This window comes from Roseobacter sp., from assembly GCF_045106495.1.
Lineage (GTDB): Bacteria > Pseudomonadota > Alphaproteobacteria > Rhodobacterales > Rhodobacteraceae > Roseobacter.
On sequence record NZ_JBGCEQ010000026.1, the window covers coordinates 1 to 57,337 of the forward strand.

55 protein-coding genes and 1 tRNA gene (1 of these 56 cut by a window edge) are annotated in these 57,337 nt (G+C 55.4%); 38 read left to right on the forward strand and 18 right to left on the reverse strand.

The genetic code is table 11. The features are described 5' to 3' along the window. The 4 genes from AB8B75_RS16385 to ccmI all read right to left on the reverse strand — a co-directional run. Nucleotides 1–810: SPASM domain-containing protein (locus AB8B75_RS16385; RefSeq protein WP_405363845.1), on the reverse strand; the 810-nt coding region annotated here is incomplete at its 3' end. Nucleotides 811–957: 147 nt separating this feature from the next. After that, nucleotides 958–1,188: a DUF1289 domain-containing protein gene (locus tag AB8B75_RS16390; protein WP_405363847.1), complete on the reverse strand. Its 231-nt coding sequence runs from the start codon at nt 1,186–1,188 to the stop codon at nt 958–960. Nucleotides 1,189–1,191: 3 nt separating this feature from the next. After that, a complete protein-coding gene (ruvX, locus tag AB8B75_RS16395; protein ID WP_405363848.1) occupies nt 1,192–1,680 on the reverse strand; it encodes a Holliday junction resolvase RuvX in 489 nt (162 codons plus the stop codon). After that, entirely contained in the window at nt 1,677–2,909 is a 1,233-nt protein-coding gene (gene ccmI / locus AB8B75_RS16400; protein ID WP_405363849.1) for a c-type cytochrome biogenesis protein CcmI, read from the reverse strand. Before ccmI ends, ruvX begins: the two co-directional genes overlap by 4 nt. A 221-nt stretch (nt 2,910–3,130) precedes the next feature. Between ccmI and AB8B75_RS16405 the strand changes: the two genes are divergently transcribed. Beyond that, complete coding sequence (locus AB8B75_RS16405) at nt 3,131–4,375, forward strand: sarcosine oxidase subunit beta family protein (protein ID WP_405363851.1); 1,245 nt, start codon at nt 3,131–3,133, stop codon at nt 4,373–4,375. A gap of 176 nt (nt 4,376–4,551) precedes the next feature. Here AB8B75_RS16405 and AB8B75_RS16410 read toward each other — a convergent pair whose 3' ends face one another. Next, nucleotides 4,552–4,743, reverse strand: a complete 192-nt coding sequence (locus tag AB8B75_RS16410) for a hypothetical protein (protein WP_405363853.1) — start codon at nt 4,741–4,743, stop codon at nt 4,552–4,554. 275 nt (nt 4,744–5,018) lie between these two features. Between AB8B75_RS16410 and AB8B75_RS16415 the strand changes: the two genes are divergently transcribed. From AB8B75_RS16415 to rarD, 7 genes are all read left to right on the forward strand, one after another. Beyond that, nucleotides 5,019–5,216: a hypothetical protein gene (locus AB8B75_RS16415; RefSeq protein WP_405363854.1), complete on the forward strand. Its 198-nt coding sequence runs from the start codon at nt 5,019–5,021 to the stop codon at nt 5,214–5,216. Between the two features lie 90 nt (nt 5,217–5,306). Further along, the gene (locus tag AB8B75_RS16420; protein WP_405363856.1) at nt 5,307–5,636 is read left to right on the forward strand and encodes a sarcosine oxidase subunit delta; all 330 of its coding nucleotides are present in this window, start codon (nt 5,307–5,309) and stop codon (nt 5,634–5,636) included. A 79-nt stretch (nt 5,637–5,715) separates the two neighbouring features. Beyond that, complete coding sequence (locus AB8B75_RS16425) at nt 5,716–8,730, forward strand: sarcosine oxidase subunit alpha family protein (RefSeq protein WP_405363858.1); 3,015 nt, start codon at nt 5,716–5,718, stop codon at nt 8,728–8,730. Then, nucleotides 8,723–9,292 carry a sarcosine oxidase subunit gamma gene (locus AB8B75_RS16430; protein ID WP_405363859.1) on the forward strand — a complete coding sequence of 190 codons (570 nt, stop codon included), beginning with the start codon at nt 8,723–8,725 and terminating at the stop codon, nt 9,290–9,292. Before AB8B75_RS16425 ends, AB8B75_RS16430 begins: the two co-directional genes overlap by 8 nt. A gap of 106 nt (nt 9,293–9,398) precedes the next feature. Beyond that, on the forward strand, nt 9,399–9,929 hold the full coding sequence (locus AB8B75_RS16435; protein ID WP_405363861.1) for a hypothetical protein: 531 nt from the start codon (nt 9,399–9,401) through the stop codon (nt 9,927–9,929). A 97-nt stretch (nt 9,930–10,026) separates the two neighbouring features. Then, the gene (locus AB8B75_RS16440) at nt 10,027–10,626 is read left to right on the forward strand and encodes a superoxide dismutase (protein ID WP_405363862.1); all 600 of its coding nucleotides are present in this window, start codon (nt 10,027–10,029) and stop codon (nt 10,624–10,626) included. Between the two features lie 105 nt (nt 10,627–10,731). Continuing rightward, nucleotides 10,732–11,652 carry an EamA family transporter RarD gene (rarD, locus tag AB8B75_RS16445; RefSeq protein ID WP_405363863.1) on the forward strand — a complete coding sequence of 307 codons (921 nt, stop codon included), beginning with the start codon at nt 10,732–10,734 and terminating at the stop codon, nt 11,650–11,652. On the opposite strand, the gene AB8B75_RS16450 is transcribed toward rarD, so the two are convergent. After that, complete coding sequence (locus AB8B75_RS16450; protein WP_405363865.1) at nt 11,592–12,143, reverse strand: TIGR00730 family Rossman fold protein; 552 nt, start codon at nt 12,141–12,143, stop codon at nt 11,592–11,594. The two genes, rarD and AB8B75_RS16450, sit on opposite strands and share 61 nt — an antisense overlap. A gap of 136 nt (nt 12,144–12,279) precedes the next feature. Between AB8B75_RS16450 and AB8B75_RS16455 the strand changes: the two genes are divergently transcribed. Then, entirely contained in the window at nt 12,280–13,758 is a 1,479-nt protein-coding gene (locus tag AB8B75_RS16455; protein ID WP_405363978.1) for a LysM peptidoglycan-binding domain-containing protein, read from the forward strand. Between the two features lie 239 nt (nt 13,759–13,997). Further along, nucleotides 13,998–15,851 (forward strand): ABCB family ABC transporter ATP-binding protein/permease, encoded by a 1,854-nt coding sequence (locus AB8B75_RS16460; RefSeq protein ID WP_405363867.1) that lies wholly within the window; start codon nt 13,998–14,000, stop codon nt 15,849–15,851. A 49-nt stretch (nt 15,852–15,900) separates the two neighbouring features. On the opposite strand, the gene AB8B75_RS16465 is transcribed toward AB8B75_RS16460, so the two are convergent. From AB8B75_RS16465 to AB8B75_RS16475, 3 genes are all read right to left on the reverse strand, one after another. Continuing rightward, the gene (locus AB8B75_RS16465; RefSeq protein ID WP_405363869.1) at nt 15,901–16,359 is read right to left on the reverse strand and encodes a DUF302 domain-containing protein; all 459 of its coding nucleotides are present in this window, start codon (nt 16,357–16,359) and stop codon (nt 15,901–15,903) included. Between the two features lie 83 nt (nt 16,360–16,442). After that, on the reverse strand, nt 16,443–20,255 hold the full coding sequence (locus AB8B75_RS16470) for an efflux RND transporter permease subunit (protein ID WP_405363870.1): 3,813 nt from the start codon (nt 20,253–20,255) through the stop codon (nt 16,443–16,445). Beyond that, complete coding sequence (locus AB8B75_RS16475; RefSeq protein ID WP_405363872.1) at nt 20,252–21,523, reverse strand: efflux RND transporter periplasmic adaptor subunit; 1,272 nt, start codon at nt 21,521–21,523, stop codon at nt 20,252–20,254. Before AB8B75_RS16475 ends, AB8B75_RS16470 begins: the two co-directional genes overlap by 4 nt. A gap of 217 nt (nt 21,524–21,740) precedes the next feature. Here AB8B75_RS16475 and AB8B75_RS16480 point away from each other — a divergent pair, with 217 nt between their 5' ends. Genes AB8B75_RS16480 through der form a run of 3 tightly spaced genes read left to right on the forward strand, consistent with a single transcriptional unit; the run spans nt 21,741 to nt 25,358 of the window. Then, nucleotides 21,741–22,418, forward strand: a complete 678-nt coding sequence (locus AB8B75_RS16480; protein ID WP_405363874.1) for a tetratricopeptide repeat protein — start codon at nt 21,741–21,743, stop codon at nt 22,416–22,418. A gap of 60 nt (nt 22,419–22,478) precedes the next feature. Then, entirely contained in the window at nt 22,479–23,828 is a 1,350-nt protein-coding gene (locus AB8B75_RS16485) for a PQQ-binding-like beta-propeller repeat protein (RefSeq protein ID WP_405363875.1), read from the forward strand. Nucleotides 23,829–23,879: 51 nt separating this feature from the next. Continuing rightward, nucleotides 23,880–25,358 (forward strand): ribosome biogenesis GTPase Der, encoded by a 1,479-nt coding sequence (gene der / locus AB8B75_RS16490; RefSeq protein WP_405363877.1) that lies wholly within the window; start codon nt 23,880–23,882, stop codon nt 25,356–25,358. On the opposite strand, the gene AB8B75_RS16495 is transcribed toward der, so the two are convergent. Beyond that, the gene (locus AB8B75_RS16495; protein ID WP_405363879.1) at nt 25,355–26,062 is read right to left on the reverse strand and encodes a hypothetical protein; all 708 of its coding nucleotides are present in this window, start codon (nt 26,060–26,062) and stop codon (nt 25,355–25,357) included. The two genes, der and AB8B75_RS16495, sit on opposite strands and share 4 nt — an antisense overlap. Before the next feature lie 104 nt (nt 26,063–26,166). Here AB8B75_RS16495 and AB8B75_RS16500 point away from each other — a divergent pair, with 104 nt between their 5' ends. Together AB8B75_RS16500 and AB8B75_RS16505 are read left to right on the forward strand one after the other, a co-directional pair. Beyond that, complete coding sequence (locus tag AB8B75_RS16500; RefSeq protein WP_405363881.1) at nt 26,167–27,297, forward strand: DUF2235 domain-containing protein; 1,131 nt, start codon at nt 26,167–26,169, stop codon at nt 27,295–27,297. An 83-nt stretch (nt 27,298–27,380) separates the two neighbouring features. Continuing rightward, nucleotides 27,381–27,872, forward strand: a complete 492-nt coding sequence (locus AB8B75_RS16505; RefSeq protein WP_405363882.1) for a hypothetical protein — start codon at nt 27,381–27,383, stop codon at nt 27,870–27,872. A gap of 6 nt (nt 27,873–27,878) precedes the next feature. Here the strand turns inward: AB8B75_RS16505 and AB8B75_RS16510 are convergent, their stop codons facing one another. Genes AB8B75_RS16510 through AB8B75_RS16520 form a run of 3 tightly spaced genes read right to left on the reverse strand, consistent with a single transcriptional unit; the run spans nt 27,879 to nt 30,705 of the window. Beyond that, nucleotides 27,879–28,442, reverse strand: coding sequence for a TadE/TadG family type IV pilus assembly protein (locus AB8B75_RS16510; RefSeq protein WP_405363883.1), 564 nt, complete (start codon nt 28,440–28,442; stop codon nt 27,879–27,881). Continuing rightward, nucleotides 28,439–28,975 (reverse strand): TadE/TadG family type IV pilus assembly protein, encoded by a 537-nt coding sequence (locus tag AB8B75_RS16515; RefSeq protein WP_405363885.1) that lies wholly within the window; start codon nt 28,973–28,975, stop codon nt 28,439–28,441. Before AB8B75_RS16515 ends, AB8B75_RS16510 begins: the two co-directional genes overlap by 4 nt. Continuing rightward, nucleotides 28,972–30,705 carry a pilus assembly protein TadG-related protein gene (locus AB8B75_RS16520; protein ID WP_405363886.1) on the reverse strand — a complete coding sequence of 578 codons (1,734 nt, stop codon included), beginning with the start codon at nt 30,703–30,705 and terminating at the stop codon, nt 28,972–28,974. The genes AB8B75_RS16515 and AB8B75_RS16520 overlap by 4 nt, the downstream gene beginning before the upstream one ends. Before the next feature lie 379 nt (nt 30,706–31,084). On the opposite strand from AB8B75_RS16520, the gene AB8B75_RS16525 reads away from it, so the two are divergent. From AB8B75_RS16525 to ribD, 13 genes are all read left to right on the forward strand, one after another. Then, nucleotides 31,085–32,470, forward strand: a complete 1,386-nt coding sequence (locus AB8B75_RS16525) for a Glu/Leu/Phe/Val dehydrogenase (protein ID WP_405363979.1) — start codon at nt 31,085–31,087, stop codon at nt 32,468–32,470. Nucleotides 32,471–32,563: 93 nt separating this feature from the next. Beyond that, a complete protein-coding gene (locus AB8B75_RS16530) occupies nt 32,564–33,154 on the forward strand; it encodes a DUF6151 family protein (RefSeq protein ID WP_405363888.1) in 591 nt (196 codons plus the stop codon). Between the two features lie 111 nt (nt 33,155–33,265). Next, nucleotides 33,266–34,519 (forward strand): sarcosine oxidase subunit beta family protein, encoded by a 1,254-nt coding sequence (locus AB8B75_RS16535; protein ID WP_405363890.1) that lies wholly within the window; start codon nt 33,266–33,268, stop codon nt 34,517–34,519. A 65-nt stretch (nt 34,520–34,584) separates the two neighbouring features. Then, nucleotides 34,585–34,857, forward strand: coding sequence for a sarcosine oxidase subunit delta (locus tag AB8B75_RS16540; RefSeq protein WP_405363892.1), 273 nt, complete (start codon nt 34,585–34,587; stop codon nt 34,855–34,857). Further along, nucleotides 34,854–37,790, forward strand: coding sequence for a sarcosine oxidase subunit alpha family protein (locus AB8B75_RS16545; protein WP_405363893.1), 2,937 nt, complete (start codon nt 34,854–34,856; stop codon nt 37,788–37,790). Before AB8B75_RS16540 ends, AB8B75_RS16545 begins: the two co-directional genes overlap by 4 nt. After that, nucleotides 37,783–38,328 (forward strand): sarcosine oxidase subunit gamma, encoded by a 546-nt coding sequence (locus AB8B75_RS16550; RefSeq protein WP_405363895.1) that lies wholly within the window; start codon nt 37,783–37,785, stop codon nt 38,326–38,328. Before AB8B75_RS16545 ends, AB8B75_RS16550 begins: the two co-directional genes overlap by 8 nt. A 34-nt stretch (nt 38,329–38,362) precedes the next feature. Beyond that, nucleotides 38,363–38,668 (forward strand): hypothetical protein, encoded by a 306-nt coding sequence (locus tag AB8B75_RS16555; RefSeq protein WP_405363897.1) that lies wholly within the window; start codon nt 38,363–38,365, stop codon nt 38,666–38,668. A gap of 79 nt (nt 38,669–38,747) precedes the next feature. Beyond that, entirely contained in the window at nt 38,748–40,706 is a 1,959-nt protein-coding gene (gene dnaG, locus AB8B75_RS16560) for a DNA primase (RefSeq protein ID WP_405363899.1), read from the forward strand. A gap of 122 nt (nt 40,707–40,828) precedes the next feature. Next, entirely contained in the window at nt 40,829–42,811 is a 1,983-nt protein-coding gene (gene rpoD, locus AB8B75_RS16565; RefSeq protein ID WP_405363900.1) for an RNA polymerase sigma factor RpoD, read from the forward strand. A 697-nt stretch (nt 42,812–43,508) separates the two neighbouring features. Further along, nucleotides 43,509–43,784: an HlyU family transcriptional regulator gene (locus tag AB8B75_RS16570; protein WP_405363901.1), complete on the forward strand. Its 276-nt coding sequence runs from the start codon at nt 43,509–43,511 to the stop codon at nt 43,782–43,784. An 11-nt stretch (nt 43,785–43,795) separates the two neighbouring features. After that, the gene (locus tag AB8B75_RS16575) at nt 43,796–44,209 is read left to right on the forward strand and encodes a secondary thiamine-phosphate synthase enzyme YjbQ (protein WP_405363903.1); all 414 of its coding nucleotides are present in this window, start codon (nt 43,796–43,798) and stop codon (nt 44,207–44,209) included. Between the two features lie 127 nt (nt 44,210–44,336). Further along, entirely contained in the window at nt 44,337–44,804 is a 468-nt protein-coding gene (gene nrdR / locus AB8B75_RS16580; protein ID WP_405363904.1) for a transcriptional regulator NrdR, read from the forward strand. Continuing rightward, entirely contained in the window at nt 44,801–45,898 is a 1,098-nt protein-coding gene (gene ribD, locus AB8B75_RS16585) for a bifunctional diaminohydroxyphosphoribosylaminopyrimidine deaminase/5-amino-6-(5-phosphoribosylamino)uracil reductase RibD (protein WP_405363905.1), read from the forward strand. The genes nrdR and ribD overlap by 4 nt, the downstream gene beginning before the upstream one ends. A gap of 1 nt (nt 45,899) precedes the next feature. Here the strand turns inward: ribD and AB8B75_RS16590 are convergent, their stop codons facing one another. From AB8B75_RS16590 to AB8B75_RS16600, 3 genes are all read right to left on the reverse strand, one after another. After that, a complete protein-coding gene (locus AB8B75_RS16590; protein ID WP_405363907.1) occupies nt 45,900–47,918 on the reverse strand; it encodes a capsular polysaccharide biosynthesis protein in 2,019 nt (672 codons plus the stop codon). An 8-nt stretch (nt 47,919–47,926) separates the two neighbouring features. Next, the gene (locus AB8B75_RS16595; protein WP_405363909.1) at nt 47,927–49,060 is read right to left on the reverse strand and encodes a polysaccharide biosynthesis/export family protein; all 1,134 of its coding nucleotides are present in this window, start codon (nt 49,058–49,060) and stop codon (nt 47,927–47,929) included. A 71-nt stretch (nt 49,061–49,131) separates the two neighbouring features. Beyond that, nucleotides 49,132–50,472 (reverse strand): capsule biosynthesis protein, encoded by a 1,341-nt coding sequence (locus tag AB8B75_RS16600; RefSeq protein WP_405363980.1) that lies wholly within the window; start codon nt 50,470–50,472, stop codon nt 49,132–49,134. A gap of 150 nt (nt 50,473–50,622) precedes the next feature. Here AB8B75_RS16600 and AB8B75_RS16605 point away from each other — a divergent pair, with 150 nt between their 5' ends. The 6 genes from AB8B75_RS16605 (at nt 50,623) to AB8B75_RS16630 (ending at nt 54,776) form a co-directional block, all read left to right on the forward strand. Beyond that, nucleotides 50,623–51,222 (forward strand): riboflavin synthase, encoded by a 600-nt coding sequence (locus tag AB8B75_RS16605; RefSeq protein WP_405363911.1) that lies wholly within the window; start codon nt 50,623–50,625, stop codon nt 51,220–51,222. Nucleotides 51,223–51,297: 75 nt separating this feature from the next. Further along, nucleotides 51,298–52,422: a 3,4-dihydroxy-2-butanone-4-phosphate synthase gene (gene ribB / locus AB8B75_RS16610; RefSeq protein WP_405363913.1), complete on the forward strand. Its 1,125-nt coding sequence runs from the start codon at nt 51,298–51,300 to the stop codon at nt 52,420–52,422. A gap of 3 nt (nt 52,423–52,425) precedes the next feature. After that, the gene (locus tag AB8B75_RS16615; RefSeq protein ID WP_405363914.1) at nt 52,426–52,977 is read left to right on the forward strand and encodes a 6,7-dimethyl-8-ribityllumazine synthase; all 552 of its coding nucleotides are present in this window, start codon (nt 52,426–52,428) and stop codon (nt 52,975–52,977) included. Continuing rightward, a complete protein-coding gene (gene nusB / locus AB8B75_RS16620) occupies nt 52,974–53,456 on the forward strand; it encodes a transcription antitermination factor NusB (protein WP_405363916.1) in 483 nt (160 codons plus the stop codon). Before AB8B75_RS16615 ends, nusB begins: the two co-directional genes overlap by 4 nt. Before the next feature lie 62 nt (nt 53,457–53,518). Then, the gene (locus AB8B75_RS16625; RefSeq protein WP_405363918.1) at nt 53,519–53,755 is read left to right on the forward strand and encodes a hypothetical protein; all 237 of its coding nucleotides are present in this window, start codon (nt 53,519–53,521) and stop codon (nt 53,753–53,755) included. A 562-nt stretch (nt 53,756–54,317) separates the two neighbouring features. Further along, nucleotides 54,318–54,776 carry an MmcB family DNA repair protein gene (locus AB8B75_RS16630; protein WP_405363920.1) on the forward strand — a complete coding sequence of 153 codons (459 nt, stop codon included), beginning with the start codon at nt 54,318–54,320 and terminating at the stop codon, nt 54,774–54,776. Here AB8B75_RS16630 and AB8B75_RS16635 read toward each other — a convergent pair. Next, the gene (locus AB8B75_RS16635) at nt 54,773–54,970 is read right to left on the reverse strand and encodes a DUF6324 family protein (protein WP_405363922.1); all 198 of its coding nucleotides are present in this window, start codon (nt 54,968–54,970) and stop codon (nt 54,773–54,775) included. The two genes, AB8B75_RS16630 and AB8B75_RS16635, sit on opposite strands and share 4 nt — an antisense overlap. Nucleotides 54,971–55,033: 63 nt before the next feature. On the opposite strand from AB8B75_RS16635, the gene AB8B75_RS16640 reads away from it, so the two are divergent. The 4 genes from AB8B75_RS16640 to AB8B75_RS16655 all read left to right on the forward strand — a co-directional run bounded on the left by AB8B75_RS16640 (nt 55,034) and on the right by AB8B75_RS16655 (nt 56,740). Next, nucleotides 55,034–55,534: a GNAT family N-acetyltransferase gene (locus AB8B75_RS16640; RefSeq protein WP_405363924.1), complete on the forward strand. Its 501-nt coding sequence runs from the start codon at nt 55,034–55,036 to the stop codon at nt 55,532–55,534. A 42-nt stretch (nt 55,535–55,576) separates the two neighbouring features. Continuing rightward, nucleotides 55,577–55,653 (forward strand) — tRNA-His (locus AB8B75_RS16645). 262 nt (nt 55,654–55,915) lie between these two features. Then, nucleotides 55,916–56,266 (forward strand): YopX family protein, encoded by a 351-nt coding sequence (locus AB8B75_RS16650; protein WP_405363925.1) that lies wholly within the window; start codon nt 55,916–55,918, stop codon nt 56,264–56,266. 6 nt (nt 56,267–56,272) lie between these two features. After that, nucleotides 56,273–56,740, forward strand: a complete 468-nt coding sequence (locus AB8B75_RS16655) for a hypothetical protein (RefSeq protein WP_405363926.1) — start codon at nt 56,273–56,275, stop codon at nt 56,738–56,740. Between the two features lie 372 nt (nt 56,741–57,112). On the opposite strand, the gene AB8B75_RS16660 is transcribed toward AB8B75_RS16655, so the two are convergent. Further along, nucleotides 57,113–57,337: the 3' portion of a hypothetical protein gene (locus AB8B75_RS16660; protein WP_405363928.1), read on the reverse strand. 189 nt of this gene lie beyond the right edge of the window; only the last 225 of its 414 coding nucleotides appear in the window; its start codon lies off the right edge, out of view; its stop codon occupies nt 57,113–57,115.

The following is a 57,337-nucleotide window of genomic DNA, read 5'->3' on the forward strand; positions in this document are numbered from 1 at the left end:
GTTGAGCTTGTCGCTCTCTTTATGTGGTAGGTTGATCAGTTTGGTCCGGCAACTGGGGCAGGAAATGTTGCACGAACGATCGTGCGACAGTATCACCCGTTCAGGCCCTTGCTCCATGCGCTCGTCGCGGCGTGGCGCATCCGCTTTGCGCTGTTGCAATCTGCGACCCGCGATGGATGGGCAATGCCACCGGCTGCAATGCGTGTAGTCTCCATCTTGTACGGAACGACGGATCTCACGCGCGCGCTCGGAATTCCAAAAGCCATCTTTGTCTGAAGTTTCCAGTCGCCCAATTGGTACGGGTTGCCAGGCAGAACAACAGAAGTGCACCTGCCCGTTGGTTCGCGTTTCAATCTCGCGAAACGGTGCATTGCACATCCGCGTTTTCAACCAGCGGTCGGTTTCTGTCTCAAGCCCAGACGAGTGCTCCAGGGCCGCGTCAATCAGGCGCTGCGCCAGGAGATCATGGTGATCGCGACCAACAACTTCGCGCCCAAGTATCTCAGTGGCATCCCAATCGTTCAGTTCCAATCCTAGCCAGGCTGCCGTAAGAAGCACAACCATCTTCTGGTCCGTCCTGCATTCAAGAGTCCAAGAAATGAAATCCGATTGCACGTCTGACGAGTGCGTTTGCATCACCCCGTTTTTGAGTTCTTCAACAAAATCCAGCGCGTTTGCATCTGGTCCATCTGCAAGCCTGCGTCGCCTTAAATACTGGGCTTCATGTTGCGACAAATAGGCGCTCAAAGACAGCGAAATCGCGTTCTCATCCTGGGGGAAATCGTTGTCGTATGAAAACGAAAGAGGCATGTTAGCGCTATACTTCCAGTTGCAAGGCGTCATGGGTTTGACGCGTAAAAAAGCTTTAAAACGAGGGTTTTACGCTCGCGCCGAATAGTATTTAGCTTTTTAGGAACATTATCAAGCACGGTTGGGAAAAGTGCTTAATGCAGCGATTTAGCGCCCAAGACGTGCTGCGCGTCCACCGCGTCTTTTGGTGATTTTGCCTGTACGCGACGGTAGCTCACCCATTACGATGCGGCGCGCCTCAGGCGTCATCTTGGACCATTGGGTGATCTCATCGATAGACCGCAGACATCCGGTGCACAGCCGAGCCTCAGGATGGATGACGCATATCTTGATGCAGGGGCTTTCCACTTCGTCGCGACGCCAGATGTCATCGGTCATTGTCTATCCTTCGGCTTTCGCGCGGATCACATGTATCCGGTCCAGCGCTCCTTGCAAGATATATCCCGCGGCCACATGATCAATAACCTCCGCGCGACGTTTTCGCGACGTATCCGCCTCCAACAAGGCGCGTTCAGCGGCAACAGTGGACAAGCGTTCGTCCCAAAACGTGAGAGGAATGTCCAAGCCCGCAACCTGTGCCAGATTGCGCGCAAACGCGCGGGTTGACTGGCATCGCGGACCTTCCGAGCCATCCATGTTGCGCGGCAACCCCAGAACCAGACCTCCGATGCGCCGCGCCGTGACAATCTCAGCCAAACGTGCGGCATCGAGTGTGAACTTGCGGCGTCTTATGGTTTCAAGCGGGGTTGCCACGGATTGAAACGTATCCGAAACGGCAACGCCAATGGTGGTAGTGCCCAGATCAAGCCCCGCGATACTCTGCATTGGGGGCAAGGCTTTGACAAATTCACCAGTATCTTCGAAGATCATTCGGCGACCTGAGCCCGCTGCCCGGCGCGCAGCAACAAATCGAGAGCGCGGGTGTCCTCGGCAAAAACCTCAATGGCGTTTTCATAGACCGCACGGGCTTGGCCGGTGCGCCCCAAAACCCCCAGTGCTCCGATTAACTGCGCCCATTCGTCCACAGGGCCGCCTTCTGTCGCGAGACGCTCAGACAGGCCACCGACCATGCCTTCGATCATCTCCATGCGCTGGGCCGGGGTCATATCGCCAGCGGCGTCAATGTCAGCTGCGCTTGGACCTCGACCGGCGCCAATGTCGGGGATCTGGTATGTGACACCAGCACGAAAGGCCATGTCTTCGATTTGCGCCAGTATTGGGCTGATCCACGGCGCGTCTTCCGGGCCTTCGCGCAACAAGCTGTCCCACATGCGAAAGGCCGTATCGGGGCGACCGGTCTGGGCCAACATCAAGCCCATATAGTAGCGCGCCGTGCCGTTGGTCTGGTCAAAACTTAGAGCCGTGCGCAGCGCTGCTTCTGCCTCTGGCGAAACATATCCACCCGCTGCCAATACCAGCATATCCGCATAATTTATGTAGTCTTCCAGTCCCGCGGCCTCGCCTCTGATCCGAAGCACCTGGCTTTGAGCACGCGCGGCGGCGCGGAAATTCCCAAGATTGGCTTCGTTCTGCGCCAACAGGATGTTGCCTTGCAGATCATTGGGTCGGGCCGCGACTGTCTCGCGCAATTGCGCAACCAATGCCACGTAGTCCGGGCTGGCGTTCTCAGGTGGACTAGGTTCTGGCAAGCTGGCCTCGGCGGCTTCCTGGCTGGGGCGGTCTGCGCGCGCGGTTTCCGCCATCTCGATCCGTTCCGCCAGGGCCAGATCACCGTAGCCAGGAGCGCCCAACTGAAGATAAATCGCAAAACTACCGCCGAGCATCACGAGAGCAATAATGCCAGCGACCAATTTGGGCGCGCCCTTGTCGGCATCAAGCGCCACTTGGTCATCCTGAAGCGCTGCATCCGCTGCCAGGATCCGGCGTGAAACCTCAGCCCGCACACGATCTGCATCCGCTTCACTTACCACACCACGCGCCAGATCTTTTTCGACTTCGCGCAATTGGTCCCGGTAGACTCGCAAATCGTAAGCAGCGGCTGGCTCTGCCGTTCGGTTGCGGGGCGCACGCAGACCCAACGCCAGCAACAGCGTAACCGTCAGTGCAAGGACACCGGCAGTGATCCAGAAAAACGTCATTTGTAATCGCTCCTTGGCAAATGCATGTAATGATGAATGCGCCCATACAAAAGGGTCAAATGATCACGGTCTCGCGTCCCCTTGACGGAATTGCCGTCGGTGTCGCAAACTTGCCAGAAAGCGACGCGCTCGGTATCCACTTTTCCCAGTAGTCAAGCAGAACAGTGAGAGCCGGATCTCATGTGCGAATCCGGTGTGTGTCATCTTGGGGTGGTCGGGCCATGAAACGTTATTCTGTCTTTGCCGTTGCGCGCGAAGCCGCGCGTTACCACACCGGTTGGGAACGCGCCTGGCGCAACGCCGCGCCAAAGGCAAACTACGACGTGATCATCATCGGGGCAGGCGGGCACGGTTTGGCAACGGCCTATCACTTGGGCAAGCGGTTCGGCATCAAGAATGTCGCGATTTTGGAAAAAGGCTGGCTGGGCGGCGGTAATACCGGCCGCAATACCACGATCATCCGGTCAAACTATCTGCAGGACCCTTCTGCGGCCCTCTATGAAAAATCCCGGTCGCTCTATGAGACCATGTCGCAGGATCTAAACTACAATGTCATGTTCAGCCCGCGTGGCGTGATCATGCTGGCGCAGACCCATCATGAGGTGCGCGGCTACCTGCGTACAGCCCATGCTAACGCGCTGCAGGGCGTGAAGACGGAATTCATCACGCCGACGCGGGTGAAAGAACTGGTTCCGATCATCAATATTGACGGGCCGCGCTATCCGGTTATGGGCGGGTTGTGGCAGGCGCGCGGCGGCACGGCGCGCCACGACGCCGTGGCTTGGGGCTATGCGCGGGCATGCTCTGACATGGGTATGGATGTAATTCAGCAATGTGCAGTTACGGCGATCCGTCGCGAAGGCGGCAAGGTCATTGGCGTTGATACAACCAAAGGCGCCATTGATTGTAACAAACTCGGCATCGTGGTCGCAGGCAATTCTGGCCATGTGGCGGGCCTTGCAGGGTTTCGCTTGCCCATCGAATCCGTCGCCTTGCAGGCTCTTGTGTCAGAGCCGATCAAACCCTGTATGGACGTTGTCGTGATGGCGAACACGGTGCATGGCTACATGAGCCAGTCTGACAAGGGCGAGATGGTCATCGGGGGGGGGACCGATGGATACAACAACTACACCCAACGTGGCTCATTCCATCACATCGAGGAAACCGTTCGTGCATTGGTGGAAACATTCCCAATGGTCAGCCGGCTCAAGATGCTGCGACAATGGGGCGGGATCGTTGACATCACCGGAGACCGGTCGCCGATCCTGTCAAAAACACCGGTCGAAAACGTGTTTATCAATTGTGGTTGGGGCACGGGCGGCTTCAAGGCCACACCTGGTTCTGGCTGGGCCATGGCGGAACTGATGGCCAAGGGGCATGGGCCTTTGACAGATGCTTTCGGTCTGGAACGATTCCGCGAAGGCCGCTTTATCGACGAAAGCGTGGCCGCGGGGGTGGCACACTGATGGCTTTTGCAACTCTTTCAACTGCCGCAACCATTCCGCGGTTGGACACAGCAGAAGCTAAGGCCGAGACAAAGGTGGCCGCTTCGGGTCGCTGGAGAAGCGCTTGTGATGCCAAGCGCAATCGTAAAGGGGTGGATCAGAGGCACAGAGGAAACGAAACGGGCCTTGGCGATCACTTATTCACTGGATTTAGTTTTGTTTCCTTCGCCTGCCGCAGAGCCAAACGCTATCAGGTTGCTTACATCAACTTCGCGTCCACCGCGTGCCGCCTTACGCGCGGCAATGCCGCGTCTTTCGACGACCAGCATGACCAGTGCTGCAACTGCAATCAATCCAAAGACCAAAACGGCCATCATTTCCTTGCTCATTCCAGATCCTCCATCACCTTTGTAACTGACAGTTTAACTGAGAATTATTTGGATGGCGACGCTGAAGTAAACACAAACAAACCTCGTGCGCCGTTGCACAATTGTTCAAACCACGTCCCAATCAAGACCGTTGAAAGTCCCCTTTCGGCGCATTTTGGCCGCCCTGCTTCGGCGCGTCCGGCTTGCAGGCGCCGATATTTGCCGGGGATTTCCGCCGATATTGCGATGCAGGATCAACAGGCGAAGATGGTCTCCCGTAACAAGGAGACTCAACCATGGCTGACTATACGACCCACAGTGACGGCGTCAGTGGTAAAGGCATCTTTATCGCGCTTTTGGTTATCGGCGCGTTTGTCTTCCTGCTGGCGGTGCTTGGCACTGGCACCGTCCCAACTGACCCTGATGCAGCTGCTGAACCTGCGGCCGTTGCGCCTGCAGCCCCTGCGGATACAGCACCGGCCGTCGTCGAATAACACCCACTTGAATAAGCGGACCGCATCAGGCGGGCGTCTTGAGACGCCCGCCTTTTTGCCATGCCGTCTGCGGATTGCCGGAGCAATGCCATGTTGACCCTGACCTGCCCTGTTTGCGGCGTAACTGCAGAAGAAACCGAATTTCACGGCGGCGGCCAAGCTCATTTGACGCGTTTTGGCCCGGGCGCTTCGGAGGATGATTTCGAAGCCTATCTGTTCATGCGTGAAAACCCGCGCGGTGTTCATTTTGAGCGCTGGCGACATGTCTACGGCTGTGGAAAGTGGTTTCACGCGGCCCGTTGCACGACCACATTGCAGGTTTTTGGCACATATCCCGCCCAGACCGTCGAACCGCCAAAGGAACTCTGTGATCAGATCAGCGCCGAGCGCCCCGGTTGGTCGTGGGGGGATTTCAAATGAAGCACTCCCTAATTAGACTCGGTTCTGTGGTGTCCAACCAGAGTGTTGCGCAATCTCTCCCGACTTTGAGGTTAGATCTATGAGCACCCGTCTGGCTGCAGGTGGTCGCCTGCTGAACAAGAAAAAGGCCCTGGCGTTCCGCTTCAACGACAAGCAAATGAGCGGTTTTGAAGGCGACACTTTAGCTTCTGCACTCTTGGCCAATGATCAGATGCTGGTGGGACGTTCGTTCAAGTACCATCGTCCGCGCGGTGTGGTTGCGTCTGGTGCCGAAGAACCCAACGGACTTGTCAATCTGGGTGAAGAGGGAAGATTTGAACCAAACCAACGGGTCACCACGACGGAACTTTTTGACGGTTTGATTGCAACTAGTCAAAATCATTGGCCCAACCTTGAATTTGACGTGGGCGCGATCAATGCGCGCCTCAGCCGGTTTTTGCCCGCGGGTTTTTACTACAAGATGTTCATACATCCACGCCCTCTGTGGAAACACGTTTATGAGCCGATCATTCGCCAGTCGGCGGGATTGGGCCGCGCGCCGAAAGCGCGTGATGTCGATACCTACGAGCATTTTTACTTTTTCTGCGACGTGATGGTCATCGGCGGCGGCGTTGCAGGCTTGCAAGCCGCAAAAACCGCAGCGCTGTCTGGCGCCAAAGTCTTGCTGATCGAGCAAACCGCGCATTGGGGCGGTCGCGCGCCGGTTGATGGCGGTTCGGTTGATGGCGCTCCTGTGGAGAACTTTGTGGAGCAAATCGTGGCAGAGCTTGATGCGATGCCGAATGTGACGATGCGCAACCGGATGATGGGCGCCGGTGTGTACGACCATGGCTATGTTCTGGGATATGAACAACTGCGCGATCACGCGCCCGAAGAACCCGGACCCCGGCAGCGGCTGTGGCGCATTCGTGCAGGCCATATTGTGACCGCTACAGGTGCGATTGAGCGGCCTTTGTCCTTTGCTGGCAACGATATTCCCGGTGTGATGCTAGCCTCCGCCCTGCGCGACTATTTGGTCAATTACGGGGTCTCGGCAGGTGATCGAACGGTGGTCGTCACCAACAATGATGATGCTTACCTTACGGCATTTGCCCTAAAAAACGCAGGCCTCACGGTGCCCGCGATTCTTGATGCCCGCGTTTTGAGTGAAGAAAGCCCGGCGATGTCAGAAGCCAAGGCACTCGGCATACGGGTTTTGATGGGGCATGCCGTCGCGAAAGTAAGCGGTGGCAAACGTGTCACGGGCCTCTCGATCTGCAGTCAGGCGGGTGAAGGGGCGGTTCTAGAGGACATTGCATGTGATGCCGTAGCCATGTCTGGAGGGTGGTCTCCTGTTGCGCACTTATGGTCGCACTGCGGAGGGAAGCTGCTTTGGGACGAAGCACAAGCGCACTTTCGCCCGGATGTGGACAAAGCGCCGGCGGGAGCTGACGGAAAGCCGTTTGTGACAGCCGCCGGTGCTGCAAATGGTGCGATGCGTCTGGGAAATGTGTTGGGTGATGGCGAGCAGGCGGGAATACTTGCCGCTTCAGCGGCAGGTTTCAAGGTCGAGCAGAGGTCATCCCTTGTTGTCGAAAGCGTCGAGGAAGCAGAGATGCAACCTGTATGGCTGATGCCGCAAGGTGCCAATATTGCACTGCGCAGCAAGGCCTGGCTCGACTTCCAGAATGATGTCAAGGTATCAGACGTGCAATTGGCCGCACAAGAGGGTTTTGAAAGCGTCGAACATGCAAAGCGTTACACGACGCTGGGCATGGCCACGGACCAAGGCAAGCTTAGTAACATCAACGGTCTGGCGACGCTGGCCGGCTCGCTCAATACGACAATCCCTGACGTTGGCACGACGACCTTTCGCCCGCCCTATACACCGATTTCCATGGGATCCATCGGGGGTGAAGCCCGGGGTGACATTTTCCAACCTGTTCGACGCACGCCCATGCATGACTGGCATGACGCACATGGGGCAGAATGGGAACCCGTTGGCCACTGGCGCCGCCCCTATACCTATCGCCAAGCGGGTGAAACAGTGAACGATTCGGTGATGCGCGAAACCAAAAACACCCGTGAAAACCTGGGGCTTTTGGATGCGTCGACCCTCGGCAAACTGGTGGTCAAGGGGCCGGATGCGGGCAAATTTCTCGACATGCTCTACACCAATATGATGTCGACACTGCGACCGGGGAAATGTCGCTATGGGTTGATGTGTTCCGAAAACGGCTTTTTGATTGATGACGGCGTTGTTGCGCGGATCGATGAGGATACCTTTTTGTGCCACACCACAACGGGGGGCGCTGAACGTATCCACGGTCATATGGAAGAATGGCTGCAAACCGAATGGTGGGACTGGAAGGTCTATGTTGCAAATGTCACGGAGCAATATGCCCAGATTGGAGTCGTTGGCCCGAGTGCGCGCAAAGCCCTGGAAAAACTGGGCGGAATGGATGTGTCCAAGGAGAGCTTGGGCTTTATGGAATGGGCCGATGGGTCGTTGGGTGGCTACAAGTGCCGGGTATATCGCATCTCATTTTCCGGTGAACTGAGTTATGAGATCGCAGTGGACGCCGGACACGGGCAGGCCTTTTGGGAGGCACTGATGGACGTGGGGGCCGATCTGGGCGTCATGCCTTACGGCACCGAGGCGCTTCATATCCTGCGCGCTGAGAAGGGCTTTATCATGATCGGTGATGAGACCGATGGCACTGTGATCCCGCAGGATTTGGGGTTGCATTGGGCGCTTTCGAAAAAGAAAGAGGATTATCTGGGAAAACGGGCCCAGGAACGTTCTCATATGACCGATCCGAAGCGGTGGAAACTGGTCGGACTGGAAACACTGTCGGGCGCGGTGCTGCCTGATGGTGCCTATGCGGTGGGTACAGGCGAAAACGCAAATGGTCAGAAAAACATGATCGGGCGTGTGACTTCGAGCTACTACTCGCCAAATCTTGGCAAGGGCATCGCCATGGGGCTTGTGCTAAATGGGCCTGACCGCATGGGCGAAGTTCTCGAGTTCCCTGGCACCGAAGGGGCGACATTCAAGGCACGCATTGTCGATCCTGTTTTTTATGACAAGGAAGGGGAAAAGGGCAATGTCTGACCCTGTAACCGCACTTGGCGGAGCGGCCGACCATGCTGGTATCGCTTCAATTTCAGAGGTCCCGTTGCAAGGTATGATCACCCTGCGCGGCGATGTGTCATCCGAGGCGGTCAAGGACGCGGCGAAAGCAGTGGCACAGGTTGAAATGCCCGGACGAGGTGAGGCGCATTGCGAGAACAACCGGGGTATTCTCTGGATGAGTCCGGATGAACTTTTGGTGCTATGCCCTTACGAAACGGCACTTTCTAGCCTTGAAGTGATGACAAAGAAGCTCGGGAAAGCCTATGCGCTAGCGGTTAACGTCTCAGATGCGCGCGCCTCGTTTCAGGTGAGCGGCCCTTTCGGGCGCGAAGTCCTGGCAAAGCTTTGTCCGGTTGATCTATCGCCTCAAGCTTTCAAACCGGGCATGTGTCGCCGCACGCGCTTGGCGCAGGTTGCTGCCGCTTTTTGGATGCCCGCGCCGGACAAGTTTCAAATCATTTGTTTCCGAAGTCAGGCACAATATGTTTTTGACGTGCTCATTGTCGCGGCCCAACCACATTCTGAAGTGAAATGTTACTAAGCTTATGTAATTTAATATTGAATTGATCGACATCTTTCTGGCATCCATCTGGGGTGTTCTCGTGTTGTTCGTGGCGCTTGTTTGGTAATCATGTTCAGAGGTTAAAATGTCAGTCCATCAAAAGAAGAACTTCATCACTGCTTTGTCGGCCCATGCCGGTCATTTTTTTAAATCCGTCTCTTTCGTTCGGTTGTCCGAAGATGGGCCTGTCATGACAGGGCGGTTGAAACGCTTGGCACTTGCAGCCGTTTACACCGTTTTTGCCTCTGCGGCTTCTGCTCAGGGTGTTTTGTACGACTGCGACGTCACTGAGAAAAAGAAAAACCTAGGTTGGATCTCGAACAAGGTTGCGATTGTGGTTGCCGAAGACGGTCAGGCGTCAGTGAGCGATAGCGTCATTCTGTACTTCGCGAAGCGCCCGATGGCCGCGCAAGTCGATCGCAACAACGCGAAAAAACTTAACGTCAGTTGGACGCTCAAAAATGTCGTCAACGCTGCAAATCAAGTGACACCATACTTTGACTACACTGCGCAAATCAACAAACGGAACATGCGTTTTTCAATCTATGCCCAGCCAGAAAACTACCCAAATCGTTTTTCGGGCAAGGGTTCATGTACCCTGCGCACCGGAAAATAGGCCATTCCGGCTTTTTTAGAGGGGTTAACACTTGAACTCAGTCGCAGGTGCGCTTCATGTGCGGTATACCCAACTGAAATAAAAAAGGGGGCCCAACATGGCTTTTTCACTTCCTGATCTTCCTTACGCACACGATGCGCTTGCTGCCAAGGGCATGTCCGCAGAGACGATGGAATACCACCATGATCTGCATCACAACGCTTATGTGACAAATGGCAACAAGGCGATCGAAGGTACCGAGTGGGAGGGTAAATCTCTCGAAGAGATCATCAAGGGCACCTATGACAGTGCTGCCGTTGCGCAAAATGGGATCTTCAACAACATCAGTCAGCTTTGGAACCACAACCAGTTCTGGGAGATGATGGGGCCAGGCGAAAGCGCGATGCCGGGTGAGTTGGAGAAAGCTATTGTGGAGGGCTTTGGCTCGGTCGACACTTTCAAGGCAGATTTCTCTGCGGCAGGCGCGGGTCAGTTTGGCTCAGGCTGGGCGTGGCTGGTCAAGGATACAGACGGAAGCCTGAAAGTGACAAAGACGGAAAACGGGGTGAACCCGGTCTGCTTTGGTCAAACCGCCTTGCTGGGCTGTGATGTGTGGGAGCATTCCTACTACATCGACTTCCGCAACAAACGGCCAGCATATCTGGAGAACTTCCTTAACAATCTGGTAAATTGGGAAAACGTCGCGTCGCGTATGTAACTCCACTGGATATTTTTGACACAAGGCCCTGCCACGCGGCGGGGCCTTTTTGCTTGGCAATTTTGGGCTTTGGGATCACAACCGATCTTGAAACGGAGCACGGGAATGGCGAACGGACTGACCCAGGGCGTGGCAGCGATGGTGGCCGCTTGTAGCATCTGGGGGCTTTCCCCGATGTATTACAAGTTGCTTTCGCATATCCCCGCAATAGACTTGCTGTCGCACCGTATGATCTGGTCCTTGGTGTTCTTTGGTCTTGTTCTGGGTCTGCAGGGCAGGTTGCGTGAGGTCGCTCATTCCTTCAGCGGACCAAGCGCTTTCGGGCGTGTCGCTTTAGCCTCGCTGATGATCGCATCAAATTGGACTTTGTTCATCTGGTCCGTTCAAACCGGTCACACAACCCAATCTTCACTGGGTTACTATATCTACCCTCTGGTCGCGGTTGTCATTGGTCGTCTGGTCTTTGGCGAAAGATTGCACAAGATCCAATGGGCGTGCGTCGGTCTGGCGGCCATCGCGGTCTGCGTACTGACTTTCGGGTTGGGCACGGCACCATGGATCGCCGTGGTTTTGGCACTGACTTTCGGGTTCTATGGGTTGTTCAAAAAGCAATTGAACGTCGGGCCCGTTGTATCTGTGACTGCCGAAGTTCTGCTTTTGGCCCCTTTTGCTGTGGTCATATTGTTACAATCCTATCACAAAGGAGTTCCCGTTTTTGGCGAAGATGTGCAAACTCTGACCTTGCTTGTTTTGGCGGGTCCCATAACAGCCGTACCGTTGATCCTGTTCAGCTTTGCTGCGCGCAGGCTCGCGATGACAACGCTCGGTCTTTTGCAATACATCAATCCGACATTGCAATTTGCCTGCGCTGTTTTCGTTTTTTCGGAACCGTTTGGGGCGTGGCACCTGATTGCTTTCGTGTTGATCTGGTGTGCCTTGGGTCTGTATTCTCTTACCGCTTTGCGTCAGGACAAGCTGCGGCGCAAAGCAGACCGCGCAGCCTCGCTGTCGGGCACAACATTATAGTAATCATGCAATGTTTCATCCGCAAATCCCTGTTCGGTGACATGCTTCAATAAGGCGATCAGAGGATTCCAGTACCCTTTTGTATTCACAAGGAAAACAGGCTTTTGATGCAAGCCCAATTGACGCCAGGTCAGAACCTCGAACAGTTCGTCAAGCGAACCCGCACCACCCGGCAGGACCACAACCGCATCGCAGTTCATGAACATGACTTTCTTGCGTTCATGCATGGTTTCCGTGACAACGTAGGATGTGAGATCTGTCTTGCCGACTTCCCAGGCAACAAGATGCTGCGGGATCACTCCAAAGGTTTCGGCGCCGGCTTCTTGTGCACGACGCGCTGCAGCTCCCATCAGGCCCACGTCGCCGGCACCGTAAACCAATCGCCACCCTTCTTGAGCCAGCGCGGTTCCCATGGCTTCGGCTTCTTCCATATACGCGGGGTCTGCTCCGGGGCGCGAACCACAATAAACGCAGACGGATTTAGGTCTCATATGGTCTTCTCTTGCTGTTGTTATTAAAGGAAATGTGACAAGGCTGCTTTTGACCGGTGATAGAGCAGTTGATATGAAGGCTCAACGCCCATCGCACCTTGCGGGATTGGCGTTTTGACGGAAAGAAGAAGTGAGTATGCGCGAAGACGGGGCTGCCACCAAACCCGGTGGCACTGGACTGCTGACCGCTGGCCTTGTTCTGGCCGGCGTTATCGCGGCCGGGCTCTATATGAGCTTCGGGTCTGAAAACGCGCCAAGCGAAGAAGAATTGGCCGTTGTTGTAGCTCCAGAAACAGCAACTCCTTCAACTGTAGACTCCACATCGGAGCCCGTTGAAGAGGCTATTGAAGAAGCCACACCGCGCCCGGAAGAACAGCCTGAAGTTGTGGAAGATACAGAAGCAGTCGATATTGCACCCAGCATTGATGAAGTGCGGTTAGAGGATGATGGCCTGACGGTGATTGCTGGGCGTGCTGCACCCGGTGCCGCCGTGACTGTGCTGGTTGACGGCGCAGAGGTCGCCAGGGCGACGGCGGATGGGCGCGGTGCATTCGCGACGGTTGTGTTGGTGGCACCCAGTTCTGCGGCGCGGGTCTTGACTTTACAGTCGGATCACGAGGGCGGTACGGTCGGATCCGCAGAAGACGTAATCCTTGCCCCATTGCAAGCACCCGAGTCCAAGACAGAAGAGGTTGCATCAAGCGAGACCAGCTCTGCAACGGAAACCCAAAGGCAAATAAACCAAGGGGAGCCTGCATCGACGGACCCCGACGAAGGGGAGCCTGAGTCAAAAGATCCCGAGGTCGCCGCAGACGTTGAAAATCCTCGCAGCCCTGTGAAAACACCAGACCCATCCGAGACCGACACCGTAGCGGCGCTTACACCTGAAGCCGTTGCGCCCGCGCCTCAGCCAGAAGCTCAGGCAACACAAGAACCGGTTGAAGCGACCACAAATGAAACGCAAAGTCAGGGGACGCCGACAGCAACGACTGCGGAAAAAGACCCCGAGATAACCACTACGCCTGGCGCCGCCACACAACAAACCCCGGAAACGGATACGACAGCGGAAGGCGTTGGAACTCAATCGGTTGCCGTACTTAAATCTACCGCCGAAGGTGTGGAGTTATTGCAGTCAGATGCGGCGCCAGCGGTAGACGTGGACATTGACACCATTGGATACAGCGATTTGGGGGATGTTCAATTGTCCGGTCGTGCCGTGCCGGGAAGTTTTGAAATTCGTGTCTACCTCGACAATCGTTTTGTCGCTTCCTTACCGGTCGAAACCGAAGGGGGGTGGCGCGGAACTGTACCGGATGTGGACGAGGGAATTTATACACTGCGCGTCGACCAGGTGAATACAGCCGGCGACGTGACCAGCCGCCTCGAAACACCATTCAAGCGCGAAGCACCTGCTGTTCTTGCCGAGGCGAGCGAGGATCAGGACGGTCCCGTCAGGGCGATCACAGTTCAGACAGGGGATACTCTTTGGGCAATCGCGCGCGAGCGCTACGGGGAAGGATTTCTCTACGTTCGGGTTTTTGAGGCAAATGTTGAATCCATACGTGACCCGGACCTGATTTACCCAGGGCAGGTTTTTGATCTACCGGTAGAGTAAGTTCGTGACCTTGACATTGACGGGCCCGGTGTTTGCCATCTTCTCCGCATACGGTCGACCTGTCCGCACCATGTTGGCATAACTCGGGAACATCCCGTTACCAAGGATTTCGCACGGATCGAAAAAACGACTCTGTTAATAGCCGTAATGCCAAGTGCCGCGCGCGATTTATACAAGCAAGACTGGCAATACCGAGGTGAGTGAATTAAGTAACGCTGCGAACGCAAGCAGGACCTTTCATGCCAGCCGATACCACAACGACAGCCGGCGCTGATGCGGCGCAGGGTTCTAAGCAGACGGATGCGGAAGAGCGTCGCTCGGGTCTGCGGACCATTCGAAAAGTGGCACCTTACCTCTGGCCCGCAGATATTGCCTGGGTTCGGCACAAGGTGCTTGGCGCAATGGCGCTATTGATCTTCTCTAAACTGATCTCCGTTACAACGCCGTTTTTTTACAAAGGCGCTGTTGACGCTCTGGCCGAAGAGGGCGTTCCGATGCTGGCACTTGGTGCCATAGGGTTGACCGTGGCTTACGGGATTGCGCGCCTGATGACGGTCGGCTTTCAACAACTGCGCGATGCGGTTTTTGCGCGTGTCGGTCAACGTGCGCTGCGTATGCTCGCATTGGAAACGTTCCAACATATCCACCAGCTTTCGATGCGCTACCACATCACCCGGAAAACCGGAGGCCTGAGTCGCATTATTGAACGCGGTGTAAAGGGCGTTGATTTCCTGTTACGCTTCTTGCTGTTTTCCATCGGCCCATTGATGCTTGAACTATTCATGGTTGGCATCATCCTCGCCGTCGTTTTTGATATCTCCTACCTGCTGATTGTGGCCGTTACGATTGGCTTGTACGTCTGGTTCACCTTTGCCGTCACCGAATGGCGCGTGAAGCTGCGCCGCGAAATGAATGACCAGGACACGGACGCTAATCAAAAGGCCATCGATAGCCTGTTGAATTACGAAACTGTCAAATATTTTGGCGCCGAAAACCGTGAGGCACGCCGATATGATAAGGCCATGGAAGGCTACGAGGCCGCCGCGATCAAGACCAGCTATAGCTTGGCTTTTCTGAATTTTGGACAATCCTTCCTGATTACGGCCGGTCTGATCGGCGTCATGATCTTGGCAGCAGTCGGTGTGCAAAATGGCACGTTGACCGTGGGCGATTTTGTCATGGTCAATGCCTATATGGTTCAGATCACGGTGCCGCTCAATTTTCTGGGCACAGTCTATCGCGAAATCCGCCAGGCGCTTGTCGACATGGGGGAGATGTTCGATCTGCTGGAGCAACCGAAGGAGGTCACAGACAAAACAGACGCCAAAGATCTGGACGTAAACGGTGGCCGCATCGAACTGGATCAGGTGCGCTTTGGGTATGATAAAGAACGGGAAATTCTAAAAGGAGTTTCCATCACAGCTGAGCCGGGCGAAATGGTCGCCATTGTCGGATCGACAGGTTCAGGGAAATCAACAATAGGGCGTTTGCTGTTCCGTTTTTATGACGTCGGCGATGGGGCGCTGCGTATCGATGGTCAAGACGTCCGCGACGTTACGCAAAACAGCCTGCACGCGGCCATCGGCGTGGTCCCACAAGATACCGTACTGTTTAACGACACCATAGGGTACAACATTGGTTATGGGCGTGACGGCGCGACGCAGGAAGAGATCGAAACCGCTGCGAAAGCCGCGCAAATCCATGAGTTCATCGAAAGGTTGCCTGACGGCTATGACACCGCCGTAGGAGAACGCGGTTTGAAGTTGTCGGGCGGTGAGAAACAGCGGGTTGGCATTGCGCGGACGTTGTTGAAAGACCCGCCCATTTTGCTGCTTGACGAAGCAACCTCCGCACTGGATTCCGAAACCGAGCAGGACATCAAAGAAGCGCTCATGCGTGCTGGGCGCGGCCGCACCGTTTTGACCATCGCTCACAGGCTGTCGACCATTGCCGAGGCAGATCGGATCGTTGTGTTGGAGCAGGGGCAGGTTGTCGAGCAGGGCACGCATGACGCGCTGCTGGCCAGTGAAGGCCGCTACGCTCAACTTTGGCTGCGTCAGCAATCGGATGATGCGGCAGAAACAGCGGCCTGAATCCCATCTTGCCGAAGAGCCGGGTAAATGGGCTTCAGACGGCCTTTGGTTATTCGGTAGCGACGGCTTTTCCGGTCAGTTTGTTCAAAGCACCAGTCATTGTTTGCAGGTAAGGCGCTGAGGCATCTATCCCATGGGCGTCCGACAAGCTGGAGGGCGCGTGATAGACCACCACGGTCTCGCCGGCTTCGTTTTCATAGGCCAGCACACGCAGAGGTAAATCCAGGCCAGCGGTTTGGGCGTCTTGCATGGCCGGTGTTCCGATCTTTGGGTTGCCGAAGATCAAAAGTTGGGTCGGACGCAGCTCTGCGTCGATTTTTGCAGCCCCAGCCGCATGGTCAACGCGTGCAAACACGGTTGCACCTGCGCCTTGAACAGCCTGTTCAAGCCTGTCCATGGTGTCAGCAACCGAATGAGGGCTTGAGATCTGGATCATGTCGCCTGCCAGGGCCGGGGTCGAAAGGAGAGCCGTGCCAAGGGCAAGGCTGAGTGTCGTGGACCGTATCATGGTGCGCTCCTGCTGGATGTGTTTCACGCCACACTACTAGCAAATTAGCGCGGAGGCGCACATCACAACGCTGTGTAATTTTATTACTCTGCGGCTTTCAGCGTACTATCGGTCCGGTTACTCGGTTCGTGCAATGTCAGGTCTTCCCACAGGATTTCGCCCGATACGACGCGATTTGTATCCTTTTGTAATGCCCAATCGCGGGCCGCACGGGAAGCCCGCCCCATCGACATCTTTGCCAGAAGCGTCGCGATCCATTGAACGTAGGTGGTGGCCCACACCCGGACGGCCAGCATCGATGGCGTGACCATCAGGGTCAGCACGGTTGCAATCCCAAGGCCAAATACAACGGCAGTTGCGAGCTGTTTCCACCAAAGCGCTGTGGGGCTGTTAACTGTATACCCGCCTTCGGCAAAGTTGAGGCTGAGACCAAACATCATCGGGGCCAAACCGGCCATCGTGGTGATTGTGGTCAGCAATACCGGTCGAATGCGGGCCTGCGCCGTACGAATGATTGCCTCGATGCGGGGCATGTATTGACTGTATTCCTGATAGGTGTCGATCAGAATGATGTTGTTGTTCACGACAATACCGGCGAGCGCGACGATGCCAGTGCCGGTCATGATGATAGAGAAGGTCTGATCCATCACGATCATGCCGATCAACACGCCAGTGGTGGATAGAACGACGGCTAGTAAAACAAGGATTGCGTTGTAAAAGCTGTTGAACTGCGCCAGCAAAATGATGAACATCAGACCCAAAGCAGCCGTAAAGGCAGAGGACAAAAACGCCTGACTTTCAGCTTGTTCTTCTTGATCGCCGGTCCATTCATATTCAACGCCAAAGGGCAATGGGTTTGTATCCAGCCATTCGGTGATCACGCCAATACGTTCATTGGGGTTTACCGGCACCAGACGCAGGTCGCCTGTCGTGACACCGGCTTGTAGGTCGCGTTGACCATCATCCCTACGGTCGGTCACCTTGTAGGTGGTACGATCAGGCGCAACCAAATCCGCATCCGCTCCAGCGGGCCGCAATACGGCCAAAGTCTCGCCGACCTCGACACCGTCCTCGCGCCGGATCTCGACCACTTTCATCAAGCCGGGTGCGACATCCGCCTTGACATCAAAATAGCGTTTCTGCGCGATGCGGTTGATCTCCGCCAGTTTCGGAACGGGTGTGCGCGTGATGAAATTCGACAGAGGGATCAGCCCGTCTTCGGTACGTACTTTCATGGTGTCCAGCGTCGAAAGCACCCGATCCTCTTCGGGCAACCTCACGCGAATATCGATCTCCTCGTCGGAGGTGTCGACCCGCATGGTGTCGAGCATCAAGCCGCGCGTGACCAGCTGCACCATTGCGCCCACAGTGGCCACATCAGCGCCATAGCGCCCGGCCTTTTCTACATCCACATCAATTTGCCAGTCGATGCCTGGCAGGGGGCGCGTGTCTTCGATTAGCGTGAGACCGGGCGTTGTTTCAAACGCAGCCCGTGCGAGTGTTGCAGCCTCAATCAGATCAGGAAAACTATCGGCTTTCAGTCTTAAGTGAAGGGGTTTGCCGGAGGCAGGCCCTCTTGCCTGCGCCAAAATTTCAATCTTCACACCTGGCAGTGCTTCGAGCTGTTCCGTCAATTCCGCAATTACGATGTCGCCGTCGAGATCCGGTCTGTCCGCGCGATCTTCCCAGGGGATCGTCTCAAACTGAACCTGACCGATCATGTCCTTGGGTGCAGAGCTGCCTCCGGTGTCCACGTTCAATCCACCTTCGCCTGCAAAGGAAAACGCGTTGATGACACCCGGGTGATCCAACACGATGTTTTCTGCCTGCCGCAACAGTGCATCCTTTTCTTCGAGGCTAAGATTGCCACGCGCCAAAACATAAACAATGCCCTGCTCTGGCTCGGACTCGACAAAGAACTCCACGCCATTGTTGTTGTTCGTGAAAAACATCAACACAGTGCCCACAAAGATGAATACGGTGCCCGCCACAACCAGCGGCATCACTGGGTTGCCGGCGATTGCGGCGATGACATGGCCGAAGGGGGAGCGTTGATAGCCAGACCGGACGCCTTTGGGTTCGCTTTGGAACAAGCGACCGGCCAGCCAGCGACCGATGCGGCCCATGCGGGTCAAGACTGCAAACAGCGATACAAGCCCAAGGAGGAAGCCACCAATGGCGACGAACAGGCAGGCAGCTGCGGCGAGAATAAGAAGGAAGACCACGAACAGTGTCGGAATAACCGAGCCGAGCAGATTAAGGCCATCCATCACAGAAAAGCGCGCACCGATCAGATCAAAAACCGGACCCATGATGCCAGCGGTTGCAATCATCACACCCGCGATCGGGAAAAGTGCCGCGTGCAGATACCACCGCAGTCCGGCGATGGCAGTCATGTAGTCCGCCATCCATCGTTCAAGACGCCCTGTAACCCCGCCCATAACGGGCAGATAAATCAGCGCCACAACCAACGAGGCGGACAGCACAAATATCAGCGTCACTGGAAGCATGCCCATGAATTCTCCCGGCACTCCGGGCCAAAAAAGCATAGGCAAGAATGCACAGAGCGTTGTCGCCGTGGAAGAAATGATAGGCCAAAACATACGCTTGGCAGCCTCAACATAGGCGCGCATCGGACCTTCGCCTTCCTGCTGACGCTTGTCTGCGTATTCGACCACAACAATGGCACCATCCACAAGCATACCAACGGCCAGAATGAGTCCAAACATAACGATGTTTGAGATGGAAATCCCCATCACCGCCAGGAAGGCAAAACAAAGCAGGAAAGACGTAGGTATGGCGAAACCCACCAGGAGAGCCGCGCGAATACCCAAGGCGGCCAGGACCACAATCATCACCAGAGCGATTGCTGTGAACACCGACCCTAAGAGTTGCTGGACCATGCCGTTAACAATGCGGGATTGGTCGTTTGATGTTCCGAGTTCAACCGCGGCCTGTAGTCCGTCGGGCCACGTGGCGGCCTTTGCCTCGATCATTTCTTTGACAATGGCAGCAGTATCGATAAGGTTGAAACCCTTGCGTTTAACTACCTGCAACGCAACGGAATTTTCGCCATTGAACCGCGCTGTTCCGGTGCGGTCCTCAAACGTCAAGTTGATCTCAGCTAAATCGCCAAGGGTCACAACGCGATCACCGTTGGTCTTGACAGGCAGATTGTAAACGTCGCGCGGGTCATCAAAAGACGAGGGGATTTTGACCGCAAAAGAACCCTGAGCCGTATCCACTTCGCCTGCAGCAATCAGCTGGTTGTTGTTGCGCACTGTGTTGATCAACTCGTTGGCCGTCACATTGTAGGCCTCGAGCCGCAAGGGGTCGATCAGGACTTCCAGCATTTCGTCGCGGCTGCCCGCGATGCCAGCTTCAAGCACCGCATCCACTGCTTCGAGATCGTCTTGCAAGTCCTTTGCAACGCGGATCATCGTGCGTTCGGGCACGGGGCCGGTCAGGTTGACGATGATGATCGGGAATTCTGAGAAGTTGATCTCGTTGATCGTATATTGTTCGGCGCCTTCGGGGAAGTCGGCTTGGGCTTTCCCCATAGCATCGCGGACATCGGCAAGGACTTTGGTTTTGTCCCAACCGAACTCAAACTCCAGCGCCACGCCTGCATAGTTTTCGGCTGCCGTTGCCGTCATGTCCTTGAGGCCATCAAGATCAACCAATTCGGTTTCCATCGGCTTGACCAACAGTGTTTCACTGTCTGCTGCCGATATGCCGGGGAAGGGGACCGACACGAATAACGCCGGAATTTCAATGTCCGGTTCACCTTCTTTTGGCAGCGCGGTGTAAGCATATCCCCCGACGATGATTGACAATAGGATGAAGGCGAGCACCATACGCGCTCGGCTGGCGGCCCAATCGACGATGCCGGTCATTGGCCGAGCTCTCTGAATGTCGGTGCCACCTGAACACCGGCGATCACATATTCCTGCCCCAAGACGATGACGTTTACGGTCTCATCAAGACCCGTGAGCCAAACGCCGTCTACAGAATCGCGCATCAGCGCCACCGGGTGGAATTCAACGATTGCATCGGCGTTGATGGTCCTTACGCCTAATGTTCCTTCATCGTTCAGGGTCAAGGCAGACTGCGGCAAGAGATGCGCCGTCGCGCCTTCAGCGGAGATCAGGATTTCAGCCGTTTGGCCGTCCCGGATTTTACTGTCGCTATTGTGAACTTCTATTTCAACGCGGAAGGTGCGTGTTGTCGGATCAGCAGAGTTGGACAGAAATGTCACATGCCCACGCACTTCACTGCCTCGCGCTTCGGGCCCGCCAGTCAATGCGGTTCCGCCACTAACAAGGCGCGCAACGGCCTGCGCCCCAAGCGAAATACGCGCTACTTCGGTTTCTGGCACAAAGGCAACCAGCTTGATGGGATCCAGCTGAATGATGGTGCCGCAGAGCGAGCCGGCTTGCAGCAGAGTTCCTAATTCGGCGGTGTCGCTTTCCAACAAACCGCCGAAGGGAGCGGTGATCGTCAATCGTTCAATCTCTTTTTCTGCTGAAGCCACGCCGGCTTGCGCACTCTGAATTCCAGACTGGCTGGCCTGCAGCCCTGCGCGCGCGCTTTCAACACCCGCCTCGGCAGTCGCCACTGCCGCATCGGAATTGGCCACACGCGTTGTCGAAGCAAAGCCACCCGCACTCAGCTTCGTGGACGCGTTCTGATTTATTTTTGCTTCTTCGAGTTGTGCGATAGATTGATTCAGACGCGCCTCAGCCTCGGGAACGCGCGCTCGCGCCTCTTCCAGCTGTGCGCGGGCCTGCGCCAAAGCTGTGCCGCGCGTGCCTTCATCCAACTGGCAGAGCATCTCGCCTGTTTCTACACGCGTTCCTTTGCGCAACGGAGGAGAAACTACAGTTGCAGAAGTTTCTGCCCGAACGTCTACCGTCCTCGCGGCCTCTGTCTGACCCCGCAATTCAACAGCTGTATCTATTTGACGTGCAACAGATTTTTGAACAACAACCTTGACCAAAGAAGTTTTTTCCGCATTGTCCGCCACGTCTGTCTCGGGATCTGCTGTTTCTTGGGTCCGTGTGACATCTCCCGCGAAGAGTGCAACTAAGCGGGGGCGGTCCAAAATGAACAATGCCAGTGCTGCGGAGACCACCAATGCCGCTAGAATTGAAAAGATACGCATGTCACTTGCCTCAAACTGAACTGCCAACGCGCTGAACAGCGGCAAATCGCCGTGTTTTTGCGCGCGCTCTTTACGATAGATACGCTAAACTGACCAGTTCAGATTAGAGTTTTCTTTGCAGGTGCGCAATGGTCCGCCACAAGGCTGTTGATCGTGGGTCTTGGCTTGCTGGAAGGAGCGCGGTAAGAGGGGCGCATATGCAAACCAGCAGGATGCCATGAGCGACACTGACAGTTTTATAGAAGAAGTTAACGAAGAGGTCCGTCGCGACAGGCTGTTTACTTTGCTCAAACGGTATGGGTGGATTGGTGCCCTGATCGTTATTTTGATCGTTGGGGGGGCTGCATGGTCCGAATATCAAAAGGCGCAGGCGACCGCGCGGGCACAAGCGCTTGGAGATGGCATGTTGACGGCGTTGTCAGGTGAAGACAGCGCGGAGCGGCTCGCGGCACTGGAGGCATTGTCCGCTGAAAACGCCACAGGACAGGCGCTTCTCGCCATGCTGACAGCTGGGGAAGCGCAACGATCCGGCAACGTGGACACGGCTATCGCAGCGCTCGATGCGGTATCCGTGGACCCGGAAGTCGCAGAGATTTACCGGCAAATAGCGAGTTTCAAATCGTTGACGTTGCAGGCTGAAACATCGAATCAGGATGCGCGGCGGCAGGGATTTGAAGCGCTTTCTATGGCGGGCTCGCCCTTGCGTTTGCTGGCGGAAGAGCAATTGGCCTTGATGGATGTTGCAGACGGTGACGTGGAGGCTGCTATTGATCGTTTCCAATCCATTCTGCAGGACGCTTCCGTGACCTCAGACTTGCAACAAAGGGCCTTACAGGTGATTGTAGCGCTGGGTGGCACACCGGATCTGGAAAACTTGCCGACAACGGGAAATTAATCCCAGAGCCATGAACCGGGTACTGGTATCGAGCGTTACAAGGGACGAGACAGGCAGGGCATGATGCAAAAAGTGAATTCATCTGTGCGTCGGGCATTTCCCTTCACTATGATCATCGTGGCGGTTTTGCTGTCGGCCTGTTCCGAGCCCGATGTCATTTTACCGGGTAAACGCGAAGACATTCGTTCGGTTCTGAACGACGAAGACGCATTGCCTGTTGTTGAAGTGGCCGCAGATGAGGCGCGTCCGATCTCACTTCCGGCCACGGCGGCAAATGCGTCCTGGACACAAGGCATCGGGTCGCCAGACACCCGCGCCCGTCACCCGTCGTTGAGCAATGCACCGCAACCGATATGGTCTGCGAACATCGGGGCAGGCGATAGCCGAAGGCAACGTATTACGGCAAACCCCGTTGTCGCAGGTGGCGTTATCTACACACTCGACGCCGATGCGCTGGTGACAGCCACGTCGGCAAGCGGCCAGAGGGTTTGGCAGCAAGATGTGAAACCAGCCCGCGACAAATCCGGCAATGCAACGGGCGGTGGTCTGGCAATCAAAGACGGTACGCTTTTTGTCACGCTTGGCTACGGGTCACTTGTAGCACTGGACGCGTCTACCGGCGCAGAAAAGTGGCGCCAGCGGCTTGAAGGGACAGGATCCGGCAGTCCGACGGTCTTTGGCGATCTGGTTTACGCCGTGTCCGGGGACAACACAGGCTGGGCACTGCGTGCAGAAGATGGGCGGATCGAGTGGCAGCTCTCCGCGTCTGAAAGCATCAACAATGTGCTGGGTGCGCCTGCGCCTGCGGTAACGGAAGATTTGGCGATCTTTGCCTTTGGATCGGGCGAGATTCAGGCCGTTTTCCGCCGGGGTGGCTTGCGCCGCTGGGATGCGTCGGCATTAGGTAAGCGCGCGGCTCGTGCTTTGGGATCGGTGGGCGATGTAACCGGCTCGCCGGTCGTGTCGGGCAGTAAAGTCTACATCGGCAATCAGGCGGGTCGCATCGTTGCGCTTGACGTGAAGTCCGGCGCCCGTGTCTGGACCGCGCGGGAAGGCGCCGTTGGACCGGTGCTGCCCGTTGGCGACAGCGTCTTTGCGATTTCGGAACTAGGTGAACTGTTGCGCATGAACGCATCCGATGGTGCCCGAGTGTGGGGCACGCAATTGCCCAGCTTTGTGAAAGATAAGCCCAAGCGGCGTTCTGAAGTGGTGGCCCACCATGGGCCGATTTTGGCGGGTGGACGGATTTACATCGCCTCCAATGACGGGCTGATACGCAGTTTCGACCCGGCCTCGGGCGCCCTTGTGGGGACCACCGAGATACCTGGTGGCGCGACGACCGCACCTGTGGTCGCGGGTGGTGTTCTTTACGTTGTGTCGGCAAAAGGCCAATTGCACGCTTTCCGTTGACGCGCAGGTAGGGTAAAGCGCGGCTTTAGTCCGGATGTCGGAGCCTTTGACATGTCCTTTACTCTAGCCATAGTGGGGCGCCCCAATGTGGGCAAATCCACGTTGTTCAATCGTCTGGTTGGCAAGCGTCTTGCCCTTGTGGATGATCAGCCGGGGGTAACACGCGACTTGCGCGAGGGCGCGGCGCGCTTGGCGGATTTGCGGTTCACGGTCATTGACACCGCAGGTCTTGAAGAGGTGACAGACGATAGCCTTCAGGGCCGCATGCGTAGATTGACCGAGCGGGCTGTTGATATGGCCGACATCTGCCTGTTCATGGTGGATGCGCGGGTAGGGATAACGCCTTCCGATCTGGTGTTTGCAGACATCCTGCGCAAGCGATCCGCGCATGTGATCCTTGCCGCGAACAAAGGGGAAGGATCGGCCGCGGATGCTGGCGTGCTAGAGGCCTATTCATTGGGTCTTGGGGAACCGATCCGCTTGTCAGCCGAGCATGGCGAAGGGCTCAATGATCTCTATAGCCACCTGATGCCGCTGGCGGATCAATTTGCTGAACGTGCCAGCGCTGACGCGCCCGAAACAGACGTCGTGCTAGATGAAGACGATGGCGACATGACAGCTGATATTCCGATGCCGACGGATGCCAAGCCTTTGCAGGTCGCGGTCGTGGGTCGCCCTAATGCTGGCAAGTCCACCTTGATCAACCAAATTCTGGGCGAAGACCGGTTGCTGACCGGTCCAGAGGCCGGGATCACACGCGATGCCATTTCATTGCGAATCAATTGGGTCGGCGCAGAAGGAGACGCCTTGCCCATGCGGATATTTGACACCGCGGGGATGCGCAAAAAGGCCAAGGTACAGGAAAAGCTTGAAAAGCTCTCCGTCGGAGACGGCCTGCGTGCAGTGAAGTTTGCTGAAGTGGTTGTTGTTCTGTTGGATGCTGAAATCCCTTTTGAACAGCAAGATCTGCGGATCGCTGATTTGGCGGAACGCGAAGGGCGAGCGGTCGTGGTGGCCGTGAACAAATGGGATATCGAAGAGGACCGCCAAGCCAAACTTAAGGACCTCAAGGAGAGCTTTGAGCGCTTGCTGCCGCAACTGCGCGATGCCCCGCTGATCACGGTGTCCGCGAAAACAGGGCGGGGTTTGGACCGGTTGCATGCGGCCATTCTGCGCGCTTATGAGGTTTGGAACCGCCGGGTGACAACTGCGCAATTGAACCGTTGGCTTGCGGGTATGGTTGAGGCGCATCCGCCCCCGGCGCCGCAGGGCAAACGCATCAAGCTGCGCTACATGACACAGGCCAAAACACGGCCGCCGGGATTTGTGGTGATGTGTTCTCATCCCGACAAGGTGCCTGCGAGCTACAACCGCTATCTGGTCAATGGGTTACGCGTGGATTTTGACATGCCGGGCACGCCCATCCGTTTGTGGATGCGGGGGCAGAATGACGCAAACCCTTACAAGGGGCGCAAAAAGGCGCCACCTTCAAAACTACGCAAACACACCGAGGGTCGGCGCAGGGACTAACGCCCGCGCGCGGCTTTCCATGTTGGGACTAAAAGGGCGATGGCGCCACCGCCTGCGAGGGCTGCGACGGTCTGATCGCCGTTGATGTTATGCACGACAATCCCGATCAATGCCCAAATCACGGCCAGTCCGTATGTGGGCGCGCGCCGGAGTGTGGATTGAATGGCGGATGAAAACACCAACGCAAAGAATACGAAAACCAGCGCGGCGGTTGATGCGTCCAGTACGCCGTAGCCTGCTGTCAGCAACCCCAAGGATACCGAACTGGCTGCGCTGAGCCAACCAGCATAGAGTCCGACAGGCAATGCGGCCCATCCGATGTCAATTTTGGGAGCGCGAAAGAGGGCGAGAAGCGCGGTCAGCAGCATGGCCCAAATCAAAATTGAGGCCCAAACCGGGCTGCGCACCGCTACTGCGAGCCAAACCGTCCCAATCGCCAGCGAGGCACATAGAGGAATGCGCATGGCATGCCAGGCGGCATCCTCGGACCGGCGCAAAACACCAAAACCCAGCCCGGCAATCAGCCAGAGGTAAATGATCCCCCAAATGGCAAATGCGTAGCCGGCGGGCTGCACGGGCGGGTCGTTTTGCGGGACCGGGAACTGATCGGTGTCGAATCCATCGAAATCAGCAACCACCAACGGGGATAGTGCAAATGCCATTGCCAACAGCAGAGCAAGGAACGCGGTTCTTTTTGGTGTCATCTCAGTCTCTTTTCCTTTGCCCGTTGCTGCAAATGCACCGAACGCTGCATTAAGCGCCTGCGATGATCCTTGTGCTTTTCTAGAGCGGAAAAGGGGATTGGCAAATGGCTCACATCGCGATTTTCTGCGACGGCACCTGGAATTCGGCGCAAATGGCACATGGTACCCATGTGTTGCGGCTGTCGTCGGCCTGCGCACGCAGTAAAATGCAAAAGGTACTGTATTTCGAGGGCGTTGGTACAGGTATCGGGACGATCAGCAAGATTGGCCGTTGGATCGGCAAAATGGGCGGGGGTCTGTTTGGTTGGGGGCTCAACCGCAACATCAAAGCGGCTTATGCGGAGCTGTGCAAAACCTATCAGCCTGGCGATAAGATCCTGATTTTCGGGTACTCCCGCGGCGCTTACACGGCGCGATCCTTGGTGGGAATGATCCGAAAATGTGGGATTTTGAATGATCCTACGGCTACCAACGTGAACCGTGCGTTTCGTCTATACAGAACGCGCGGTTCGAAAAACAAACCGGACGCGCCTCATATTCGCGCAGCGCGCCGCAAGCTGTCACCCAGGTTCGCTACCAGTCAGGCGGATGTCTTGGAGCGACAGGACGACAGTTGTCTCGTGCGGATTGCCTATCTGGGAATATGGGACACGGTCGGCGCTTTGGGCATTCCCAATGCCCTCTTTGGCCGCATCGCCGATTTGTGGAACGCACAGTACAAATTTCACGACACCACTTTGACCCATCTGGTCGAATCGGCGCGTCACGCTGTAGCATTGGATGAACGCCGCGCGCTCTTTGCGCCCAGCCTGTGGGACAATTTGGATGGCAGCGACGAAAATCCAGGTTTGAACAGAGGCGATGATACGTCGGAGCGGGCGTATCAGCAAAAGTGGTTTGTTGGCGATCACGGTATTGTCGGCGGCACGGCACAGACCCGCGCGCTGAGCGAGATCACCTTGTCGTGGATCTGGGAAGGGGCAGCATCAAAGGGTCTAATGCTCAAGCCGGGTTTGACGATCCCGCAGGCCAAAGTAAATCCTGGTGCTCAAACCGACGAAATCGACGACAGAAGTGTCATCTACCTGATTTTTATCTGGCTGGTGAAATGGCGCGCCGGGCCAAAGCGGGCGCGTGATCTGGATGACAGCGTGCGGCTGCGTTTGGCCACCGTATCTTCGTATCGTCCGGGCAGTTTGTTTCGTCTCATGCCTGGCCTGTTGCGTGAGGATTGAACCTAAGCGCGGTGCTTTTGAGCTTGTGACCTTGGCGCGCCGCGGGGTAGGAGGCTCAGGTACCAAACGAAGGTCAGAGCCGGATGCAAGAATCTTCCGATACAGAAATACTCGCCACAGTGGCCGCCTCCAGCGGGCGGCGGTTTCTGGGTATCGGCATGCTTGGCTTTTTGGGTGTGCTGGTCATTTATGTTGCGTTTGTCTCGCCACCGTCGCTTGGATGGCGGGTTTTTCTCATTGCTCTGGGTGTGATAGCTTTGATGATGGCGGATGCCATGCGCCGCTCGACCGCATTCCGGCTTGAATTGACCAAAACGGAACTGCGTGACAGCGGCGGAATGGTAATCGCTTATATGGAAGAAGTTGCCTCGATTGACCGTGGCACCTTCGCCTTCAAGCCGTCTAATGGCTTTTTGCTACGTTTGAACAACCCTGCCAAGCGACAATGGCGCCCGGGACTTTGGTGGCGGGTCGGGCGCAGAGTCGGTATCGGTGGCATGACGCCGGGGCGTCAGACCAAGTACATGTCCGAGATTATTGCCGTGATGCTCGCCGAACGTGAGGGTTCGGCGTAGCGCGAGTCAGGAGATGTTTGGTTCCCATTCAACCTTGGGGGAATACCGTGGTCGCGTGAAGGTGAAATTGGTAAAAGTTCTGGGTGACAAGCCGATGTTGAAGGCGGGTACGAACTCTGATGCGGTTTCTACTACAATGACTGTCGCGGTATCATACATAACCGGCAAGTAGTTCTGCCCGTTTTGTAGGTCATCTGATGTCAGGGTTGGAAAGTCACCGCGGGCTTGAGACCAGAGCACAGTATACTCGTCCTCGTCCTGGTCATATTCAACGCTTGTGACACGAATGGAAGTATCACTGTTTGAGCGCACCAATGTGTCAAAAGCGGCATGAGATCCGTCGATAAAAGCTGCGTTGACCGCCGCTTGACGAGAAATCAGATCTGCAACCGTAAAGGCCGCTTTCTGATTGATTGTCTGTTCCCGGAAGGCATCAAAGTAGGTGTACATCGCCAAATGCGTCCAGAACATCAACGGGCAAACGATGACAAATTCCAAAGTCACATTGCCATCTTCTCGCTGAGCGAATTCCATCAGCCGGGCTTGTGCTGCTTTGAGATATGAAGTCATTGGTTTGGCTCCTGTACAAAGGCAGACATGGCAACCATACGAGGCAAACCCTCTTGTTGATCGAATTCGAATCCCAGACCGGTCGTCGGGATGACAGGATCAAAAACCAGACACGCGCGGATCAGCATCAAGTCGTGATTACCACCCTGCACGAATGTACGAGGCGGATTGACTTGTTGTTGTGTATCCACGCAGTCGGCGCTTTGCGGAAGCCCGGCAAAAGCAAGCGGGGAGACTGGCGTCATTTCCAGTTTCAACCGGTTGACGCAATCAGGCAGAAAAGGAGCCTGATCGCACACCAACTGTTTCAAATCGTCATGCTGGGGCGCATTGCCGGTACTCAGTCTGACAGTGCGGACAGCGATTTCCAGTCCGCGCTCCATCCACATCTGACGCATTGAGTAGATGCCCAATTCGATCGACGACAGGAAAATGGTGAAGATCAACGGCACAAGGATGACAAATTCGATGGCAAGTTGCCCGTCTTCGTCACGGCGGAAACGTACCAGATGTTTGAAAACGCGCCGTATCATTGTGTGAGCCTCAATTGGGTAATTTCATGAGCAATGGCGGTAAAGGCATCAGCGATCTCCAACCCATTCACGTCGAAATAGTGGCTTGCCGAGCTGGCGCAGTTTTTCAACACGGCTTTTCCGCCTTCTTGAGCCTCGAAACCAATGGCGAAGACAATCACGCCTGCGGCTTTGGCTTCGTCACAAATGTCCTGAGACCGGCTGTCTTTGGTGGACGCATTGACGCTTTTGCGAATATTGTTGCGCCAGGTATTGTAAGCGCCGGATAGCCAAGGACTGTAGTTCAGATTGTAGTTTGTCTTGATTGGCGTATGTGCCCAAAGTTCGGGGAAAGTAAGTCTGGTGGCACCGCCGTTTTCAGCGTCCGGGCCGCAATCCCAGTCTTCCTGATCTAGTGAGGCGGATGGATTGGCGCAGCCGTAGGGTTGAATGCCCCAGCGGTCGTTGTTCGATACATTCCCATCGCCGTTCGTATCGAAATGTTTTGAATAGTAGAACCTTTGGTTGTTCGCATCATACGTGGAATAAGTTTCTTCTTCATCGTTCCACCAGATATCCGTCAGGCCTTCGCGATAGTTTATTTGGTTGGTGTTCGGGATGTAATATTGGCTCGTATTGGCGCCATCCGTCATCAGAACGATTACTTTGAGGTATTCGTCAGAGTTATATGGTGCCGGGCGTGGATCAAACTGATCTGACACGGTGCCATCGTCAATCAGAGCGTCAATGACGGGTTGCATGGTCTGATCCAGCAGTGCCGCACCCCACTTCATACCAATATCGATTGATGTGTTGCCACGCGCCGTCAAGGCCTCGATGTAGTTTTTCAAAACATCCCGGTCTTTTTGCAAGACAAGTATTTCACGCTTGGAATCTTCTTCGCAAACAGGTCTTTGAACCAATCTGATTGGGTTGTACTCGCGACCGTTAAAACTGCTTTGCCAAGGGTCAAAGTGCATGGTGCGCTCGTAGGGCGTCAATTCAGGTGCGCCCGGGAGAGGAGACGGCACGCGCATTCCGGTTGTTTCAAAGTCATCCGCCGTAAAGTTGATACAGTTCGAATAATCGTTGACCCCTTCGAGATCAAAAGCGTCGGCGACGTTGTCGGGAACAGAAACCTGTGTTGCGTAGGGGATGATCGAAATCGCCATGCGGCCGTCCTGGCTGTTGTTGGCGATCTGATCCACAAAATCCTTGGCGGCAATTTTGAGGTTCGTTAGGCGGCTGTTGTTGTTCATGGAGCCAGAGACATCGAGAACCAGTGAGATCTCCAGATTGCTCACGACCTCTTCCGCCATTCCGGACACATAAAGCGGCAGACTGTCCACACCTGTCATTGCCATGTAGGGCGAAGATGTACGCGCGCGGGCATTGGCCTGAACGGTACGGAAGTAGTTTGTTGGCAGGTTATCACCCGGCGTTACCACAATGTCGCCAAGGTATTCTTCGATCCCGGCTTTTTCGAAATAGTCTTTGACGACATCTTCAGGTTTCAACACTTGTTGTAAATCCGCCGCAGCCACAATGGCCCGGTCCAATGTATTCTGAACCTTTACGCGTTCCATTTCGTTGCGCATCAGGTCGACGGCGATGCCACAAACCATCAACAACATGAACAGCATGAATATTGTAAAGAACGTCAGCACACCGTCTTCTTCGCGCGAAAATCTGACTAGCCTTGCGCGCGCCAGTGATCTGAGACTTGGGCTTTCCTGCGAAAAACGTTTCATATGAATACCAACTTGTTGCGGAGCGTTGCCTCTCGACGAACGACTTCTGGCCTATGGGTATCCACAAATTTTGTGGCGAAATGCGGGCGAAAACGCATCGGGATCGCGAAAATAACTAAAGATCTATCTAGTTTCCAACCTTGTAGGATTTTTTCACGAGAGCGACACGCGCCGAGTCTGCGCGTTGTTTCTCTATGAAAAACAAAGAAAATTCAGCGTTGTTCATCTCTTTTTCACACCCTGCCCAAAAAACTGGCAATGAACGACTCACCGTCATAGGGTGAGATTGTTTCCAATTTCAGGACAATGACGTTCCAGCAGGAGAAATACTTTGAACCAGCACAGCAACGAACCAAGTTTCAGAGAAAGCGTTGACCAGATGTTTAATCGGGCCGTCGGCCTGATGGATCTATCGCCTGGTCTGGAAGAAAAAATCCGCGTCTGCAACGCAACGTACACCGTGCGCTTCGGAGTGCGGCTGCGCGGGAAAATTCAGACCTTCACAGGATATCGCGCTGTGCACTCCGAGCACATGGAGCCTGTGAAGGGTGGTATCCGGTTCTCACTGGGCGTCAATCAGGATGAGGTCGAGGCGTTGGCGGCTTTGATGACCTATAAATGTGCCTTGGTTGAGGCTCCCTTTGGCGGTTCCAAAGGCGGCCTTTGTGTTGATCCACGTGAGTATGACGACCATGAAATGGAACAAATCACTCGACGTTTCGCCTATGAGCTGATCAAGCGAGACCTGATCAACCCCAGCCAAAACGTGCCAGCACCGGACATGGGCACCGGAGAACGCGAAATGGCTTGGATCGCGGATCAATACAAGCGGATGCACACTACCGACATAAATGGCAACGCATGTGTAACAGGCAAACCGCCAAATGCTGGTGGGATCGCGGGCCGGGTGGAGGCAACAGGCCGCGGGGTTCAATATGCGTTGCGTGCATTCTTCCGCGACGACGAAGGTGTCAAAAAGGCCGGGATGAGCGGCGATCTGGATGGCAAACGTGTGATCGTGCAGGGCCTTGGCAATGTCGGATATCACGCCGCCAAGTTTCTGGGCGAAGAGGATGGCTGCAAGATCATCGGGATCATCGAGCGCGACGGTGCCCTCTTCAATACGGAGGGTCTGGACGTGGAGCGTGTGCGAGAATGGATCGCCAAACATGGCGGCATTTCCGGCTATTCCGATATGCATCACGTGAAAGATGGGGCGCAGGTTCTTGAAGAAGACTGCGACATTTTGATCCCGGCTGCCTTGGAAGGCGTGATCAACCTCCAAAACGCCGATCGCATCAAAGCGCCGTTGATCATTGAAGCGGCGAACGGTCCAGTCACAGCAGGGGCGGACCAAGTTCTGCGTGAAAAAGGCGTGGTCATGATCCCGGATATGTATGCCAATGCTGGCGGTGTGACCGTGAGCTATTTCGAATGGGTCAAGAACCTCAGTCACATTCGCTTTGGTCGGATGGGTCGGCGCCAGGAAGAGTCGCGTCACCAGTTGTTGCTTGATGAACTGGAGCGTTTGAGCACGGACAAAGGTCTGGGTTGGACCCTGAGTCCAGGGTTCAAGGAGCAATACCTGCGCGGTGCGGGTGAACTCGAACTGGTGCGTTCCGGTCTCGATGACACAATGCGTATTGCGTATCAGTCCATGGCCGAAGTTTGGCATGCGCGCGATGATGTGAGCGACCTGCGCACCGCGGCCTATTTGGTTGCGATCGAAAAGGTTGCCGCCAGTTACCGCGCGAAAGGGTTGTGAACACAGAGCCTCCCTTCTACTAATGCTCGTATTGAAATCCGCGTCGCGCGCCTGTGCATCGCGGATTACTGGGCGTGAATGCGGGTGGGTGCTATGGCAGAAAACGTCAAATTTTCATGTGGTTGCGGTGCGCTCAAGGGTGTTTTGCATGACGCTTCGCCCGCGACCGGATGCCATTTGATCTGCTACTGTAAGGATTGCCGTGCATTTGCCCGACACATGGGCAGGCTGGATGCACTCGAGCCGTACGGCGGCAGTCCGCTGGTGCAGGTTCTTCCCGCCAAGATCGAGATTGCTGAGGGCGCGGAGCACATCGCTTGTTTGCGGTTTTCCGAAAAGGGTTTGCACCGATGGTATGCGTCATGTTGCAGGACGCCGCTTGCCAATACGGTCGGAACGTCCAAAGTTCCTATGGCGGGAATGTGGTGCCCGCTTTTTGAAAGCACAAATGCCTTTGGGCCCGTGGTTACATTAGGCTTCACAAAAATGGCGCTACCCGGGAGCGGGCGTCCGCGAAAGGACAAAGGATTGGCCCGCATGTTGGGCTCTTTGATCAAGCGGTCGATGTCTGCATATTTGTCTGGAACAGCGCGTCAGGGCCCATTTTTCACGCCCGATGGCAGCCCCGTGGCACAACCCCAGATCGCAAGTGCTGCAGAGCGGGAAGCAGCTTACCGGGAGTAGGGCACTACACAGGCGCAGAACAGTCCTTCCGCGACACAATCGGTCGGAAACCGCCATGGAATCCTCTCGACTGTGTTGCTAGTCTCGCGCCAAAAGCAGGGAGCTTGCGTCGTGAAATTCTCGGGTCTACGCGTTCTGAAAGAAGGCCTTACCGGCAACAACGGCTGGGCACCTCACTGGCGCGATCCGGAACCAAAAGCGGAATACGACGCCGTTATTATCGGCGGCGGCGGGCACGGGCTTTCGACGGCGTATTACCTGGCAAAGAACCATGGCATGTCAAATATTGCTGTGTTGGAAAAAGGTTACATCGGCGGCGGCAACGTCGGGCGCAACACGACGATCGTGCGCGCAAACTATTTTTTGCCGGGCAACTCTGAATTCTACAGCCATTCGCTGCGACTTTGGGAGGGTCTTGAGGAGGACCTGAATTATAACGTCATGCATTCGCAGCGCGGGCTGATCAACCTGTTCCACTCGGATGGTCAGCGTGACGCGTTTGTGCGCCGCGGGAATGCGATGATCAATCAGGGCGACGATGCAATCCTTCTCGACCGGGAGGGCGTGCGCAAACACTTGCCTTATCTGGATTTTGAAAACGTCCGGTTTCCGATCTACGGTGGCCTGCTGCATCCGCGCGGGGGAACAGCGCGCCATGATGCCGTGGCCTGGGGTTTTGCGCGCGGGGCAGACCGGCGGGGTGTTGACCTTTTGCAGAATTGCGAAGTGACCGGAATTGACATTGAGAATGGCGTCGCCAAGGGAGTCCAAACCACGCGCGGGGCGATCAAAGCAAAGAAAATCGCAATTGTCACGGCGGGTCGTTCCGGGCAGGTCGCCGCGATGGCTGGCATGAGGCTGCCTATTGAGAGCCACATACTGCAAGCCTTTGTGACCGAAGGGCTGAAACCCTGCATCGATCACGTGGTGAGTTTTGGCATGGGCCACTTCTACATCAGTCAATCCGACAAGGGCGGGCTGGTTTTTGGCGGGGACCTTGATTTTTACGCGTCTTATGCGCAGCGGGGCAATTTGCCGATGGCCGAGCACGTGATGGAGGCTGGCATGACTCTGATGCCAATGATTGGGAAGGCCAAGGTTCTGCGTAGTTGGGGTGGGATCATGGACATGACACCGGACGGATCGCCAATCATCGACAAGACAGATACGCAAGGTTTGTTCATTGATTGTGGCTGGTGTTATGGCGGTTTCAAAGCGGTGCCGGGGTCCGGATATGCATTGGCGCATCTGATGGCGACGGGACAAAGTCGCGAAACGGCGGCAGGGTTTCGTCTTGACCGATTTCGCACCGGCCGCGGGTTGATTGATGAAGAGGGCACCGGCTCTCAACACAACCTGCATTGATCGGAGCATGAGATGATCTTGCAGCGCATGAAAGAAAATTACCAAAAGAAACAAGGGATCGTGAGATGCGGTTGACCTGTCCGATCTGCGGTGAACGCGATCGCCGTGAGTTTTACTATCAGGGCGACGCGGTGGCTTTGCGTCGTCCCGCCCCGGACGCAGGCGATGATGCCTGGGCAGACTATGTGCATTTGCGCGATAATCCTGCGGGCGAAACGCGCGATCTTTGGCAGCATGAGGGGGGGTGTGGCGCGTGGATTGTTGTGACCCGCAATACCGCAACGCATGACGTGCTGACCACGGCACTGGCCCAAAATGAAGCGAGAGAACGGCCATGAGGTTGGATGGTAAAGGTCTGATTGATCGGACCAAACCGGTTCGTTTTCAGTTTGATGATATCGCGTTTACCGGTTTCGCAGGAGATACTGTCGCCTCGGCGCTGCTGGCCAAAGGTCAGCGTCTGATGGGCCGGTCGTTCAAGTATCACCGTCCGCGTGGGGTCTTGACAGCTGGCAGTGAAGAACCCAACGCGTTGATCACATTGGGGCGCGGCGCTGCTCAGGAACCGAATGTACGTGCGACGGTTCAAGAAATCTACGACGGTTTGACCGTAAGCTCGCAAAACGCTTGGCCGTCGCTGAAGCACGATGTGATGAGCGTCAACGATCTGGTCTGGCCTTTCTTGGGAGCTGGTTTCTATTACAAAACCTTCATGTGGCCACGTGGGTTCTGGGAAAAGCTCTACGAGCCCATCATTCGCCGCGCTGCCGGGCTTGGTGGGCTGAGCGGAGCGCACAACCCTGATAATTACGAACGCGCCTATGCGTTTTGTGATCTCTTGGTGATTGGAGCAGGGCCAACGGGGTTGATGGCCGCACTCATCGCGGGGCGCGCCGGTGCGGATGTCCTGCTGGTGGATGAAGACAGCATTTTGGGTGGGCGTCTCAACGCTGAAACATTCGAAATTGATGGTGCGCCCGGCGGCAATTGGGCCGCGACCGTCGTGGCAGAACTCGAAAGCATGGACAACGTGCGATTGATGACACGTACGACCGTCACCGGGGCTTATGACCAGGGGACATTTGGCGCTCTGGAACGCGTCAGTGCGCATCGCGGCGATCGGGAAACAGGTGCGGTATTGGAAACCTTTTGGCGCATTTCCACCAAACATGCGATTCTGGCAGCTGGTGCCTTGGAGCGGCCCGTTGCCTTCGAGAACAACGACCGACCCGGCATCATGACTGCCAGTGCCGTGCGCGCCTATCTTAACCGTTGGGGGGTCAGCCCGGGACAGCGCGTTGTGGTATTTGGCAACAATGACGATGCTCACCGTACCGCAAACGATCTGACCACATCGGGCGTTGAGGTCGCCGCCTTGATCGACAGCCGCCCGGAAGCCTATGTACTCGATGCGAAATACCCGGTCTATGCAGGTTCGGTTGTGAGCGGCAGTTCGGGGCGGCTTGGGCTGACGTCGGTGACCGTACAGGGGGCACGTGGGGAGCATAATATTGAGGCGGATTGCCTTGCCATGTCAGGCGGTTGGAACCCGACAGTACACCTCACCTGCCATATGAATGGGCGTCCGCAATGGCGCGAGGACATTGCAAGTTTCGTGCCGACTCCCGGAAGCATACCGGGTCTTGTCGCAGCAGGTGCCTGCAACGGGGCGTTCAGCACCGCAGACTGTCTGGCCAGTGGCGCGGATGCAGCCAAGACAGTTTTGAAAGCGCTGGGTATCAAAACGCGCCGTGTGGTCCTGCCTCAAGCTGAGGGCGGCACCTATGGCCTTTCACCGCTTTGGGCCGTGCCTGGCAAGGGGCGGGCGTGGCTTGATTTTCAGAACGATGTGACAGTGAAAGACATCAAGCAGGCCGCTGTCGAAAATTTTCGTTCCGTTGAGCATATGAAACGGTACACAACGCAGGGCATGGCCACAGATCAAGGCAAGAATTCCAATGTTGCAGCATTGGCTGTACTGGCGGATGCAACCGGACGGGGCATTCCGCAAACGGGTACGACAACCTTCCGCCCCCCCTATGCCCCCGTATCTATCGCGGCCATGGGCGCGGGCGCGCAGGGTGCTGGTTTTGCGCCTCAGCGCTACACCACATCGCATCAGGCCAGCCTGGAGATGGGTGCGCCGATGATAGAGGCCGGGTTATGGTATCGCCCCAGCTATTTTCCGCGCGGCGACGAAACCACCTGGCGGCAATCCTGTGACCGCGAGGTCGGCCATGTGCGAAATGCCGTTGGTGTTTGCGATGTTTCTACTTTGGGCAAAATCGACATTCAGGGGCCAGATGCCGGTGCGTTTCTGGATTTCGTTTACACCAATACATTTTCGACTTTGAAAGTCGGGCGTGTACGCTACGGATTAATGCTGCGCGAAGACGGTCATGTAATGGACGACGGCACCACCGCTCGACTGGGCTTGGATCACTTCGTGATGACCACGACCACTGCAGCGGCGGGCCCGGTGATGCGCCATTTGGAATTTGTCCTGCAGGCCCTGAGGCCCGAATTCAACGTGCGCGTGGCTTCCGTGACCGAGCAATGGGCGCAATTCGCCGTGGCTGGTCCAAAAGCACGGGACCTTTTGAATGATCTTTTGACCACGCCTGTAGACAACGAGACCTGGCCTTTCATGGCTTGCGGAGCGGTGAAGATCGCCGGAGTGGCGGGGCGGCTCTTTCGCATCTCCTTTTCCGGTGAGCATGCCTATGAGGTGGCGGTGCCCGCTCGCTATGGCGAGAGCCTTTTCAAGCTCTTGGTTGCACGGGCCGAAATCTTAGAGGGTGGCGCCTACGGCATGGAGGCGCTCAACGTGCTGCGCATCGAAAAGGGGCACATCACCCATGCCGAAATTCACGGTCGAACAACGGCGTTTGATATCGGATTTTCCCGGATGATCAGTACCAAGAAAGACTGCATCGGTCAGACAATGGCCGCGCGTGAAGGCCTGATCGACCCGGGCCGCGAACGACTGGTAGGTTTCAAAACCATCGACCATAGCCAGGAGATTACGGCGGGCGCGCATGTTTTCAACCGCTCCGACGCGGCCATACGCGTGAACGATCAGGGCTATGTCACATCGGTCGTCTATTCGCCGACGTTGGGCCATGTCATCGGTTTGGGCTTTGTTAAACGTGGGCCCGAACGTGTCGGAGAGGTTGTGCGCATCGTCGACCACTTGCGCGGTATCGAAACCGAGGTTGAGATATGTGAGCCCGTCTTCGTGGACCCTGAAGGGAGCAAGACACGTGGTTGAATTAATTGCAAAAACTCCCTGCGAAGGGCTTTTGCCCGTTTCGGTTGGTACCATGACACTGAGAGAAGTCGATTTGGGCCAACTGACATCTGTATCCCCGTATCTGGGCAAACAGAATGAGGTGTCTGACGCGTTGCAATCGGCGCATGGCCTTGATTGGCCCGCACCCAATCGTACAACGGGCAAAGAAAAAGCGCGCGCAATTTGGTTCGGGCGCGAAATGGTTTTGCTGGTCGGTCCTGCTCCAAGCCCGGATCTGGAAACCCACGCCGCGTTGGCCGATCAATCGGATGCCTGGGCATGCGTGACCCTTTCAGGCAACGGCGCCGAGGATGTCCTGGCGCGGCTGGTACCGGTTGATCTGCGATTGGCCACTTTCAAACGCGGACATACCGTCCGCTCTCAGATCATGCACTTGAATGGGTCCATCACCCGCATCAATGCAGATACCTTCCTGATCCTCGTCTTTCGCGCCATGGCAGGCACTTTGGTGCATGATCTCAAACAGGCTATGGAAGGGGTCGCCGCGCGCGGGTAAGGTGGTCGCGACCCAACCGTTATGGAGACCCGATATGTTGCGATTTTCCTTGGCCTGCGCGCTTGCTATGACCGCAGTCCCTGTGCTCGCCGAAACCGAAAAAGAAATCAGCTGCCGCTATCAATCGGATGTTGTGGCGGCGATCAAACAAGCCCGACTGGACCGGATCGCGGAACGCAAACTGCCGGAAGTCTTAGCTGAAAACGCGACTTGGCCGGAAAAATACAACAACATCATCCCCATCGTTGCGCCTTCGATATATGAAAAGAAGCGCAGAGAATTGCGTGACGAGGACCTTGCCGGGTGGTGGCGCGAGCAATGCATGGCATTGGAACAATAGGGTCTGGGCACCACGCCCAAACCGTTAAATCGCTGATCTGGCTCTGGACTCTGAAACAGGCTGCGCCGATATATGTAGCATGAGCCTGCCGCCTGGATTTCTCGACGAATTGCGCACACGAATGAGCCTGACCCAGGTGGTTGGGCGCAAGGTCATGTGGGACCAGCGTAAATCAAATCAGGCCAAGGGGGACATGTGGGCGCCGTGCCCGTTTCATCAGGAAAAATCAGCCAGTTTCCATGTCGATGACCGTAAAGGGTTTTATTATTGCTTTGGCTGTCATGCCAAGGGCGACGCCATTTCCTTTGTGCGCGAAACGGAAAATGTCGGCTTTATGGAAGCGGTCGAAATTCTGGCGCGCGAGGCTGGTATGCCAATGCCAGCCCGTGATCCGCAAGCTCAGCAAAAGGCCGACAAACGCAGCCTGTTGACGGATGTCATGGAGCAAGCTGTTAATTTCTTCCGATTGCAACTGAACACCGGTGCTGCAGCGGAGGCGCGGTCGTATCTGGGGCGTCGTGGGCTTGATGAGAAGGCTTTGGAACGTTGGGAAATTGGATTTGCGCCGGACCAATGGCAGGGTCTTTGGGATCATCTCAAAGCAAAAAGTATCGACGACCAGTTGATCCTGGACGCAGGCCTTGCCAAACCATCCAGTAAGGGCGGCAAACCCTACGATACCTTTCGGGGTCGGATCATCTATCCTATTCGCGACGCGCGGGGGCGGGCAATCGCTTTTGGTGGCCGGGCGATGGACCCTAATGACAATGCGAAGTATTTGAATTCGCCCGAGACCGAGCTTTTTGACAAGGGGCGTAGCCTTTACAATCAAGGCCCGGCGAGGACGGCGGCTGGCAAAGGCCAACCGTTGATCGTCGCGGAAGGCTACATGGATGTGATCGCACTGACCTCCGCAGGGTTCGAAGCGTCGGTTGCCCCCTTGGGCACGGCGATCACAGAAAACCAGTTGCAGATGCTTTGGCGCATTGCTCCAGAGCCCATTATCGCGCTAGATGGGGACACTGCTGGTCTGCGTGCCGCAATGCGTTTAATTGACCTTGCGTTGCCGTTGGTCGAAGCCGGGCAATCCTTGCGATTTGCGATCATGCCGGCGCGCAAAGATCCCGATGATCTTCTGCGTGAGCAGGGCGCTGCGGCTTTTCAAAAACTTCTGGATGAGGCGCTGCCGATGGTGCGCCTGCTCTGGCAACGCGAGACAGATGGGCGTGTTTTTGACAGTCCGGAACGTAAAGCGGCCTTGGACAAAGCCTTGCGTGAAAAAATCATGACGATCAAGGATCCGTCCATCCGCAATCACTACGGCCAGGAAATCAAAGACCTGCGATGGCAGTTGTTCCGCCCACAAAGGGCGCCAAAACAAACCCAACGTGGACGAAATTCAAGCCCTTGGGCTGGTCCGAAACTGGGGGCTACACCTACAGCCAAGTTATCCATGTTGGCTGCAGCCGAAAAAGGTGCCAGCGCGGATCATCTGCGCGAGGCTGTGATCCTTGCAGTTCTCGCGACCTGCCCGGAGGTGATCGAACAATTCGAATCCGGCATTGAACAGATGCGTTGCGCAGATCCGATGCACGCCGAATTGCGCAATTTATTGCTGCGTCACATGAACTTGGGTGCCGATGATTTGCGTTTGAAAATTGCAGAGGCAATGGGACCTGAGGCTCTTGAAAATCTGCTCACGCAACGCCATGTCGCAGTAGTCCCTTGCATTCGTAAGGCCGGGGACGTCGAAAAGGCATATATGACTGTGGCAGAAGAACTGGCGAAGTTAGAAACTGCGCGTGGTTTGCACGCAGAGATCGCAGAGGCTGTAGAAGACCTCAGTGGTGTCGCGGACGAAGGTTTGACCTGGCGATTGTCGGAGGCCGTACGAACGGCGGAAAAGGCACGCAGAAGCGGGCAAGAAGACAAGGCTGAATATGACGTAGGCGAAAACGGCGCCCGAATCAGTCGGGAAGAACGAAGCGCTCTGGACGCTCTGCTGAGCACCATAAAACACCGCAAACCGGACAGTTAACCATATTTGAACGGGAAACCGGCAGAAAAAGACGATAAACGGGTGGCCGAATCACCCAAAAGCACTAGATGATTCTCTGGTGATTCGGGCGAGCGAATCGATGGGACCCTTAGGAGCACTGCATGGCCGCTAAAGATAGCAATACCGACGCAAAACCGGACGATCAGGACGCAGGCCATTCGCTCGACATGAGCCAGGCCGCCGTAAAAAAGATGATCGGCGAAGCCCGCGAGAAGGGTTACATCACATACGACCAGCTCAACACGGTATTGCCCCCTGATCAGGTGAGCTCCGAGCAAATCGAAGACGTCATGTCGATGCTGTCCGAAATGGGCATTAACATCATCGAAGACGAAGACGCCGAAGAAGAGGAAGCTAAAGGATCCACCGAGCTGACCACGACAGAGGGGACACGCGAAGTCATCCTGGGATCGGGGACCTCTGAGAAGCTGGACCGGACCGATGATCCCGTGCGCATGTACCTGCGTGAAATGGGATCCGTTGAGCTTTTGAGCCGTGAAGGCGAAATTGCCATCGCCAAGCGCATCGAAGCGGGTCGCAACACGATGATTGCGGGTCTGTGCGAAAGTCCGCTGACTTTTCAGGCGATCACGATCTGGCGTGATGAACTTCTGTCGGAAGACATTTTGCTGCGGGATGTCATCGATCTTGAAGCAACTTTTGGCAATCAGCTGGATGAAGATGGTGCCGTTGATGAACCCGTTGTGGCGGCAGATGGGACGGTGGAAAAGAAAGAGGAGGCCAGCCCCGAACTGGACGCGGATGGCAATCCAATTGCGCAGGACGATGATGATGACGAGGACGATCAAGCCAACATGTCATTGGCTGCAATGGAGGCCGCGCTCAAACCACAGGTTCTCGAAGCGCTGGACATTATTGCCGATGACTACGTCAAGCTCAGCGAAATGCAGGACAGCCGGATCTCCGCAACGCTGAACGAGGATGGTTCGTTCACCCAGGCCGATGAAGATCTATACCAGAAACTACGCGCGGAAATTGTGTTGTTGGTAAATGAGTTGCACTTGCACAACAACCGTATCGAAGCCCTGATTGACCAGCTCTATGGTATCAACCGTCGGATCATGCAGATCGATAGCGCCATGGTGAAACTTGCTGACCAGGCGCGCATCAACCGTCGTGAATTCGTGGGTGAATACCGGGGCTATGAGCTTGACCCGAACTGGATGGAGCGGATGGCCGAAAAGACCGGTCGAGGCTGGCAGATGTTCATCGAACGCTCTTCGGAAAAAGTCGAAGAATTGCGCACGGATATGGCCCAGGTGGGGCAGTATGTCGGTTTGGATATTTCCGAGTTTCGCCGGATCGTTCAACAGGTTCAAAAGGGTGAGAAAGAAGCACGCCAGGCCAAGAAGGAAATGGTCGAGGCAAACCTGCGTTTGGTGATTTCGATTGCCAAGAAATACACAAACCGCGGCTTGCAATTCCTTGATCTCATTCAGGAAGGTAATATCGGCCTGATGAAAGCGGTGGACAAATTCGAATACCGTCGTGGGTACAAGTTTTCCACTTATGCGACCTGGTGGATTCGGCAGGCGATTACCCGGTCTATTGCGGACCAGGCGCGCACGATTCGGATTCCCGTGCACATGATCGAGACGATCAACAAGCTTGTGCGCACGGGCCGCCAGATGCTGCATGAAATTGGCCGCGAGCCGACACCGGAAGAATTGGCGGAAAAGCTGCAAATGCCGCTTGAGAAGGTGCGCAAGGCGATGAACCGCGCCAAAGAGCCGACTCCCCTTGAGACACCCATTGGCGCCGACGACGACAGCCAACTCGCCGATTCCATTGAGGACAAGAATGCAGTGCTGCCTTTGGACAGCGCCATTCAGGAGAACCTCAAAGAGACGACAACCCGCGTATTGGCTTCGCTTACGCCACGCGAGGAACGGGTGCTGCGCATGCGATTCGGCATTGGTATGAACACCGATCATACGCTCGAAGAGGTCGGTCAGCAGTTCAGCGTGACCCGCGAACGCATCCGCCAGATCGAAGCAAAGGCGCTGCGGAAATTGAAGCACCCCAGTAGGTCGCGAAAGTTGCGGAGTTTCCTGGATCAATAAACCGGTCTTGCACGTAGAATCTGGAAACTTGTGATTGCGTGTACTTGGTTTTTTGATAGTTCTGGCTATTGAACCACTCGTTCCCATCGAATGGTTCCAAGTGTTCAATTTCTTTTCGTCTTACGATTGATTAGAGACCGCGAGGGCCGTAACCATTTGGTTTGTCGTGGTTTTTGCCTTGTTCTCCTGGCCATAGGTTACACCGGGGTATGTCGAGCGTATTGAGAACAGTTTGCTGAATCTGGCCAAAAAACCGTTATCAGGTTTGCCGAAGAGTCCGCACGCGTTTTCCTTCAGGTTCTTCATCTGCGTCCTTCTCGGTCCTTCGCTTATCTAATATGCGATTGCGGTGCTCGTGGCCGTCTGGAACCCAATGGCGCGAGTCGCCACTAACAAGTAACCGCTGGAATGCGACGATTTCTCCAAAGAACTTGACCGCGCTATGCGGTTTTTCCCGACCCTGTTTCTCTTGAAGAATATGCCTCCATCATTGGCGCTGGCGTCATTGCTTTTCGGCGCCAATTCTGGAACGCCGCCGAAGCCAGTGGTGCAATTTGCTGGCCCGGTATTCTCCAACGCCGGGCAACTATTACTCGGGAAATGCGTTTATCAAGAAGGATTGAAGGCGGGCGTTTCGATCCCACTTTCATGCCACGGCTCCGCGCGCTAGGTTTGATGCAACAGATTGGAGGCGATAATGTCATTTCTCAAAAAACTTTTCGGCGGTGGGGCAGAGGCAAAGGCCGAGGCTGCGACAGAGACCTACGAGGCGTTCAAGATCACCGCGACCCCGATTGCTGAAGGCAACACGTTCCGCGTTGCTGCACTCATCGAAAAAGAGGTAAGCGGTGAAATGCGCAGCCACAATCTTGTCCGGGCTGATACTGTGCAAGGGCTGGAAGAGGCGCAGAAAGCCTGCTTTCGAAAGGCCAAGCAAGTGATCGACGAACAAGGCGATAGGCTTTTTCGGTAACAGACTGTCAGATGGCCGAAATAATCATCGCGACCCGTGGTCCCGGGTTGTACGAGTTTACTGATCAACTCGCGCCTCATCTCAAGGGTTCCGGCCTACTGACGCTTTTCATACGCCATACGTCTGCCAGCTTGCTGATACAAGAAAACGCCGATCCGGAGGTTCAGATTGATCTGGCAAACTTTTTTGCGCGACTGGTCCCGCCGAGTACCGATCCGGCGATGTCCTATCTTACGCATACCTATGAAGGACCCGACGATATGCCAGCTCACATAAAGGCAGCATTGTTACCGACGTACCTATCTATTCCTGTCGTAGAGGGGCAGATGGCCTTGGGGACCTGGCAAGGGGTTTATCTATTTGAACACCGCACGAATCCTCACAGGCGTCAGGTTGCAGTGTCTTTTCTGCGCAACGGTGGATGACGCATTCCGCCTACTACATCTGGATGCGTGTTTCTCCTCTACCCAAAACCTAGGCGCTCGCCTATAAAGATTGCTGAATGGGGCGGCGATCCCACAAAAGAGGCGGATAACAAGAGGGAGACAGCCCATGCGCTGCCCGTTTTGCGGAAACATTGACACACAGGTAAAGGACAGCCGACCCGCCGAGGATCACGTATCGATCCGTCGACGCCGCTTTTGCCCAGCTTGTGGCGGCCGATTTACCACCTATGAACGCGTGCAACTACGCGATCTCGTGGTGATCAAATCCACCGGCAAGCGCGAAGACTTCGACAGGGACAAGTTGGAACGGTCGATCCGCATTTCCATGCAAAAGCGTCCGATCGATCCCGAACGCATCGATCAGATGATCTCCGGCATTGTGCGACGATTGGAGAGTATGGGCGAGACCGACATCGGCTCCAAACAGATTGGCGAGATCGTGATGGAGGCGCTCGCGCGCATCGATACCGTGGCCTATGTGCGCTTTGCGAGCGTGTACAAAAACTTCCAGGCTGCGGATGATTTTGACAAATTTGTCAGTGAATTGCGGCCAGAACCTCCCACAGAAGAGTGAACAACGCTGAACGCTTCATGGCGCTCGCGCTGTCGCTGGGACGGCGTGGTCTAGGTCGCACTTGGCCCAATCCGTCAGTGGGCTGCGTCATTGTCAAGAAAGACCGCATTGTAGGCCGGGGCTGGACCCAACCCGGTGGGCGGCCGCACGCTGAAACGCAAGCTCTCGCGCAAGCTGGCCAGGCAGCGAAAAACGCCGAAGTCTATGTGACGTTGGAACCCTGTTCACATCAAGGCCAGACACCACCTTGTGCGCAGGCCCTGATCGATGCCGAGGTCGGCGCTGTATCCGTCGCGACGCTTGACAGCGATCCGCGGGTCAGTGGGCGGGGCTGTGAAATGATGCGGGCTGCGGGCGTCAAAGTTGAGGTCGGGTTGATGGAAACGCAAGCCCGGATCGATAACGCGGGCTTCTTTTCAAGGGTTGATCTCAACCGGCCATTCGTCACGTTGAAACTGGCAAGCAGTTTTGACGGTCGGATCGCAACGGGGGCAGGCGAAAGCCAGTGGATCACGGGGCCTCAGGCGCGCCGATGTGTACATGCTATGCGCGCACGCCATGATGCTGTGATGATCGGCGGGGGAACAGCGCGCAAAGATGATCCCAGCCTGACAGTCAGAGGCCTTGGAACAGAATGGCAGCCTGCACGAGTGGTCATCAGCAGGCGTTTAGACCTGCCCTTGATGAGCGCGCTGGCGCGCACGGCAAAAGAGATACCGGTCATCCTGTGTCACGGAAAAGACGCGGACCCAACATTGTTGCAAACTTGGCAGGACATTGGCGCGACAGTTTTACCTTGCCGTGTCAGGGCAGGGCAGTTGGACCCTGAAGATGTGTTGCAGCAGCTCGCACGGCATGGGTTGACGCGCGTGTTCTGCGAAGGCGGAAGTGCGTTGGCCGCCAGTTTGATCGAAGCGGATTTGGTCGATGAGCTGGTCGGATTTACCGCTGGCCTGGCGATCGGCGCAGAAGGGTTGCCTTCTATTGGCGCGCTTGGTTTGAGGCGTCTACATGATGCGCAGCGGTATGATCTGGTATCTTGCCGGTCAATTGGCAACGATACGGTGCACGTCTGGCGCCGCGCCTTGCATTGACTCAGCGTCGCCAAAGATGGGCGTAGCTGGCCAGCAGCCCCTGAAGTTTTGACAGCAGGCGATTGGCGCTACCCTGTCGAATAGAATCGCCTTGCGCCAATCGATCGATCGCAACTTCGACAGGGCAGGGCTCGCCCGTTTTGGGGTCCATATAGCGGGGGTAGTCGATCAGTGCCGCATGAACCAGCCCCGCCAAAGTGGGTCGTGCGCGTCGGCGCGGGGGCACCTCGCCAAGGTCCTTGGTCAAACCCCATCCGGCATAAAAAGGAGCGCCGACCGTCGTGACTGGTACCCCGCGCAAAAGCGCTTCGAAGCCCATCAGCGACGTCATGGTCCAGACTTCCTGGACCTGCTCCAGAATAGCAGTGGCATCGCCCTTGTGGGCAACATAGTCTGCCAAAGTCTTGTTCGAGAGCGCGCCTGTTCGCAGGCCTGCCTCTACATCCGGGTGCGGTTTATATATCAGGACTGCCTCTGGATTAGCTGCGCGGGCGGTGCGAAGGAGCTCGGAGTTGCTCTGGATCGCGCGCGTTCCAGTCAAAACGGAGGCATCATCTTCGACCTGTCCCACCACCAAAATGCGGTGCCCTTCGGGCAGCTGCGCCACCTGTCCGCCGAGGTTGTATTTGGTTAGCCGGTTCTGCACAATTCGATGGATCAACCTGAGTGCGCGCGCTTCCTGATCTGTTCGTAAAACTGCGCGGGCTGCGATCAGTTTTTCCAGCCGACTGGGTTGGGCAGGATCGTAGTAGATGCCCAAGCCGTCCACGACCAAAGAGACGGGCGCGATGAGGTCAGCGCCCAATCCTCGAGAGCGCAAAAACCCATCTTCGACGCGTAACGCATCCTTGTGTCCTACCTCGGCTTTGCCTGCCCAAACCATCCAGGGACGTCCAACAATGCGCGCGCGTGCAGGGTCATCCTCAAAGGTAATTGGGCCGTGTCGGCCGAAAAACTGTTGCATGGGCTTGCGTTTCCAAAGCTTCATGCCCGATGCAACCCATCCCCGATGGTCTTCGCGCCAACTGCGTGCCTGAGCGGATAGAGATGTCATGGAGGTTTGCAGATCACAAAGCCTATCGTTGTAGGGGTCATACCACTTTGGATAAAGTATCATGGCCGCAGCAAACAGCTGGGCACGGGTCAGGCTGCGTTGTCGTCGCTGTACGGGGAATTCGTCTTCGGTCAGACCCCAGCCTGCATAGAATGGTTGGCCGAAGAGGCGTGGTTTATGACCCGCAAACACCGCCTCAAACCCCAGTTGAGACGAAACAGTATAGACACCAACGGCCCCCTCAAAAAGCGTCCAGGGGCTGATGGGGTCAGACAAGAATGTGATGCGGTCTGATCCATCCTGTGTTTCGAAATACCCTTTCCTGTGGCCGGCGACAGTTTCAGGGTGTGTCTTGATGACAATGTGGGCGCCGGGATGCTCTTGCTGCGCCACAAACAGCATTTCGAGGAACCGATTGCGATCAGCGCCACTGGCGATAACAGAGGCGTCGCCGCGGGTTTGATCCAGCACCAAGACATAACCCGGTGGCGGGGGGCTATGGTCAGGATCCACGGCGCAGAACTTTGTCAAATGCGCCTCCTGCATGTATGCAATCGCGTCACGTGCCGCCGTGAGCAAGGCGGTGTCATCCAACGGGTGATCGCTGAGCAGCCTCTCCAGATCGGACACTGTTGCTGGGTCGTAGTGGACCCCGGTGTGATCAACTAACAAACCTAGGGGTGGCTCGCCCAGACGGCCTGGATGCAGCGATCTCAGCCAGGCGTCTTCCACCCGCACCAGGCCTGAGCCCTTGTGGGCCGCCACGGCAGCGCCGCGATGCGAAGTGGGGCTGTTGCCCCAAACGCCCACCAGATCATCTGGACCAGGTGTGCCCAGTTTTATCTCATAGCCGCTAAGCGCCAGAATGCGACGGATGCGGGCCTGCGTCAGGAAGCCGCCGTTGTAAACGTAGAGAGGGCGAGAGGCTTCCTGGGCTGCAATGCTTGGATCATGTGATTGACCCATGTGGCGTGTCAGTTGACGAGTTGGTCAACATTGGCAACCGGTGCCACCAGCGAGCCAAAGACTGCGGATACAGCTTTGTTCCACTGATTGATCGGCGCTTCGGTCACATAGAGCGTGTCACCATCGCGTATCACGAAGTCACGCGCGACGAACATGCCATTGGGCTTTGTCAGATCGAGCAGGTAAATCATGCGCTGCGGCCCGTCGAGGTCATTGCGCCCCAATACATCAGCCGCAATTTCAGATGGTTCATTTCGAAAAACAAACACGCCAGTCGCATCCGACGTTGAAGAAATCAAACCACCCACTTGGGCAATCGCCTCGAGAGAAGAAAGGTTTTGCGACTGGAAAGGGACCCGTGCCTGCGTACCTGTCGCGCCAAGGGCCGTGAAGGAACGTGTATCCTCTTCGACAAGAATGCGGTCGCCCCCGCGCAGTGCGATATCCACCTCGGGGTTGTTGTAAAGGTCTTGGAACCAAATGCGACTGCGCTGGCCACCACGAATGACAGTAATTTGTGCGATCTCCGGTTCAATCGTGACACCGCCCGCCTTGGAGAGCATGGTCGACAATGTTCGCGTTGGACGCTCGATCGCATAAACACCCTGTGCGCCAACCGACCCCGTTAGGGAAACAGTTGATCCATCGCCTGCTTCGCGACGCACCTCAACCTGCGGGTCCGGTGTTTGTTCTTCAAGTCTTGCAGTGATGATCCGGCGAATGGCTTCTGGCGAATTGCCTGAGGCCTTTATGCGTCCTGCGTAGGGCACAAAGATGAATCCGTCGCCATCAACCTGGACACTTTCGAGAAGCGTGGCATTGCTGGTTTGACCAGCAAGCAACCCATCGTCGACATTCTCCCAAATGGTCAAGCCAAGAATATCGCCAGGCTGGATCGTATCGGAGCCAATTTTTGACGCATTCTTAAAACTATCGGAAAAACCCAAAGGCGGCACAACTCCGGTTGCCTCGGTCACACGGTCATCCACGGTTACGACAAAGGCGTCACCTTCTTTTTGAACTGAGCCTGCGAAAATTTCGCTTTTGCTGGGACCAACTTTGGGGAGCGTGCACGCCGACAAGACGGCCAATGCCGTCACGATTGCGATGGGACGCACCCATCCGGAAACGGAGAATGTCACTGCGCGGTCTCCTCGACCTATTCGAATTCTGCCTCAGTTCGCCAACTTTTCGTGGCGTTGTTGGATACAACCTATCCGTTCATTCTTGCAAAATCCACCGTTTCTGCGTCGGAAGCGGCGTGCACAACCCTCAACTGTTGCGCGATGGCCTCGGTTTTCTGACGCGGAATTTGGTAAGGGTCACATCCCTCGAGCATCATTTCGGTCACCTGTCGCAACAGTTGCCGACGCCCGAGTGCGGAATAGTAGCTTCCGGGTAACTGGCTGGTTTCCAACAAAAACTGCCTGAAATCGAAATAGGCTTGACGATCCCCGCGGTCTGGTTTGGCGAAAAACGTGCGCAAAGGCTGGTGCGATACCAGCCCTGGTTTGTCGTAGACTGCTGTCCCAAAAACCTTGAGTGGAATGCCGCGCCAAAGGGCCTGTTGCCCCGCGGTGGAATTGACGGTGACCGCACTTCGCGCTTCTGACAAGATACCGGCAAGCTTGCCCCCACGCAGAAAATGAACGCGGCCCACCAAATCATAGGTCTCTGCAAAGCGACGAATATCCCGTTTTATCGGAGCGCGTCCGTCTTCCAAAGGGTGCGCTTTGAACACAAGGTGGTGGTGAACAGGCGCGCCACGCGCGAATTCGGAAATGACCTCTTCCAGGAACTCACTCTGTTTTGCAAAAGGGCCATGGTTTTGGAATGAACTGTCGTGTTCCAATTGCAATAGGGCCAGGTGGTAGGGAAATCCGCCGCGCCGCAGTCTATAGGTTGAGATGCGCCGTTCAAGTGATTGAAAAGGCGTAAATACGAGCCGTTTGACGTAGAGCTTGAACTCTTGGACGACATTCAGGTCCCGGTGCGGACAAAAATGTTTGTACTTTCGATTCCAGAACATGACGAACCAATGATAAAGCGCGCCATAAAAGATGTGTTGACGCATGTCGCCCCAATGGCTTGGGGCCATCGGAGGGATTTCACTGGTCTGCGCGCGTGCGTTGCGTATGGCAGCAAGCGGCATGTTCATCAGAGCGGAATGGCCGTTGGACCCGCCAAGCTCATAGCTCACCCAATAGGGTCGCAAATACCCTTCTTCAAAAACATGTACGGTTATGTTGCGCGTTTTGGCTTTGGCGATGGCTTCTACATGCATCCAACGGGTGTCGGCATAGACGACGATGTCTGTCACCGACTTAGTTGTTACGACGTTGTTGAAAAATGTGGTCCATGCGGCTTGTCTGTCACGAAAAGGTAAAAACGTCGTTCGATCAGACCAGTAAACCTGGTCGCCTGCATTAAACCCAATCCGCCAACATTTGGCGCCAGCGTGCTGCAACTGCTTGCTTAACTGCGAAAAAAACGGTCCGTGCGGGCCCTGAAGAAACAAGAAAACGCGCTCGGAAGGGGCGTTAGATGATGTCAGCAAGAGCAACCTCAGGCAATCAAAAGTTGTACTCCAACCACTTCACCCAACCTAAAGATGACATATTTTGTCGGATGGGACAAGTCCGGGGTCTTGTCAGTCATTTCGTGTAGGGCTAGGTCACTGCTCAAGCTGTAGGAAGGGCGGGCCATGTTCACAGGTATCATCACCGACATCGGTACAATCATTTCTGTAGTTCAGGAGGGAGATTTGCGGGTGCGCATTCAAACCTCCTACAACACGGCCGGCATCGACATGGGAGCCTCCATCGCCTCAGACGGAGTGTGCCTGACCGTCGTGGATCTGGGGACAGATTGGTACGAGGTGCAGATCAGTGCCGAGACGGTCGACAAGACCAATATCGGACGCAACAAATGGTCTGTGGGCAAAAGGGTCAATCTCGAACGCGCGCTTCGTGTCGGCGACGAACTGGGCGGTCATATCGTGTCCGGCCATGTCGATGGTGTGGCAGAAGTGACAGATGTTGTGGACGAGGGCGACAGCACACGCGTGACCTTGCGCGCGCCTAACGATCTGGCGCGGTTCATCGCACCCAAAGGATCGGTTGCGCTGAACGGTACGTCTCTCACGGTCAATGATGTGGACGGGCCTGAGTTTGGAATTAACTTCATTCCCCATACAAAAGTTGCAACGACATGGGGCGATGTTGCGGTTGGCGACCTCGTCAACTTGGAGATTGACACATTGGCTCGATACGTTGCGCGACTGGCCGAAACGCAGGCGCCTTAAAGCGCGCCGCGTGACTGGTCAATATCGGTCAGCTGGGCTATGAGCCTGCCAAGTTGAACGAAAGGCATATGCGCTATGAGTTTCGAAACGCCAGGGCCCGTAGAAAAAGACCTGAGTGCTAACATTTCGCCTGTTGCGGATATCATTGACGATGCAAAGCAAGGACGGATGTTCATTCTCGTTGATCATGAAGATCGTGAGAACGAAGGCGACCTGGTGATCCCCGCACAATTTGCGGATGCCGATGCGATCAACTTCATGGCCACGCACGGTCGCGGTTTGATCTGTCTGCCACTGACAGCGGAACGGATCGAAACGCTCGGCCTGCCCATGATGGCGGTCAATAACTCTTCACGGCACGAGACAGCATTTACCGTATCGATTGAGGCCCGCGAAGGCGTTAGCACGGGGATTTCCGCCGCTGACCGCGCGTTGACCGTGGCTGTGGCAATCGATGAGGAAAAGGGTCAGGCCGACATCGCGACGCCTGGACATGTGTTTCCTTTGCGCGCTCGGCAGGGCGGTGTGTTAGTGCGTGCTGGTCATACCGAAGCGGCTGTAGATTTCAGCCGCCTGGCCGGTTTGCATCCCTCTGCCGTGATCTGCGAGGTTATGAAAACCGATGGCACGATGGCGCGGTTATACGATCTTGTCGTTTTCGCCAAGGAATTCGGGCTGAAGATTGGCACAATCAGTGATCTGATCGCTTACCGGCTCAAGCACGACAATCTTTTGCGTTTGCGCAATGAGCGCAAGGTTACCTCGGCTTATGGCGGGGAATGGCACATGCGGGTCTTCGCGGATGAAATTACAGGTACAGATCACGTTGTGCTGTCCAAGGGAGATCTTTCCACCGATGCACCCGTGTTGGTCAGAACCCATGCTCTCAATGCTCTCGAAGACGTGTTGGGCCTTGGACCAAGCCCGGCAGACGAATTGCCCCGCGCGATGGAGATCATTGCCGAAGAAGGCCGTGGTGCAGTTTTGCTTTTTCGCGAGCCGCATCCGAAACTACGCCTGGAAGGGGATGAAGACGAGGGACCGCGGACAATCAAACGTACGGGTGTAGGCGCGCAGATCATGTCGACCCTTGGTCTCAGCGATATCGTATTGCTGACCGACAGCCCGCAAACGAAATATCTCGGGCTGGATGCTTATAATCTGACCATTGTGGGCACTCGCCCGATCACCAAGGATTGAACCATGGCCGCCAATGAACAGCATTACGTCTTGCCACGCCCGCACTTCGACAAGCCGATCAAGATCCTGATCGTCGTGGCTCCGTACTATAAGGACATCGCGGACAATCTGGTAGCGGGTGCCCAAGCTGAGATCGAAGCCGTTGACGGCACATGGGAGCTTGTGGAAATGCCGGGTGCCTTGGAAGTCCCAACCGCCATAGGCATAGCCGATCGCCGCAGCAACTTTGATGGCTATGTGGCATTAGGCTGTGTCATCCGGGGTGAAACCACGCACTATGAAACGGTGTGCAACGACAGCAGCCGCGCCTTGCAATTGCTGGGTTTGCAAGGGCTTTGTGTGGGAAATGGAATCCTGACGGTTGAAAACCGAGAGCAAGCAGAAGCGCGCGCCGATGTGGATGGGCAAAACAAAGGTGGTGGTGCGGCTGCGGCGGCCTTGCATCTGGTGGCCATGGCTCGTAAATGGGCCTCCCAATCCAAGGGCATCGGGTTCAAGCCAGCTGGGCAGGACATTCAAATTGCCAGCTCAAACGACGGATCTACGACCACATGACATCGCTGCACGGCAACCTCTCCGGCAACCAACGCCGAAAAATGAAATCGGCCGCCCGTCTCTATGCAGTGCAGGCTTTGTTTCAGATGGAGCATTCCTCCCAAACCATCGAAGTGGTGCGGGCGGAGTTTCTGGATCACCGTTTTGGGGCTGTGTACGACGGCGATGAAATGCAGGACGGCGATATTGAGCTTTTTGGCGCCATTCTTGAAACTGCGGTCAACTATCAGGCACCGATCGACCAAGTGACGGACAAGGCCTTGGTGGCCAAATGGCCCTTGAAACGGATCGACCCGACCTTGCGTGCCCTGTTCCGCGCAGCAGGGGCGGAACTTAATGACAAGCAAACACCGCCGAAGGTCGTGATCACCGAATATGTCGATGTTGCGCGCGCATTTTTTTCAGATGGCAAAGAACCGCAATTTGTGAATGCTATTCTGGATCACATGGCCCGTGAGGTCCAGCCAGAGGCGTTTTGAAGCATTTGCTTCTGAACCGTGTCACACTACTCTCCGTGGGCATCGGAAGGAGCGGTCACGCCATGCCTCGTGTTTTTCGGCTCTACATCATCAGCGGGTTGATCGGCTTTTTCGTGTCGGCTGTGTTTGTTGCGATGATCATAGGATTTAATGTCGGCAACCTGCAGCACCTCATATTCACATCTGACATCGGGGTGATAGCGGTCCTTGCCTTTTGGGTTTTGAATGGAATCGTTTTTTCAGGAGCTCAATTTGCGTTTTCTCTGTCCCAACTGGCAGAGCATGCGGATGACACGTAAAGATAGAACTGGGCGATCTAACGCCGCTTGTGCGCATAATCCGCCACTTTATCGAGATGTTAATGCTATTTGTGCTACCCAGCCTATGGACTTTTCGCGACGAGATGCCATCTTCGGATGTAAGGAGTGCGCCAATGACTGATTTTATTCTTCGATTGATCCGAAGTCTGTTTGCCGGACCGCAGCGTGATGAGCTGCTGATACCGGTACGCGTTGAAGAGAAGCGTGACCTTCTCAAACGCCGGTAAACGTTTTTTTCGACTAGCTCCATTTAATCACATTTGCGGATTGGTCTTGGTGTGACGGGCCCGTTGCGACCGTTTTGGTTTTATATTCCCGAGGACCTGTATGTACAGGTGGGCGCCAGGTAACCAGGCCAGGGCCAGGACAGAGCCAGCTCCCTCGGATTTGCTTAAGGCCACTGGAACGTAACCAGTCACGCGAAGAGCAGAACCCGTCACACCGAGACACTTAGGTTCATCGAGAGCTGCCTACAAGGGCCAAACAGATCTGATGTTTGATTTGGCTTGCAGAGTGTTCTTGCTATGTTCATATTTTCTCTATGGCGCAGGATGATTTGCAGAACTTCCAACCCGGACAGTTGTTGGCCCGAGGTACGGCAAGATTGCTGTCGAGCTACGGATTTGTGAGTGTAGAGGAATTGGTACCGACCCGTGGCTTGCGTGTTGATGTTATGGGAGTAGGACCAAAAGGCGAGATCTGGATTATAGAATGCAAATCGAGCCGCGCCGACTACCTTTCGGACTATAAGTGGCAAGGATACCTGGATTGGTGCGATCGTTTTTTCTGGGCAGTTGACGCGGACTTTCCAACTGAACTCCTGCCGAATGAAACCGGTTTGATTATTGGCGACGCATATGGCGCTGAGATCATCCACATGGGCCCAGAAGACAAACTGGCAGCCGCTCGGCGCAAAGCCATGATTGCCACATTTGCAACAACGGCGGCGCGGCGATTGCATATGCTGCGTGACCCCGACAGCGATGCGTTTTGGACTTAGCGGCCGCCAGTTTTCATGCCACGCGCCCGGTTTGCCGCCGCGACGATCTCTTCGGCAATTTCCTCGGCGTCGTCGGGGGTAAAGTCCATGGGAATTTCTGTACCCCCCGCTTCGACGTAAATGCGTACCATGCCTTTGTCGGTGGGACCGATTTGTAAATTCGCCTCAATGTCGCTTTCGGAATCAATGCCCATCTTTGTTCTCCCGGATGAAGTGGCCGTATCGCTAGCCCGCGCCGGGTTGAAACGCAAGCTGGCATGCGCTTTTCTCGCGGGATGGACCATGTGAACATTCGAAACTTTGTGGCAGATGATCGGGATTGGATCGTAGATCAGCACATGCATTACTATGCAGAAAACGAAGGGTTTGACGCCAGCTTCGGCGTGCTTGTTGCAGAGATTCTTGATGACTTTTTGTCTCACCATGACCCAACCCGGGAAGCTGGCTGGATTGCTGAGCGCGATGGTCAGCGCCTCGGGTCCATTTTCTGCGTCCGGTTGGAAAAAACGACGGCTAAATTGCGTCTTTTCCTGCTGGTCGACAAGGCCCGCAATATGGGCCTGGGCAAACGACTTTTACAAGTTTGCATGGATTTTGCCGAAAGCAAAAAATATGACGGCATGCAACTGTGGACGCATGAAAGCCACACTGCTGCCTGTGCACTCTACCGATCAGTTGGCTGGCAACTGGTCAGCAGTCAACCTGTACATTCATTCGGCCAGGATCTGGTGGAGCAGAGCTATACCTATCGGTTCTAACCCCTTGCAATCTGTTAACCGGACAGATAAATCCGAGGTAGTGCCGCCTTAGCTCAGTTGGTTAGAGCGCCTGATTGTGGATCAGGAGGTCCCCCGTTCAAGCCGGGGAGGTGGTACCACTTTTCTTCATAAAAGCAGATAGTTGCGTACCGGCTAGGTATGCGGTGGTTTATCAGAAGCTCTACGTAGAAAACCGCAAGAATGTTGCTGTGTGAGTAAGTATGAGTGAGTCTCGATGGTTCCAGAGGGCACGATTTGAGAGACAAAAAGTGAGTCACAATTTCGGCTATCCACAGGTGACAGTTGCGGGTTTTCTGAGTTGTGGCACTATGAAGTCATATGAAAAGAGAAATTAAATTTAGAGCTTGGGATGGAGACCTCATGAACTACCAACCTCAAGCAATCCACTATGATTGCGATAGTGAAATAAACACAGAGTTCGAAAATCCTGCCTATACCTTCATGCAATACACCGGCCTCAAAGATAAGGACGGTGTGGAGATTTATGAGGGGGATATCCTGAAATGGCGTAAACCTATGGCAGAGGTTGTCTCAAAAGAAGAAAAAGGAAAGTCATCAACCGCTGGATGTGTAGAGAGGGTTTATCAAGTGATTTGGGACAACGGTTGGTATCAGAAAGGAGAAATGAGTAATGCCTTAGAGTGGGGCAATCCAGAAGTCTCAGAAGTCATGGGCAACATCTACGAAAACCCCGAACTACTACAGGAGTAGTATTAATTGTCAGACGTTGAAGACGAAGATCGTACAACAGCAGTAGGGTTGTTCAACTATGCCCATTCGTATGCTTCTTCAGCTATTGCTTTAGAAGGCATCAAAGTAAAAGCAACACATAAGCGCGCGCCGGTGTACTATTTGTACTACCATGCGATAGAGTTGTACCTGAAGTCGTACCTTCGAGCGCATAGTGTTTCAGCTGAAGACTTGTCCAAGAAGTACAGCCACCGAATTCGCCGAACGACTAACAAAGCCAAGAGCTTTGGTTTAGTGCTTAGGGACGTCGACGAAGCTGTTATTGATTTTATGCGTCAGACAGACGCGGTGATCGAGTCGAGGTATATCGTTACTGGCTACAAACCTGGGATGCTCACATTTGAACCTTTGCAAGATACTTGCCGATACTTGAACGACGCTATCCGCGAGAAGGCCTACGAAACTGTCGGTGGGACACATCGTCCAAGTCTGTAATTTGCGATGGTTAACCAGTTCATGCATCCTCATGCAAACCACTGATTCCGACCCGCCGTAGGGGAGACAAAATAGAGACATCGTCTCTTAACTAATTGATAAATATAGGTACCATTCCGATTGTGGATCAGGAGGTCCCCCGTTCAAGCCGGGGAGGTGGTACCATTAAAATCAACAGTTTAGCCAAAAAACGCGCAAAGTGCCGAGCGCGCCATGTTGTTTTGGGAACATATGGGGGACAAATTACGGTGCTTGAACTGTTTCTCAAACTACCAGTGATGAACGCTTGCAACCCGAAACAACGCTTCAACCCTACCTAATTGTCACTTGGACGGCTGCAAGGTCATACAGTGGGCTGCCAACGTTCACTACTCAGAAGACGCGACGATACAGGATGAGTACGTTCCATGGGGTCAAAAGTTGAACGGGGCATAGCGGGATGCCCGCTTCCGAGACTTTATCCATATAGCCACGCAAGATGGACAGGCGTTCTGGGTCAAAGAACTGAGTTTTATAGACACCAGGAAAGACCTCTTCCCACAAATCTTTGACAGCCGCTTCAGTTGCGGGGTCGCTCCATGCCTTCTCGACAGTTGC

Coding starts and splice junctions, on each gene's coding strand:
- AB8B75_RS16420 (WP_405363856.1), top strand. CDS start 5,307: ATGTTGACCCTGACCTGCCCTGTTTGCGGCGTAACTGCAGAAGAAACC.
- AB8B75_RS16520 (WP_405363886.1), bottom strand. CDS start 30,705: ATGAAACGTTTTTCGCAGGAAAGCCCAAGTCTCAGATCACTGGCGCGC.
- AB8B75_RS16435 (WP_405363861.1), top strand. CDS start 9,399: ATGTCAGTCCATCAAAAGAAGAACTTCATCACTGCTTTGTCGGCCCAT.
- rpoD (WP_405363900.1), top strand. CDS start 40,829: ATGGCCGCTAAAGATAGCAATACCGACGCAAAACCGGACGATCAGGAC.
- nrdR (WP_405363904.1), top strand. CDS start 44,337: ATGCGCTGCCCGTTTTGCGGAAACATTGACACACAGGTAAAGGACAGC.
- AB8B75_RS16450 (WP_405363865.1), bottom strand. CDS start 12,143: ATGAGACCTAAATCCGTCTGCGTTTATTGTGGTTCGCGCCCCGGAGCA.
- AB8B75_RS16410 (WP_405363853.1), bottom strand. CDS start 4,743: ATGAGCAAGGAAATGATGGCCGTTTTGGTCTTTGGATTGATTGCAGTT.
- AB8B75_RS16525 (WP_405363979.1), top strand. CDS start 31,085: ATGTTTAATCGGGCCGTCGGCCTGATGGATCTATCGCCTGGTCTGGAA.
- AB8B75_RS16460 (WP_405363867.1), top strand. CDS start 13,998: ATGCCAGCCGATACCACAACGACAGCCGGCGCTGATGCGGCGCAGGGT.
- AB8B75_RS16635 (WP_405363922.1), bottom strand. CDS start 54,970: ATGGGCATTGATTCCGAAAGCGACATTGAGGCGAATTTACAAATCGGT.
- nusB (WP_405363916.1), top strand. CDS start 52,974: ATGACATCGCTGCACGGCAACCTCTCCGGCAACCAACGCCGAAAAATG.
- AB8B75_RS16390 (WP_405363847.1), bottom strand. CDS start 1,188: ATGACCGATGACATCTGGCGTCGCGACGAAGTGGAAAGCCCCTGCATC.
- der (WP_405363877.1), top strand. CDS start 23,880: ATGTCCTTTACTCTAGCCATAGTGGGGCGCCCCAATGTGGGCAAATCC.
- AB8B75_RS16505 (WP_405363882.1), top strand. CDS start 27,381: ATGCAAGAATCTTCCGATACAGAAATACTCGCCACAGTGGCCGCCTCC.
- dnaG (WP_405363899.1), top strand. CDS start 38,748: ATGAGCCTGCCGCCTGGATTTCTCGACGAATTGCGCACACGAATGAGC.
- rarD (WP_405363863.1), top strand. CDS start 10,732: ATGGCGAACGGACTGACCCAGGGCGTGGCAGCGATGGTGGCCGCTTGT.
- AB8B75_RS16475 (WP_405363872.1), bottom strand. CDS start 21,523: ATGCGTATCTTTTCAATTCTAGCGGCATTGGTGGTCTCCGCAGCACTG.
- AB8B75_RS16510 (WP_405363883.1), bottom strand. CDS start 28,442: ATGACTTCATATCTCAAAGCAGCACAAGCCCGGCTGATGGAATTCGCT.
- AB8B75_RS16440 (WP_405363862.1), top strand. CDS start 10,027: ATGGCTTTTTCACTTCCTGATCTTCCTTACGCACACGATGCGCTTGCT.
- AB8B75_RS16590 (WP_405363907.1), bottom strand. CDS start 47,918: ATGGGTCAATCACATGATCCAAGCATTGCAGCCCAGGAAGCCTCTCGC.
- AB8B75_RS16480 (WP_405363874.1), top strand. CDS start 21,741: ATGAGCGACACTGACAGTTTTATAGAAGAAGTTAACGAAGAGGTCCGT.
- AB8B75_RS16515 (WP_405363885.1), bottom strand. CDS start 28,975: ATGATACGGCGCGTTTTCAAACATCTGGTACGTTTCCGCCGTGACGAA.
- AB8B75_RS16575 (WP_405363903.1), top strand. CDS start 43,796: ATGGCCGAAATAATCATCGCGACCCGTGGTCCCGGGTTGTACGAGTTT.
- ruvX (WP_405363848.1), bottom strand. CDS start 1,680: ATGATCTTCGAAGATACTGGTGAATTTGTCAAAGCCTTGCCCCCAATG.
- AB8B75_RS16455 (WP_405363978.1), top strand. CDS start 12,280: ATGCGCGAAGACGGGGCTGCCACCAAACCCGGTGGCACTGGACTGCTG.
- AB8B75_RS16485 (WP_405363875.1), top strand. CDS start 22,479: ATGATGCAAAAAGTGAATTCATCTGTGCGTCGGGCATTTCCCTTCACT.
- AB8B75_RS16630 (WP_405363920.1), top strand. CDS start 54,318: ATGGCGCAGGATGATTTGCAGAACTTCCAACCCGGACAGTTGTTGGCC.
- AB8B75_RS16425 (WP_405363858.1), top strand. CDS start 5,716: ATGAGCACCCGTCTGGCTGCAGGTGGTCGCCTGCTGAACAAGAAAAAG.
- AB8B75_RS16495 (WP_405363879.1), bottom strand. CDS start 26,062: ATGACACCAAAAAGAACCGCGTTCCTTGCTCTGCTGTTGGCAATGGCA.
- ccmI (WP_405363849.1), bottom strand. CDS start 2,909: ATGACGTTTTTCTGGATCACTGCCGGTGTCCTTGCACTGACGGTTACG.
- AB8B75_RS16415 (WP_405363854.1), top strand. CDS start 5,019: ATGGCTGACTATACGACCCACAGTGACGGCGTCAGTGGTAAAGGCATC.
- AB8B75_RS16625 (WP_405363918.1), top strand. CDS start 53,519: ATGCCTCGTGTTTTTCGGCTCTACATCATCAGCGGGTTGATCGGCTTT.
- AB8B75_RS16405 (WP_405363851.1), top strand. CDS start 3,131: ATGAAACGTTATTCTGTCTTTGCCGTTGCGCGCGAAGCCGCGCGTTAC.
- AB8B75_RS16545 (WP_405363893.1), top strand. CDS start 34,854: ATGAGGTTGGATGGTAAAGGTCTGATTGATCGGACCAAACCGGTTCGT.
- AB8B75_RS16650 (WP_405363925.1), top strand. CDS start 55,916: ATGAACTACCAACCTCAAGCAATCCACTATGATTGCGATAGTGAAATA.
- AB8B75_RS16640 (WP_405363924.1), top strand. CDS start 55,034: ATGCGCTTTTCTCGCGGGATGGACCATGTGAACATTCGAAACTTTGTG.
- AB8B75_RS16615 (WP_405363914.1), top strand. CDS start 52,426: ATGGCCGCCAATGAACAGCATTACGTCTTGCCACGCCCGCACTTCGAC.
- AB8B75_RS16555 (WP_405363897.1), top strand. CDS start 38,363: ATGTTGCGATTTTCCTTGGCCTGCGCGCTTGCTATGACCGCAGTCCCT.
- AB8B75_RS16570 (WP_405363901.1), top strand. CDS start 43,509: ATGTCATTTCTCAAAAAACTTTTCGGCGGTGGGGCAGAGGCAAAGGCC.
- AB8B75_RS16500 (WP_405363881.1), top strand. CDS start 26,167: ATGGCTCACATCGCGATTTTCTGCGACGGCACCTGGAATTCGGCGCAA.
- AB8B75_RS16530 (WP_405363888.1), top strand. CDS start 32,564: ATGGCAGAAAACGTCAAATTTTCATGTGGTTGCGGTGCGCTCAAGGGT.
- ribB (WP_405363913.1), top strand. CDS start 51,298: ATGAGTTTCGAAACGCCAGGGCCCGTAGAAAAAGACCTGAGTGCTAAC.
- AB8B75_RS16465 (WP_405363869.1), bottom strand. CDS start 16,359: ATGATACGGTCCACGACACTCAGCCTTGCCCTTGGCACGGCTCTCCTT.
- AB8B75_RS16605 (WP_405363911.1), top strand. CDS start 50,623: ATGTTCACAGGTATCATCACCGACATCGGTACAATCATTTCTGTAGTT.
- AB8B75_RS16470 (WP_405363870.1), bottom strand. CDS start 20,255: ATGACCGGCATCGTCGATTGGGCCGCCAGCCGAGCGCGTATGGTGCTC.
- AB8B75_RS16540 (WP_405363892.1), top strand. CDS start 34,585: ATGCGGTTGACCTGTCCGATCTGCGGTGAACGCGATCGCCGTGAGTTT.
- AB8B75_RS16430 (WP_405363859.1), top strand. CDS start 8,723: ATGTCTGACCCTGTAACCGCACTTGGCGGAGCGGCCGACCATGCTGGT.